Annotated in this window: 45 protein-coding genes (1 of these 45 cut by a window edge); 29 read left to right on the top strand and 16 right to left on the bottom strand. The window is 61.2% G+C overall.

The window, feature by feature from the left end; genetic code table 11:
- The 8 genes from BBJ66_RS08390 to BBJ66_RS08355 all read left to right on the top strand — a co-directional run.
- Nucleotides 1–1,179: ABC transporter substrate-binding protein (locus BBJ66_RS08390; protein WP_049734197.1), on the top strand; the 1,179-nt coding region annotated here is incomplete at its 5' end.
- Between the two features lie 103 nt (nucleotides 1,180–1,282).
- A complete protein-coding gene (locus tag BBJ66_RS08385; RefSeq protein ID WP_049734198.1) occupies nucleotides 1,283–2,236 on the top strand; it encodes a carbohydrate ABC transporter permease in 954 nt (317 codons plus the stop codon).
- A complete protein-coding gene (locus BBJ66_RS08380) occupies nucleotides 2,233–3,216 on the top strand; it encodes a carbohydrate ABC transporter permease (RefSeq protein WP_071086227.1) in 984 nt (327 codons plus the stop codon). Before BBJ66_RS08385 ends, BBJ66_RS08380 begins: the two co-directional genes overlap by 4 nt.
- Nucleotides 3,217–3,219: 3 nt before the next feature.
- Nucleotides 3,220–4,338: an ABC transporter ATP-binding protein gene (locus BBJ66_RS08375; protein ID WP_071086225.1), complete on the top strand. Its 1,119-nt coding sequence runs from the start codon at nucleotides 3,220–3,222 to the stop codon at nucleotides 4,336–4,338.
- A 15-nt stretch (nucleotides 4,339–4,353) separates the two neighbouring features.
- The gene (locus tag BBJ66_RS08370) at nucleotides 4,354–5,892 is read left to right on the top strand and encodes a GMC oxidoreductase (protein ID WP_071086223.1); all 1,539 of its coding nucleotides are present in this window, start codon (nucleotides 4,354–4,356) and stop codon (nucleotides 5,890–5,892) included.
- 9 nt (nucleotides 5,893–5,901) lie between these two features.
- Complete coding sequence (locus BBJ66_RS08365; protein WP_071086221.1) at nucleotides 5,902–7,557, top strand: GMC family oxidoreductase; 1,656 nt, start codon at nucleotides 5,902–5,904, stop codon at nucleotides 7,555–7,557.
- 11 nt (nucleotides 7,558–7,568) lie between these two features.
- Nucleotides 7,569–8,738 carry a Gfo/Idh/MocA family protein gene (locus tag BBJ66_RS08360; protein WP_071086219.1) on the top strand — a complete coding sequence of 390 codons (1,170 nt, stop codon included), beginning with the start codon at nucleotides 7,569–7,571 and terminating at the stop codon, nucleotides 8,736–8,738.
- Between the two features lie 6 nt (nucleotides 8,739–8,744).
- Nucleotides 8,745–10,829, top strand: a complete 2,085-nt coding sequence (locus BBJ66_RS08355) for an FAD-dependent oxidoreductase (protein ID WP_049733167.1) — start codon at nucleotides 8,745–8,747, stop codon at nucleotides 10,827–10,829.
- Nucleotides 10,830–10,841: 12 nt separating this feature from the next.
- Here BBJ66_RS08355 and xth read toward each other — a convergent pair whose 3' ends face one another.
- Together xth and BBJ66_RS08345 are read right to left on the bottom strand one after the other, a co-directional pair.
- Nucleotides 10,842–11,633, bottom strand: coding sequence for an exodeoxyribonuclease III (xth, locus tag BBJ66_RS08350; protein WP_071086217.1), 792 nt, complete (start codon nucleotides 11,631–11,633; stop codon nucleotides 10,842–10,844).
- 9 nt (nucleotides 11,634–11,642) lie between these two features.
- Complete coding sequence (locus BBJ66_RS08345) at nucleotides 11,643–12,140, bottom strand: hypothetical protein (RefSeq protein ID WP_071086215.1); 498 nt, start codon at nucleotides 12,138–12,140, stop codon at nucleotides 11,643–11,645.
- A 311-nt stretch (nucleotides 12,141–12,451) separates the two neighbouring features.
- On the opposite strand from BBJ66_RS08345, the gene BBJ66_RS08340 reads away from it, so the two are divergent.
- On the top strand, nucleotides 12,452–12,967 hold the full coding sequence (locus BBJ66_RS08340; protein WP_049733170.1) for a hypothetical protein: 516 nt from the start codon (nucleotides 12,452–12,454) through the stop codon (nucleotides 12,965–12,967).
- A gap of 14 nt (nucleotides 12,968–12,981) precedes the next feature.
- Here BBJ66_RS08340 and BBJ66_RS08335 read toward each other — a convergent pair whose 3' ends face one another.
- The 3 genes from BBJ66_RS08335 to BBJ66_RS34900 form a co-directional block, all read right to left on the bottom strand.
- Nucleotides 12,982–13,605 (bottom strand): response regulator, encoded by a 624-nt coding sequence (locus tag BBJ66_RS08335; protein ID WP_071086214.1) that lies wholly within the window; start codon nucleotides 13,603–13,605, stop codon nucleotides 12,982–12,984.
- A gap of 2 nt (nucleotides 13,606–13,607) precedes the next feature.
- A complete protein-coding gene (locus BBJ66_RS08330; protein ID WP_049733172.1) occupies nucleotides 13,608–14,996 on the bottom strand; it encodes a sensor histidine kinase in 1,389 nt (462 codons plus the stop codon).
- A gap of 62 nt (nucleotides 14,997–15,058) precedes the next feature.
- The gene (locus BBJ66_RS34900) at nucleotides 15,059–15,235 is read right to left on the bottom strand and encodes a hypothetical protein (RefSeq protein WP_167347773.1); all 177 of its coding nucleotides are present in this window, start codon (nucleotides 15,233–15,235) and stop codon (nucleotides 15,059–15,061) included.
- A gap of 164 nt (nucleotides 15,236–15,399) precedes the next feature.
- On the opposite strand from BBJ66_RS34900, the gene BBJ66_RS08325 reads away from it, so the two are divergent.
- From BBJ66_RS08325 to BBJ66_RS08315, 3 genes are all read left to right on the top strand, one after another.
- Nucleotides 15,400–16,251, top strand: a complete 852-nt coding sequence (locus BBJ66_RS08325; RefSeq protein ID WP_071086211.1) for a class I SAM-dependent methyltransferase — start codon at nucleotides 15,400–15,402, stop codon at nucleotides 16,249–16,251.
- 116 nt (nucleotides 16,252–16,367) lie between these two features.
- Complete coding sequence (locus tag BBJ66_RS08320; RefSeq protein ID WP_071086208.1) at nucleotides 16,368–17,321, top strand: FecR domain-containing protein; 954 nt, start codon at nucleotides 16,368–16,370, stop codon at nucleotides 17,319–17,321.
- On the top strand, nucleotides 17,318–20,083 hold the full coding sequence (locus BBJ66_RS08315) for an EAL domain-containing protein (RefSeq protein WP_071086205.1): 2,766 nt from the start codon (nucleotides 17,318–17,320) through the stop codon (nucleotides 20,081–20,083). Before BBJ66_RS08320 ends, BBJ66_RS08315 begins: the two co-directional genes overlap by 4 nt.
- Here BBJ66_RS08315 and BBJ66_RS08310 read toward each other — a convergent pair.
- Nucleotides 20,075–20,368: a hypothetical protein gene (locus BBJ66_RS08310; RefSeq protein WP_071086203.1), complete on the bottom strand. Its 294-nt coding sequence runs from the start codon at nucleotides 20,366–20,368 to the stop codon at nucleotides 20,075–20,077. The genes BBJ66_RS08315 and BBJ66_RS08310 overlap by 9 nt on opposite strands.
- A 200-nt stretch (nucleotides 20,369–20,568) precedes the next feature.
- Between BBJ66_RS08310 and BBJ66_RS08305 the strand changes: the two genes are divergently transcribed.
- From BBJ66_RS08305 to BBJ66_RS08280, 7 genes are all read left to right on the top strand, one after another.
- Entirely contained in the window at nucleotides 20,569–20,967 is a 399-nt protein-coding gene (locus BBJ66_RS08305; protein ID WP_071086201.1) for a DUF1236 domain-containing protein, read from the top strand.
- A gap of 110 nt (nucleotides 20,968–21,077) precedes the next feature.
- Nucleotides 21,078–21,902 carry a DUF1236 domain-containing protein gene (locus BBJ66_RS08300; protein ID WP_071086199.1) on the top strand — a complete coding sequence of 275 codons (825 nt, stop codon included), beginning with the start codon at nucleotides 21,078–21,080 and terminating at the stop codon, nucleotides 21,900–21,902.
- 46 nt (nucleotides 21,903–21,948) lie between these two features.
- Nucleotides 21,949–22,116, top strand: coding sequence for a hypothetical protein (locus tag BBJ66_RS34895; protein WP_167347774.1), 168 nt, complete (start codon nucleotides 21,949–21,951; stop codon nucleotides 22,114–22,116).
- Nucleotides 22,113–22,694 carry a BA14K family protein gene (locus BBJ66_RS08295; RefSeq protein WP_071086197.1) on the top strand — a complete coding sequence of 194 codons (582 nt, stop codon included), beginning with the start codon at nucleotides 22,113–22,115 and terminating at the stop codon, nucleotides 22,692–22,694. The genes BBJ66_RS34895 and BBJ66_RS08295 overlap by 4 nt, the downstream gene beginning before the upstream one ends.
- A 92-nt stretch (nucleotides 22,695–22,786) precedes the next feature.
- The gene (locus tag BBJ66_RS08290) at nucleotides 22,787–23,101 is read left to right on the top strand and encodes a hypothetical protein (RefSeq protein WP_071086195.1); all 315 of its coding nucleotides are present in this window, start codon (nucleotides 22,787–22,789) and stop codon (nucleotides 23,099–23,101) included.
- 97 nt (nucleotides 23,102–23,198) lie between these two features.
- On the top strand, nucleotides 23,199–24,083 hold the full coding sequence (locus BBJ66_RS08285) for a hypothetical protein (protein WP_071086193.1): 885 nt from the start codon (nucleotides 23,199–23,201) through the stop codon (nucleotides 24,081–24,083).
- Nucleotides 24,084–24,160: 77 nt separating this feature from the next.
- Entirely contained in the window at nucleotides 24,161–25,162 is a 1,002-nt protein-coding gene (locus BBJ66_RS08280) for a L,D-transpeptidase family protein (protein ID WP_083335535.1), read from the top strand.
- 45 nt (nucleotides 25,163–25,207) lie between these two features.
- Here the strand turns inward: BBJ66_RS08280 and BBJ66_RS08275 are convergent, their stop codons facing one another.
- On the bottom strand, nucleotides 25,208–25,999 hold the full coding sequence (locus BBJ66_RS08275) for a phenylalanine 4-monooxygenase (protein WP_049733183.1): 792 nt from the start codon (nucleotides 25,997–25,999) through the stop codon (nucleotides 25,208–25,210).
- 124 nt (nucleotides 26,000–26,123) lie between these two features.
- Between BBJ66_RS08275 and BBJ66_RS08270 the strand changes: the two genes are divergently transcribed.
- Nucleotides 26,124–26,585 carry an Lrp/AsnC family transcriptional regulator gene (locus tag BBJ66_RS08270; RefSeq protein WP_049733184.1) on the top strand — a complete coding sequence of 154 codons (462 nt, stop codon included), beginning with the start codon at nucleotides 26,124–26,126 and terminating at the stop codon, nucleotides 26,583–26,585.
- 42 nt (nucleotides 26,586–26,627) lie between these two features.
- Here BBJ66_RS08270 and BBJ66_RS08265 read toward each other — a convergent pair whose 3' ends face one another.
- Nucleotides 26,628–27,128: an Lrp/AsnC family transcriptional regulator gene (locus BBJ66_RS08265; protein ID WP_049733185.1), complete on the bottom strand. Its 501-nt coding sequence runs from the start codon at nucleotides 27,126–27,128 to the stop codon at nucleotides 26,628–26,630.
- Between the two features lie 129 nt (nucleotides 27,129–27,257).
- On the opposite strand from BBJ66_RS08265, the gene hppD reads away from it, so the two are divergent.
- The 4 genes from hppD to maiA are packed head-to-tail and all read left to right on the top strand — an operon-like array spanning nucleotide 27,258 to nucleotide 31,460.
- Nucleotides 27,258–28,367 (top strand): 4-hydroxyphenylpyruvate dioxygenase, encoded by a 1,110-nt coding sequence (gene hppD, locus BBJ66_RS08260; RefSeq protein WP_049733186.1) that lies wholly within the window; start codon nucleotides 27,258–27,260, stop codon nucleotides 28,365–28,367.
- A 58-nt stretch (nucleotides 28,368–28,425) separates the two neighbouring features.
- Nucleotides 28,426–29,787: a homogentisate 1,2-dioxygenase gene (hmgA, locus tag BBJ66_RS08255; protein WP_071086189.1), complete on the top strand. Its 1,362-nt coding sequence runs from the start codon at nucleotides 28,426–28,428 to the stop codon at nucleotides 29,785–29,787.
- A gap of 18 nt (nucleotides 29,788–29,805) precedes the next feature.
- The gene (locus BBJ66_RS08250; protein WP_071086187.1) at nucleotides 29,806–30,831 is read left to right on the top strand and encodes a fumarylacetoacetate hydrolase family protein; all 1,026 of its coding nucleotides are present in this window, start codon (nucleotides 29,806–29,808) and stop codon (nucleotides 30,829–30,831) included.
- Nucleotides 30,828–31,460: a maleylacetoacetate isomerase gene (gene maiA, locus BBJ66_RS08245; RefSeq protein WP_071086185.1), complete on the top strand. Its 633-nt coding sequence runs from the start codon at nucleotides 30,828–30,830 to the stop codon at nucleotides 31,458–31,460. The genes BBJ66_RS08250 and maiA overlap by 4 nt, the downstream gene beginning before the upstream one ends.
- Before the next feature lie 55 nt (nucleotides 31,461–31,515).
- Here maiA and BBJ66_RS08240 read toward each other — a convergent pair whose 3' ends face one another.
- Nucleotides 31,516–31,986, bottom strand: a complete 471-nt coding sequence (locus BBJ66_RS08240; protein WP_071086183.1) for an MEKHLA domain-containing protein — start codon at nucleotides 31,984–31,986, stop codon at nucleotides 31,516–31,518.
- Between the two features lie 135 nt (nucleotides 31,987–32,121).
- Entirely contained in the window at nucleotides 32,122–33,204 is a 1,083-nt protein-coding gene (locus BBJ66_RS08235) for a hypothetical protein (protein WP_244511628.1), read from the bottom strand.
- A gap of 35 nt (nucleotides 33,205–33,239) precedes the next feature.
- On the opposite strand from BBJ66_RS08235, the gene BBJ66_RS08230 reads away from it, so the two are divergent.
- Nucleotides 33,240–34,508, top strand: coding sequence for a patatin-like phospholipase family protein (locus BBJ66_RS08230; RefSeq protein WP_071086179.1), 1,269 nt, complete (start codon nucleotides 33,240–33,242; stop codon nucleotides 34,506–34,508).
- Nucleotides 34,509–35,609: 1,101 nt separating this feature from the next.
- On the opposite strand, the gene BBJ66_RS08225 is transcribed toward BBJ66_RS08230, so the two are convergent.
- Entirely contained in the window at nucleotides 35,610–35,996 is a 387-nt protein-coding gene (locus BBJ66_RS08225) for a hypothetical protein (RefSeq protein ID WP_071086177.1), read from the bottom strand.
- 47 nt (nucleotides 35,997–36,043) lie between these two features.
- Between BBJ66_RS08225 and BBJ66_RS35225 the strand changes: the two genes are divergently transcribed.
- The 3 genes from BBJ66_RS35225 (at nucleotide 36,044) to BBJ66_RS34560 (ending at nucleotide 37,660) form a co-directional block, all read left to right on the top strand.
- Complete coding sequence (locus BBJ66_RS35225) at nucleotides 36,044–36,244, top strand: LysR family transcriptional regulator (protein WP_244511627.1); 201 nt, start codon at nucleotides 36,044–36,046, stop codon at nucleotides 36,242–36,244.
- A 62-nt stretch (nucleotides 36,245–36,306) separates the two neighbouring features.
- Complete coding sequence (locus tag BBJ66_RS08220; RefSeq protein ID WP_244511626.1) at nucleotides 36,307–36,930, top strand: LysR substrate-binding domain-containing protein; 624 nt, start codon at nucleotides 36,307–36,309, stop codon at nucleotides 36,928–36,930.
- Nucleotides 36,931–37,141: 211 nt separating this feature from the next.
- Nucleotides 37,142–37,660, top strand: a complete 519-nt coding sequence (locus BBJ66_RS34560) for an ankyrin repeat domain-containing protein (protein WP_128146163.1) — start codon at nucleotides 37,142–37,144, stop codon at nucleotides 37,658–37,660.
- A 939-nt stretch (nucleotides 37,661–38,599) separates the two neighbouring features.
- Here the strand turns inward: BBJ66_RS34560 and BBJ66_RS08215 are convergent.
- The 5 genes from BBJ66_RS08215 to BBJ66_RS08195 form a co-directional block, all read right to left on the bottom strand.
- The gene (locus BBJ66_RS08215) at nucleotides 38,600–42,415 is read right to left on the bottom strand and encodes a vitamin B12-dependent ribonucleotide reductase (protein ID WP_071086174.1); all 3,816 of its coding nucleotides are present in this window, start codon (nucleotides 42,413–42,415) and stop codon (nucleotides 38,600–38,602) included.
- A gap of 591 nt (nucleotides 42,416–43,006) precedes the next feature.
- A complete protein-coding gene (locus tag BBJ66_RS08210; protein WP_071086172.1) occupies nucleotides 43,007–43,594 on the bottom strand; it encodes a hypothetical protein in 588 nt (195 codons plus the stop codon).
- 193 nt (nucleotides 43,595–43,787) lie between these two features.
- A complete protein-coding gene (gene gpt, locus BBJ66_RS08205; protein ID WP_049734206.1) occupies nucleotides 43,788–44,282 on the bottom strand; it encodes a xanthine phosphoribosyltransferase in 495 nt (164 codons plus the stop codon).
- 181 nt (nucleotides 44,283–44,463) lie between these two features.
- Complete coding sequence (locus BBJ66_RS08200; protein ID WP_049734207.1) at nucleotides 44,464–45,306, bottom strand: universal stress protein; 843 nt, start codon at nucleotides 45,304–45,306, stop codon at nucleotides 44,464–44,466.
- A gap of 108 nt (nucleotides 45,307–45,414) precedes the next feature.
- The gene (locus BBJ66_RS08195; RefSeq protein WP_049734208.1) at nucleotides 45,415–46,191 is read right to left on the bottom strand and encodes a competence/damage-inducible protein A; all 777 of its coding nucleotides are present in this window, start codon (nucleotides 46,189–46,191) and stop codon (nucleotides 45,415–45,417) included.
- Between the two features lie 850 nt (nucleotides 46,192–47,041).
- On the opposite strand from BBJ66_RS08195, the gene BBJ66_RS08190 reads away from it, so the two are divergent.
- Nucleotides 47,042–47,626, top strand: partial view of a hypothetical protein gene (locus BBJ66_RS08190; RefSeq protein ID WP_071086170.1) — the 5' portion only. The gene runs 1,347 nt beyond the window's last position; 585 of the gene's 1,932 nt are visible here — the first part of the coding sequence; the start codon lies at nucleotides 47,042–47,044; its stop codon lies off the right edge, out of view.

Raw genomic sequence — 47,626 nt, 5'->3', positions numbered from 1 at the left:
GAAGTGCAGATGCTGCACTGGTGGACGTCGGGCGGCGAGGCGGCGGCTTTGAACGTTCTGAAGCAGGATCTGTCGAAGGAAGGGTTTGCCTGGAAGGACGTGCCGGTGGCCGGCGGYGGCGGTGATGCGGCGATGACGGCGCTGAAGGCGATGGTGGCGGCCGGCACTTATCCSACSGCCTCGCAGATGCTGGGYTATACCGTGCTCGATTATGCCCARGCCGGYGTCATGGGCGATCTGACCGAGACGGCCAAGAAGGAAGGCTGGGACAAGTCGGTGCCGGCGGCGCTGCAGAAGTTCTCGGTCTATGACGGCAAGTGGGTCGCTGCCCCCGTCAACGTGCACTCGGTCAACTGGCTGTGGATCAACAAGGCGGTGATGGACAAGATCGGCGGCACCCAGCCGAAGAGCTTCGACGATCTGATCGCCCTGCTCGACAAGGCGAAGGCTGCAGGCGTCATCCCGTTGGCGCTCGGCGGCCAGAACTGGCAGGAAGCGACGATGTTCGATTCCATCGTGCTGTCGACCGGCGGCCCGGAATTCTACAAGAAGGCCTTCAACGACCTCGACGAGGAGTCGCTGAAGTCGGACACGATGAAGACGTCCTTCGAYAACCTGGCGAAGATCGTCAAATACGTCGATCCGAACTTCTCCGGCCGCGACTGGAACCTGGCGACCGCCATGGTCATCAAGGGTGATGCGCTGGTGCAGGTGATGGGTGACTGGGCCAAGGGCGAATTCGTCGCCGCCAAGAAGACCCCGGACACCGACTTCCTCTGCTACCGCTTCCCCGGCACCGACGGCAGCGTCATCTACAACTCCGACATGTTCGGCATGTTCAACGTTCCCGACGACCGCAAGGCCGCACAGGTGGCGCTGGCAACGGCGACGCTGTCGAAGAGCTTCCAGTCGGCCTTCAACGTCGTCAAGGGTTCGGTTCCCGCCCGTACCGATGTTCCCGACACCGACTTCGACGCCTGCGGCAAGAAGGGTATCGCCGATCTGAAGGCGGCCAATGAGGGCGGCACGCTGTTCGGTTCGCTCGCCCAGGGTTATGGCGCGCCTCCGGCGATCGCCAATGCCTATAAGGACGTCGTCTCGAAGTTCGTCCACGGCCAGATCAAGAGCTCCGACGAAGCCGTCAAGCAGCTCGTCCAGGCGATCGACGACGCCCGCTGAGATCGGTCGATACACATGGCTTCCCCGCGTGATCTCGCGGGGAAGCTTCAGGCTCCGCAGCGATCATTGCCGGGCCGATCCTGCGGGAAGGGAGATGATATCCATGAGCACCGTTGCGACCACCGATCCGGTTCTGACGCCCGGGCGATCGACACCGATCTCGCTGCGCGGCCGGCTGCAGGATGCGCTGCCGAAAATCGTGCTGGCGCCGAGCTTCGTCATCACCCTCATCTTCGTCTACGGCTTCATCGTCTGGACGGCCTATCTGTCGTTTACCAATTCCAAGACCTTTCCCTCTTATGCGCTGACCGGGGCGCGCGCCTATCAGCGGCTRTGGCGCTGGACCTTCGAGAGCGATCCGCCGTCYTCCTGGTATACCTCGATCACCAACATGGCGATCTTCGGCTTTCTCTATGTCGGCATCTGCCTGGCGCTTGGTCTCTTCCTCGCCATCCTGCTCGACCAGAAGATCCGCGGCGAGGGCATATTGCGGCCGATCTTCCTCTATCCGATGGCGCTSTCCTTCATCGTCACCGGGGTGGCCTGGAAATGGTTCCTCGATCCCGGCCTCGGGCTGGAGCAGACGCTGCAYCACTTCGGCTGGACGAGCTTCCACTTCGACTGGATCAAGAACAAGGACTTCGTCATCTAYACCGTCGTCATCGCCGGTGTCTGGCAGGCCTCCGGCTTCGTCATGGCGATGTTCCTGGCGGGCTTGCGCGGCATYGACGGCGAGATCATGAAGGCGGCGCAGATCGACGGCGCTTCCGCCTTCCAGCTCTATCGCCGCATCGTCATTCCGCTGTTGCGGCCGATCTTCCTGTCGGCCTTCATCGTGCTCGCCCACATGGCGATCAAATCCTACGACCTCGTCGTGGCGCTGACCTCGGGCGGGCCGGGCGGCTCGGCCTGGCTGCCGTCCAACTTCATGTATGAATACACCTTCAAGCGCAACGAGATGGCCGTCGGCTCGGCCAGCGCCATCATCATGCTGATGACGATCTCGGCGATCATCGTTCCCTATCTCTATTCCGAACTGAAGGAGAAGGCGCGATGAGCAGCGTCACCGCTTCGACCGCAATCTCGACTGCACCTGCACCTGCACCGCTCTCGCAGAGCGGCGACAGCCGGAACAACAACACCCGCTTGATCGGCCGCCTGGTCATCTACGGCCTGCTGGTCGTCTTCGCCATCCTCTACCTGATGCCGCTCTTCGTCATGCTKACCACCTCGTTCAAGACCATGGACGAGATCCAGAACGGCAACATGCTGGCGCTGCCTGAGGCGCCGACCTTCGATCCCTGGATCAAGGCCTGGGGCGAGACCTGCGTCGGGCTGACCTGCGCCGGCATCAAGGGCTACTTCTGGAACTCGATCAAGATGGTGGTGCCGGCCGTCGCTATCTCCACCATCATGGGGGCGCTGAACGGTTATATCCTGACCAAGTGGCGCTTCCCCGGCCATACGCTGGTGTTCGGGCTGATGCTGTTTGCCTGCTTCATCCCGTTCCAGTCGGTGCTTCTGCCGATGGCGACCATTCTCGGCTCGCTCGGCCGCTTCGGGGTGACGCTGCAGAACGCCACCGGCTGGAACTTCGGCTTCGGCAATCCGACGGTCAACCTGGTCTTCGTCCATGTCGTCTACGGCCTCGGCTTCACCACGCTGTTCTTCCGCAATTTCTACGAGGCCTTTCCGACCGAGCTGGTCCGGGCCGCCCAGGTCGATGGCGCCAGCTTCTTCCAGATCTTCCGCCGCATCATGCTGCCGAACTCGCTGCCGATCATCGTCGTCACCGTCATCTACCAGTTCACCAATATCTGGAACGACTTCCTGTTTGCCTCGGCCTATGCCGGCACCGGCGATTCCATGCCGATGACGGTGGCCTTGAACAATGTCGTCAACACCTCGACCGGTGTGGTCGAATACAATGTCAACATGGCTGCGGCGATGATCGCGGCCGTTCCGACGCTCATCGTCTATATCCTCGCCGGCCGCTACTTCGTGCGCGGTCTGATGGCGGGCGCAGTCAAAGGGTAAGCCATGGCCTTCCTGGAAATCTCCGGTCTCAGAAAACGCTTCGGCGCCGTCGACATTCTCAAGGGGATCGACCTCGAACTCGAAAAGGGCGGCTTCCTCGTGCTGGTCGGCCCGTCCGGCTGCGGCAAGTCGACCCTGCTCAACACCATTGCCGGGCTGGAGACGATCACCTCTGGCGATATCAGGATCGACGGGCGCGCCATCAACGGTCTGCATCCGTCCAAGCGCGACATCGCCATGGTGTTCCAATCCTATGCGCTCTATCCGAACATGACCGTTGCCGGGAATATCGCCTTCGGCATGGAGATCCGCGGCGTTCCCAAGGAGGAGCGGGCCAAGGCGATCAAGCAGGTCTCCGACATGCTGCAGATCGGCCATCTGCTCGACCGCAAACCGAGCCAGCTCTCCGGCGGCCAGCGCCAGCGCGTTGCCATGGGCCGGGCGCTGGTGCGCAATCCGCAGGTCTTCYTGTTCGACGAGCCGCTCTCCAATCTCGACGCCAAGCTGCGCGTCGACATGCGCACCGAGATCAAGCGGCTGCATCAGCGCATGGGCACCACCTTCGTCTATGTCACCCACGACCAGATCGAGGCGATGACGCTGGCGACCAAGATCGCCGTGCTSAAGGACGGGGTGCTGCAGCAGTTCGGCACGCCGGCCGAGATCTATAACAGCCCGGCCAATCTCTTCGTCGCCGACTTCATGGGATCGCCGGCGATGAACCTGCTGACCGCCACCGTCGAGGCCGGCACMAGTGGGCTGGCCGTCGCACTCGAACGGCCGAATGGCGCGCCGCTGAGGCTGCCGATCGTCTCGGGCGCCAACGGCGGACTCTCCTCCTACGCCGGCAAGCAGGTGATCTTCGGCATCCGCCCGGAGGCCCTGACCGATCCTGACGGCGCCGACCGCAAGGCGCGTTCGCTGACCGAGGACGATTGCCTGATCGAGGTGGTCGAACCGGCCGGCTCCGACACCTTCGCCGTCACCAAGCTCGGCGGCAAATCCGTCGTCGCCCGCCTGCGCGCCGATGCCGGCATCGCTCCAGGCCAGACCACACGCCTCGCCTTCAATCTCGACAAGGCTGTGTTCTTCGATCCGCAGAGTGAGGCTCGGATCGTGTGATGGCCAGGGGCTAAGATGAGCAGTTCACCAGACATCGTCATCATTGGTTCAGGCGTCGGCGGCGCGACGGTCGCCGCCGGTCTGGCCGCGACCGGCGCGGAGATATTGATCCTTGAAGCCGGCGATCACATTGCCGATCTTCCCGTCAACCGCGACCAGCGCGCCATCTTCCAGCGGGGGCATTTCCGGCCGAAGGAAACCTGGTACGAGGCCAACGGAAAGGGCTTCAATCCCGGCAATTACTACAATGTCGGCGGTAATTCGAAATTCTACGGCGCCGTCTTATCGCGCTATCGCAAAGAGGATTTCGGCGTGATCGAGCATCGGGAAGGCGTGTCGCCGGCCTGGCCCTTTCCCTATGAGGAACTGGAGCCTTGGTACTCGAAGGCCGAACTGATGTATCAGGTTCGCGGCAACCTCGGCGAAGACCCCACCGAACCGCACCACTCGGCAGCCTATGCCTATCCGCCCGTTCCCGACGAGGCGCCGATCGCCGACATCAGGGTCCGCCTCAAGCAGAAAGGTCTGCATCCCTTTTCCCTGCCGCTCGGCATGGATCTCGACGCTTGGCTCTCCAAGGCATGGACGCCATGGGATGCGCATCCGAACGCACGCGACGGCAAGATGGATGCCGAGACGGCAGCACTTGCGGTAGCCCTGAAGCATCAGAATGTGCGGCTCGAAACCAATGCGCGCGTGACGAGGCTCGACATGGGGGCAGGGAGCCGGATCGACCGGGTCACCTATGTCAGGAACGGCGAGGCGCTGACGGTTTCGCCTGAGATGGTGATCCTTTCGGCCGGCGCGGTCCAGTCGTCGGTGCTTCTGTTGCGCTCGAAAAACGACCGCTTCCCAAGAGGCCTGGCGAACTCCTCCGACCAGGTCGGCCGCAACTTCATGAACCACAATGCCTCCGCCGTCATCGGCGTCTCGCCGCGGTTCTGCAATACTTCCGTCTACCAGAAGACCTTTGCCTTCAACGACTTCTATCTCTCCGACGGGAAAGGAGGACCGCCGCTCGGCAACGTGCAGCTCCTCGGCCGCATCTCCGAAAAGGTTCTGAAGGGCTCTCTGCCGCAGGCGCCGGAATGGCTGCTGCGCTTCATCACAAGCCATGCCATCGATTTCTATGCGATGAGCGAGGACGTTCCCAATCCCGAAAGCCGGGTCACGGTCGATGGAGATCGGATCATTCTGCAATGGCAGCGAACCAATTGGGATGCGCATCTGGCGCTTGTCGAAAGGCTGAAGGCGATCCTGAAGTCGATCGGGTTTCCGCTCGTGCTGTCGCGGCCCTTCGACAAGCGCACGCCCTCCCATCAGTGCGGAACGGTCCGCATCGGCAACGACCCTGCGACGGCGCCGCTGGACCCCTATTGCCGGTCATACGATCACGAGAACCTCTTCGTCGTCGACGCCGGTTTCCTGCCGACATCGGCCGCGGTCAATCCCGCGCTCACTGTCGCCAGCCAGGCGCTCAGAGTTGCAGATCACATCGCCTCGAAGGACCTACAGGTATCAGCAGATCCATTGGCGCGTGCCGGCCTCAGATAGGACAGTAAAATGGGATTCGATTACATCATCACCGGTGCCGGTCCTGCAGGCTGCGTCTTGGCAAACCGGCTCAGCGAAGATCCGGATGTCAGGGTGCTGCTTCTCGAAGCGGGCGGAGGCGACTGGAATCCGCTTTTTCACATGCCGGCGGGCTTTGCCAAGATGACCAAGGGCGTGGCCAGCTGGGGATGGCAGACCGTTCCCCAGAAGCACATGAAGGGTAGGGTGCTTCGTTATACCCAGGCGAAGGTCATCGGTGGCGGTTCGTCGATCAATGCGCAGCTCTACACGCGCGGAAACGCGGCCGATTATGACCTCTGGGCTCGTGAGGACGGCTGTGAGGGCTGGGACTATCGCTCGATCCTTCCCTATTTCAAACGTGCCGAGGACAATCAGCGCTTCGCCGACGACTACCACGCCTATGGTGGCCCGCTGGGTGTCTCGATGCCGGCCGCTCCCCTGCCGATCTGCGATGCCTATATCCGCGCAGGGCAGGAGCTTGGCATTCCCTATAATCACGACTTCAACGGCCACCAGCAGGCGGGCGTTGGATTTTACCAGCTGACGCAGCGCAATCGCCGCCGGTCCTCGGCATCGCTCGCCTATCTCTCGCCGATCAGGGACCGGAAGAACCTGACGGTCAGGACAGGCGCGCGCGTTACGCGGATCATCGTCGAAGGAGGCCGTGCGACAGGCGTCGAGATCGCCACTGCGGGCGGCCTGGAGATCGTCCGCGCCGAACGCGAGGTCCTGGTGTCGTCAGGTGCGATCGGATCGCCGAAGCTTCTTCTGCAGTCGGGAATCGGGCCGGCCGATCATCTCAACGCGGTGGGTGTCAAGGTGCATCATGATCTGCCGGGTGTCGGCGGCAATCTTCAGGATCACCTCGATCTTTTTGTCATCGCCGAATGCACCGGCGATCATACCTATGACGGCGTCGCAAAACTTCACCGCACGCTTTGGGCTGGCATTCAATATGTGCTGTTCCGCACCGGCCCTGTGGCGTCGTCGCTCTTCGAGACCGGCGGCTTTTGGTATGCCGATCCAGAGGCACGCTCTCCCGATATTCAGTTTCACCTCGGCCTGGGATCCGGCATCGAAGCCGGCGTCGAACGGCTGAAAAATGCGGGCGTGACGCTCAATTCCGCCTATCTGCATCCGCGCTCGCGGGGGACGGTGCGGCTGTCGTCGTCCGATCCGGCTGCTGCTCCCCTGATCGACCCCAACTACTGGTCCGATCCGCACGACAGGAAGATGTCGCTGGAAGGGCTCAAGCTCGCGCGCGAAATCATGCAGCAGGCGGCGCTGAAGCCCTATGTCATGGCCGAAAGGCTTCCCGGCCCGAAGGTCATGACCGACGAGCAGCTGTTCGATTATGGCTGCGCCAACGCCAAGACCGATCATCACCCTGTCGGCACCTGCAGGATGGGAACGGGACCGGACGCGGTTGTCGGGCTGGATCTCAAGGTCCGCGGCCTCGAAGGCCTCCGGGTCTGCGATTCCTCCGTCATGCCGCGCGTGCCGTCCTGTAATACCAACGCGCCGACGATCATGGTCGGCGAAAAGGGGGCGGACCTCATTCGTGGGCTGCCTGCGCTGCCGTCGGTGATCTTCACCTATGAGCGCAACGATACCCGGCCGCGAGCCCGCGCAGAAATCCGCTAAGGAGAACGACGATGTCTGAAGTGAGAGTTGCAGTGCTTGGCGCCTCGGGCTGGATGGGCAAGGTCCACACGATGGCCTACCAGACCTTTCCGCATTTCTTCGGCGTGTCGGATGGGACGGCGCGGATCGTGGCGCTGGTCGACAGCAACCCAGACGTTGCGCAGGATATCGGCAACAGGGCGCCGGGCGCCAGGATCTATCAGGATTGGAAGCTGGCGGTCGCCGATTCCGAGGTTGATCTCATTGATATCTGCTTGCCCGACCATCTTCACTATTCGGTCGCCAAGGCGGCGCTGCTGGCGGGCAAGCATGTCTACTGCGAGAAGCCACTGGCAAACACCGCCAATGAAGCGCGGGAACTGGCCGAGATCGCCAGAGAAAAAGGCGTGATCACCCGTGTTGGACACGCCTTTCCGCGAAACCCCGTCCATGACCTGGCAAAAGACATCATCGATTCAGGTGAAATTGGCGAGATCAAGCTGTTCCGCGGCTGCCAGCACGTCGACATGTACGGCGATCCGACAGCGCCCTTCATGTGGCGCGCCGATGGCAAGCTGGCGCCGACCGGGATCGTCGGCGATACCGGTTCGCACATCTTCAGCTTCATGGATTTCCTGGTCGGCCGCGTCAGTTCCCTGATTGCCGACAATCTCATCGTCACACCGCGCCGGCCGGTCGTCGAGGGCCTTGCCTATGGCGAAGAGGTGAAACTGACGGGCAACGAATCCTGGGCTGATATCACCAACCCCGACGCCACGAACCTCTTATGCAGGTTCGAGAATGGTGCCGGAGGGATCGTCGATTTCAGCCGTGTCGCGACCGGCCGCAAGTTCATGCAGACCTACGAAGTCTATGGAACCAAAGGCAGCATCGCCTATACCTATGACGAGATAAACCGGCTGCGCTTCTACTCCAACGATGACCGCACGGGGCGGCGCGGCTTCCGGGAGATCGACGTGGGGCCAGAAAATCCCACCTTCCGGGCGTTCCTTCCCCTGCCGAATTTCGGCATAGGCTACAACGAAAGCAAGATCATCGAGGCGGCCGAGGTGATCCGCTCGATCGTTGCAAATAGGCCGATGTGGCCGACATTCGATACGGGCCATCACATCTGCCAGATCGTCGACGCATGCATGGAGTCCTCCCGGCTGAAGCGCTGGGTCGACATCCCGCTGGGCTGAACGTCGATGACCACAGCTGTTCCCCAGGAAATTCTTGACGCACTGACCGATGTCGACATGCCCAAGCTTCCGCCCGAAGCTGGCCCTTCGGAAGCGGTGCGGCTTGCCGGCGTCGAGGTGCCGGTCTATCGCGCCGGTTGCGTCGTCGTCGGATCGGGCGCCGCGGGTCTGCGTGCGGCGGTGGAAATGAAGCGGCGCGGCGACGACATCGTCATCATCAGCCAAAGCGCCTGGGGCGGAACCTCGGCCTGCTCGGGATCGGATAAGCAGACCCTGCACACCGCCAACACCGCCGATCAGGGCGACAATTACAAGGCGATGGCCCGCGCCATCCGCAGCGGCGGCGCGATGGATGAGGACACCGCCTATGTCGAAGCGGTCGGCTCGTCCCGGATGATGGCGTCGCTGCAGTTCCTGGGCCTGCCGCTGCCGCAGGATCCGCTCGGGGGGACGCTCAGATATCAGACCGACCATGACGAGGTCGGCCGCGCCACCAGCTGCGGCCCGCGCACCTCGCGCCTGATGGTCAAGGTGCTGGCCGAGGAGGCGATCCGGCTGGCCGTGCCCTTCTACAACCAGACCACTGCGGTCAAAATCCTGACCGAGGGCGAGGGGGCGGGACGCCGTGTCGCCGGGATGCTCGCCATGCGCGCCGGCGACCGCACGGAGGCGAACCCGCTGGGCATCGCCATCTTCGTCAGCGATGTGATCGTGCTGGCAGCCGGTGGGCCGGGGGAACTCTACCGCGACAGCGTCTATCCCAACGGTTGCTTCGGCTCGCTCGGGCTGGCGCTGGAGGCAGGCGTCGAACTCGTCAACCTGACCGAAAGCCAGTTCGGCATCGGAACGCGCCGGGAAGGCTTCCCGTGGAATTTGTCGGGCACTTACGTCCAGGCAATCCCGCATATCTACTCGGTCGATGCCGACGGCGTCGAACATCACTTCCTGGCGCAATATTACCGCACGACGCAGGAATTGGCATCGAACGTCTTCCGCAAGGGCTATCAATGGCCGTTTCATGCGACGCGCATGCTCGATTTCGGCTCGAGCCTGGTGGACCTCGCCATATCATGCGAAACCGCCGCCGGGCGGCGTGTCTTCATGGATTTCAATCGCAATCCGCTGCCGGTGCCGGGCGACCAGCCGTTCAGCTTGGAGAGACTTGACGAAGACGTTCGCCTCTATCTCGGCAAGGCCGGCGCCGGTCAGGAGATGCCGATCGACCGGTTGAAACACATGAACCCCCTCGCGATCGAGCTCTACCGCCGCTACAAGATCGACATCGCCGCCGACCCGCTGGAATTTGCCGTCAACAATCAGCACATGAATGGCGGCATCATGGTCGATACCTGGGGCCGCAGCAATCTCGCCGGCTGTTACGCCGTCGGCGAAGCGGCAGGCACGCATGGTGTGACGAGGCCGGGTGGCGCAGCGCTCAATGCCGGGCAGGTCTTCGGCACCCGGGCGGCCGAGCATATCAGTGCAAGCGGCAGGGCGAAGCGGGCGCCCACGGGCGATATGTCAGCTATCGCAGAGGCGGGCATCACCGAGCTCCTGGCCGTTCTCCGCAGTGAGAGCCCGCTCACCGTCAAATCGATCCGCTCGGACGTGCAGGCGCGCATGAGCGAGAAGGCCGGCATCATCTGCGATCGGGAGAGCGTCGCCCAGGCCTTGATCGAGGCGCGGAGGCTGAATGCCGACATTCGCGCTGGCGGCGTCGCCTACGGCCGCGTCGCCGAGGCGGTCCGAGGCGTGCAATGGCGGCACATGGCGCTTGCCTCGGAAGCGGTGCTCAGCGCGCTCGATTTCTTCATCCGCAATGGCGGCGGCAGCCGCGGAGCGCGGGCGATATGCGATCCGCAAGGCGAGTCCCTTCCGCATGCGCGTACGGGCCCGCTGGAGCACTATCGCTTCCGAACGGAACGCGAAGAGGATCGGAGCGAGCAGATCGTCGTTCGGCTCGAGGGCGATGAGATCAGGCTTTCCAAACGCACAAACCGCGCTTTCGACGAAACCGCCAGGTCTTTCTTCGAGCGAGACTGGCCGGCCTGGCTGACGGGTCGCATCTACGATGTTGAAACGGACGAATAAGACCTCCTTGGCTCACCCGTCTTCCGCTCCGGGAGCGTCGAGTTCGATCATGACGGGGGCGTGGTCGCTCGTATGCTCCCAGCCTCGCGGTTTTCTCCGGACCATCGCCGATCGAAGACATGGCGCGACGGCTGGGCTGAGCAGGAGGTGGTCGATCCGCAGCCCGGCGTCGCGCTCGAAGCTGTTGCGCCAGTATTTCCAGAAGGTGTAGATGCGCTCTTGCGGATGCAGATGCCTGACGGCGTCGGTCCAGCCCTGCGCGACGAGATGGGCATAGGCCTTGCGCACTTCCGGCCTGAAAAGCGCGTCGTCGCGCCAGCGTTCCGGCTTGTAGACGTCGATCTCCGTCGGCATGACGTTGAAGTCGCCGGCGAGGATCGTAGGCACGTCGAGTTCCAGGAGTTCGGCGGCGTAGTCGTGCAGGCGACGGAACCAGCGGAGCTTATACTCGAACTTGACGCTCGGGAACGGATTGCCGTTCGGCAGATAGAGGCATCCGATCACGATGCCGTCGATAACGGCTTCGATATAGCGGCTGTGGCTGTCATCGGGATCGCCGGGGAGACCGCGCCGAGTCAGGATCGGTGTCTTGCCCTTCGCCAATATGGCGACCCCGTTCCAGGATCTCTGCCCGTGCCAGACGGCGACGTAGCCGGATCGTTCGATCTCTTTTCGCGGAAACCCGGCGTCGTCTGTCTTCAGTTCCTGGAGGCAGACCACATCAGGGGCATCCTCCTTGAGCCAGCGCAACAGGATGGCCAGACGTCCATTGATCCCGTTGACGTTATAGGTTGCGATTTTCACGCTGATCGCTCAACGCGTCGCTCCGAAGACGAAGGCAATGCCGGCGACGATCGCGACCGCCGTCAACGGCTGTTGGCGTATCCGGTCTTCGACATCCTGGACAAAGCTTCGCGCTTCCGCCTTTGCCAGGCGGGCCGTCCCCGAAGCCAGCTCCGAAGCGGTTTCCGCCACGCGGCCGGCTTCTCTCTGAAGCGTGCGCCTTTCGCCGCGATCGAAATCGGAGCCTTCGGAGGAGCCGCCGGTTTCGCCGGTCGAGCGCAGGGCTTGGTCGACGAGTGGATAGGCCTCATCGAGCCTGGTGGGATCGGGCTCCCGCTTCACCCGCTCGGCCGCCTCGATATCGCTGCGGCCGGCAGGGATCGAGGTATGGGTGGCCGACACTGGGTCGGAGGCCGGGAAGGTGCCCTCGATACCTCTGTCGAGTTCACCCCTTCGGGCCTTCCTTTGCTGCTCCGCCTGCTCTTTTCGGAGGGACTGGACTGCTGGGGATTCATTCGGGTTTGCCATCACGGTATCCTCTCTTACTCTTCGACAATCAAAATCGGCGACACGGAAAGAAGTTCCCGAAAAATGCATCCTGCTTACGCGGCCGGCTATTGACGCGGGGGGGGGGAACATCGCGAATGGCTCGCTGCGCAATTCAGCGCTGGCGATAATTGGTCGAACTCTTCTTCTTCAAGACCCGGCAATCCGGCGGGCGGGACCAAAGTCCTGCCTGATCTAGTACCTAGGTCCGGTTGCTTTTGGCCGCCGGAACAGCGAAAATTGTCACGCGTCTATATTGCGTAGAGACGGCGAAGAACGGACGAGGCTAGGGCATGATACTCTCGAAACGCGATTTTCTGAGATTGGGCGGCAGCGCGGCCATCGCCCTCGTCGCTGCCTCATCGCCGGCCACATTCAATCTCGACGGCTCCCTCCCTGTTCTGACGGTAGAAAGCGCTGAGGCCAAGGACGGCAATAACGGCAACGGCGGCGGTAACGGCAATGGAGGAGGAAACGGCAACGGCGGCGGTAGCGGCAACGGGGGAGGGAGCGGCAACGGCAATAGTGGCGGCAACGGCAATAGTGGCGGCAACGGCAATAGCGGCGGCGGTAGTTCTGGCAATAGTGCCGGATCCTCTTCCTCTTCTTCCGCGACTGGGGCCTCACAAGGATCGGCGGCAAGAGCGACCGAAGCCTCCGATGGCTCGATCGACGTCCGTCATGCGAACGGCATTACAGAGAGCCTGCGGCGTGGCCGCTACGTGATGAAGGACGGAAAAGGCAGGACGATCATCAGCCGGCAAGCGACTTCAGACGATGCCCGCCGCCTAGGCCGCTACCTTCGCTAACGCGCGACTAGATGTTAGCGCTGTTCGCGCCATTGGAGAGCCGCTTCCGTCCTGTTCGAGACGCCGAGCTTGCTCAGAATCTGTGTCATATGATGCTTCACCGTCTTTTCCTGAAGGTTGAGACGCAAGCCGATATGTTTGTTTGACAAGCCTTGAGCGACCAGATCCATCACCTCGCGCTCCCGTGGCGTCAGACCGTTTTTGTCAGGCGCGCTGCCATTCAGCGAATTCTCCATGACCTTTGTCGACATCGTCGGCGAGATATATCGTGATCCGCTCAGCACCGTCTGGATGGCTTCGGCGAGACCACGCGAGCCGACCCCTTTCAGAACATAGCCCATTGCGCCCCGTTGCAGGGCTATCAGCAGCGTGTCCACCTCCTCGGATACCGTCAACATCAGCACTTTCGTTGTCGGGCTGCGCGTCAGCACGTCGCTGATCGCAGACAGTCCGCCGCCGGGCATGGAGACATCGAGGAGCATGATATCGGGTCGGGCGTTCGCGGCGATCATCGCTGCGTCGTCGCTGCTGGCGCCTTCGCCAACGACGGAAAAATCGCTGATCTCCGACAGGCTGCGCGTTACGCCCTCGCGAAAAAGCGGATGGTCGTCTACGACGCCGATAGTGATTGATGTCATTTCTAGTCTCCCACTTCCATGGGCTCGAAGGTCATGGTCACCGTCGTCCCTCCTTCGCCCGTCTCGATCTCGAAGGATCCCCCCAGGCTGTCGATACGTTCGCGAAGCCCCACCAGGCCGAGGCTCGTCGGCCGCACCTCGGTCGGGTCGAAGCCATCGCCGCGGTCGCTGACCTCGACATGAACATGGCCATTGTGCGAGACCGCTCTTACGGCCTGCTGAATACCGCCGCCGTGGCGATAGGCGTTGTTCAAGGCTTCCTGCACGAAGCGATAGATGCAGATCTTTACAGCAGGAGCGAGTTCGGGGCCATCATCGTCGATGATTGTTTCGACGCGGGTTTCGGTCTTGTGCTGATGCGCTTCGACCACCCGGGTTACAATCTCGCTGATCGAGGACTTCTCGATCTGCGGCAGCACCAGTCCGCTGCAGATATTGCGGATCTCGGTCATCGCCTCGGCAAGGCTCGAGCGTATCCACCCGAGTTCCTTTTCCCGCGCTTCGGGCAAGGTCGACGCATTGATCAACATATCGCTGTCCAGCCGCAGTGAGGCGTAGGCAATGTGCTGGGCCGGGCCATCGTGCAGGTCGGCGCCGATGCTGCGCAGGTAGGATTCGTTCAGCGCCGCCACGCGCTGGGAAGCGCGCTGCAGCCGCCGCTGCAGCCCGCGGTTTTCCGCCAGCAGCGCTGACAGATCGCTGACCCGTTCTTTGAGATCCTTGCGCTGAGCCTCTATCGTCCGGCTGACCCGAAAAACCAGGACCGCGAGAACAAGGAAAAAGATTGCCGTCAAAGCGGCGACTGCGGCCCAGCTCCGCAGCCTGGCATGGGCCAGACTGTCGGCTAATCCTTCCGCCGTTTCGTAGAATTCGATGACGGCGACCGCCTGTCCGGACCATGGCTGGAGCACGGGGTTGTAAATTTCCATGAGTGGCTTGCCGAGTGCACGCTCCTTGTCGCTTTCCGGATCGTCGGCGATTTCGTAGCGCGCGACGAGAGAGCCCGCGAAGGCTTTCCGGAGCTTGTCGCTGACCGCAAACCTTCTGCCCACCATCTCCTTCTCGTTCGAATAGAGAATGGTGCCGTCGCTTCGCCAGAGCTTGAACGAAACGAGACGCCTGCCAAGCGCCCCCTGACCGAGCGTCTCGTCCAGAGCCTGAGCGCTGCCTTCGTCCAGGAATGATGCCGTTTGCATGTCGGGAAGCAGCGGGGCGACAACGCTGTCGACATAGAGCGCCGTCGCAGCACCGGAATTGTGAATGACCGCCTCCTCGATGAGGTGGGTGACGAGAATGCCCACCAGGAACATGGCGGCAATCGAGATCAACCCACCCGCGATGAAGAACTGGGAGGCGAGTGAGCGGGCATTCCAGCGGCGAAGCCAATTCATTGTGATACCGGTAAGAGACTGCCGACTAACCTATCGCTTCCTCAGAATTTTTCCAGACAGCGTCAAGGCACATCCCTGGTATCGAAGATTTCGGCCCCTCTTATGCTTTTGGTCAACTGCAGCGTATCGCCTGACATGGCTGCGCCGAAGACGTAGAGAAGACCAGCGAGAACGACGACAAGGGCGATGACGCACACGTTGCAGACGTCATTGACGTGGGATCTGTTATTCCAGGCCATATCAGGATCTCCTTCGGTATCGTTCGAAACGGAGCCGGTTCGGTGCACGTTCCACGCCGGGGACTTCGGTCGGGGAGGGTAGGGACCAAGGTCTTATTCCCGTGGACATTGGCGGAATCCGTCATATTTCAGGCCTCAGGGATTGAAGGGGTGGAGGTTTGTGAGTGACAATTTCTGCCGATCTCGAAAGCGGCGACCACGCCGCATTTGCCACTTCTCCCGCGCCATTCGATCAAGGCGTCGCCGAGCTTTACCAGGCCCTTCTGGTGCCGATCCTCTTCGAGCCCTATGCGGCGGAGATGGCCATCGTCGCCGACCGGTCGAAACCGGGCAGCGTTCTCGAACTCGCCGCAGGGACGGGTGCTTTGACACGCGCCCTGCGCGCGACGCTCGATCCGCCGACGAAGATCGTTGCCACCGACCTCAGCCAGGCGATGATCGACATCGGCGCACCCTCGGTGACGATGTCGCGGACGCACTGGATGCACGCCGATGCGCAAAATCTTCCCTTCGCCCCCGAAATGTTCGATCTGGTCATCTGCCAGTTCGGCGCCATGTTCTTTCCCGACAAGGTGAAGGCTTATGGCGAGGCTCAAAGAGTGTTACGCGGCAAAGGCCGTTTTCTGTTCTCGACATGGGATTCACTTGCGGCCAACGACTTCGCAAGCTGCGTGGATGAATGTCTGGCAGAGCTCTTCCCATCTGATCCGCCGGATTTTCTCAGGCGCTTGCCATACTCTTACTTCGACCCCGGCCCGATCAAGGCGCAGATGTCGTCGGCGGGTTTTGAGTCCGTTACCTGCGACCGGCTCCAATTGACCGCCGTCGCGGCCACCGCGCACGACGTTGCGGCGGCCTTCTGCCAGGGCACGCCGCTGCGGGGGGAGATCGAATGGCGGGCGCCGGAGCGCATGTCCGAGATCGTCGAGGAGGTGGCCGGGCGAATGGAAGCGCGGCACGGAGCTTGTCCCAGCGGCGGCATGAGCGCCTTGGTCGTCACCGGCCGCGTTTCGTAGTCCCTTGGCCGAGCGCCCGCGTATTAATCATACAATTCCTACAATCGTCATGCGGTTTTATAATCATTCTTAATTGGAACATGCTTCACTCGTCTCAAGGCCGAGGGATAGCATTGATGTTGATAATATTTCGAATTCTGATCGCAGCATTGATCGTGCTGCCGACAGCCGTCTTTGCTGCTGCCGATGACTGGCGGGTCGTCAAGGCGACAGATCAAGTAAAATTTACGGTCGACAGGACGAACTGGCAGGACCTGCGCGCCGGCGAGGTGGTTCCCAACCGGGCATGGGTTTCCACCGGCCCGCGAGGGCGCGTTCAGCTTAGCCGGGGTGTGGAGAGCATCACCTTTCAGCCAAACACGCTCGCCGCCATCTCCAACAACGAATCCGCTGCCATGAAAACGCAGATCTTCCAGCAGGTGGGTTCGCTGGACCTTGAAATCGAGAAGCGAAGCCAACCGCATACGACGGTACAGACGCCCTACCTCGCCGCCGTGGTGAAAGGGACGATCTTTCATGTGACGGTCAATCGAGCGAAAGCATCGGTCGCCGTGGATCGCGGACTGGTCCAGGTCACCTCCTTCGCCAGCGGCCAGCGGTCGAACGTGGCGCCGGGGCAGAGTGCGACCGTCGACAAAAAGGCCGGTATGACGGTGGCGGGCCGGCTATCCAAGCCCGAGATCACCTCGGTTGCAGCCTCGGTCGCCCAGATTCCGGCCGTGGGTACCACGAAACTCGCCGGTGCCACCGCAGAGACCAAGAGCAGTTCTTCGGCGACGAACAAGAACACCAGTTCCAGCGCGAGCGAGGATGACAGCGCTAGCAACGGCAAGAGCAACGGCAATTCCAGCCGCAGCGGTAACGGCAACAGCGGCAATTCCGGTGGCAACGGAAACGGCAACAGCAATTCCGGAGCAAACGGCAACAACGGCAATGGCAACGGCCATTCCGATGACAGCGGTAACAATGGGAATGGTAACGGCCACGGCAACGGCAACAGCGGCAAGGGTGACAACAACAGCGGCGGCAACGGTAACGGCAATTCCGGCGGAAAAGGCAAGGACAAGTGAGGGGTAGGGCCAAGGCGGCTGGGGATTATCTCTCCAACGGCATCAGCACGATCGCGGTTCGGCTGGTGCTGATCGCCGTCATGCTGGTGCTGCCCGCGGCCAGCCTCGGCTTCGTGCAGGGGATCGACAACAATCTTTTCGCCAAGCGCTTCGAATGGGCGCCTCGCACCGCCACCGGCAACATTGTCTTCGTTGCGATCGACAAGCATTCCCTCGACGCTGTCGGGACATGGCCCTGGCCACGGAGCATCTACGCGACACTGCTCGACAAGCTGATTGCCTCAGGCGTCAAGGATATCTTTCTCGACGTCGATTTCAGCACAATCTCCAGCACTGAAGAGGACGAGCTTCTCACAGCAGCGCTCGCGAGATCCGGAGGAGGGGTTCTTCTGCCGGTGTTCCGGCAGCAGGAGACGGCGTCATCGTCTGAAACGGCGGTGACGAGGCCGATCCCGCAGTTCCTTGAGAATGCCTGGCCCGCATTCGCCAATGTCGCGTTGGATGCGGACGGGATCGTCCGCCGTTTCGATCTGGGAAGCCAGCTCGACGGGAACCCCACCCAATCGGCAGCAGCAGCCCTGGGCAGGGTCGACGGCAGTTCCGGTTCCCTGGCTGTGGACTATTCGATCAGGCCCGACACCATCCCGACATTCTCGTTGTCCGACGTGCTGAACGGGACCGTGCCGGCCGAGGCGATCAAGAACCGCTCGGTCGTGGTGGGAGCATCCGCAGCCGAGCTGAAAGACATTTTCGCCGTTCCCGTCTACGGCGCGATTGCCGGCCCGCTCATTCACGTGCTCGCCGCGGAAACGCTGCTTCAGAAGCGCTTCCTCCGGCTGTTCGATCAGGCTCCGCTGGAGCTCTTGTTTGCAGCCTTGCTGATCGTCGGCGTCATCCGCAGCCGTTCAACCGGGATTGTCAAGATGATGGCAATCGGACTGACCATCGTCGTCATCGGCGAGATCGGCGCATTCCTGCTGCAGTGGCGCTACGGGATGCTTGTCGGAACGGCGGTGCCGTGGCTGATGCTGCTGCTCGCATGGATGCTCGCTCTGAACGAACGTGTCGACCTCGGTCGAATGCTGGTCGCCATCGCCAATACCGAGGCTCGCAACGCCAGGCGCCTGATGAGACGGATCATCGCCGACAGTTCGGACGGTGTCGTTGCATTCGATAGCGATCTGAGGATCGTCGAAGCGAGCGCATCCGCAAAGGCGGTGCTGCGAGCCGAGATCGGCGCCTCCCTTCTCACCAGCACCGACGCCGCCATCGTCGATGTCGTGCGCGGGCTGGTTGCAAAGCACGATGGCGAACCGGGCAACGTGCACACGGCCCTTGTCGACTTCTCCGACAAAGGCTCGCAGGGCACGCATTACGAGGCATCCGTCACGATTTCGCCGATCGAACAGCCGCATTCGCATCCGGCCTCGGCGCGGTCGCGGTTTGCCGGTTGCCTGATCATACGGGACATCACCGCGCGGTATGATTATGAAGAGCGGTTGAAGGCGCTGTCAGAGCTGGACGACCTGACCGGGCTGCTCAATCGCCGGGAATTCGCCTCCCGTCTGGCAACCCTTGAGGGCGGGACCCTCGTCTCGGTGCTGGATATCGAACGATTCTCCTCGCTTTGCGCCACGCTTGGGCGCGACGTCGGCGACGAACTCCTGAAGGCCGTGGCGGTGAGACTCGGCAACACATTCGTCGGCAATTTGCTTGCAAGACTGGACCGCGACCATTTCGGCATCGCCACCCCGGCGGTCGATGCACAGGCGGTCGAGGATTTTGCAGAGGGTCTGTTGGACCTGTTCGAGGAGCCTCTGCAGCTCCGCGGTTCGGCTGTGCCGATCTCGGTCCACGTCGGAATAGCCGGCTCGGAAGATGCCGCCGCCGGCGCGCTCCTGAACGCCGCCGAATCCGCGCTCGATGCTGCAAAGACCATGGCAGGCCGGCGATGGTCTTCTTTCGATCCTTCCACAGCCGTTCGCCAGGCCCGGTCGCGCCGGCTGGAGCGGGACATGCGCGATGCTCTCCGGGACCGGCAGTTCTTTCTGCTGTTCCAGCCGCAGATCGAATTTGCAAGCGGGCGCCTGTTGGGCGCGGAAGCCCTGATCCGCTGGAACCATCCCGAGTTCGGTCTGATATCTCCGGCCGAATTCATCCCGATCGCGGAATCCTCCGGCTTGATCTGCGAGATCGGCCGCTGGACGCTCTTCGAAGCTTGCACCGAAGCGGCCACCTGGCCCGGGGAACTCGGCGTCGCCGTCAACGTCTCGGCTCTTCAGTTCGAGCAGTCCGACATCGAGGCCGATGTGAGGGAGGCCTTGTCAAACAGCGGGCTTCCGTCTTCCCGCCTCTGCCTCGAGCTGACGGAGTCGGCCTTCCTCGGCCAAGGCGGAGCCGTGATCGCAAAGATGCGCGCGCTTCGCGAAACAGGGATCGTCATCGCCTTGGACGACTTCGGCACCGGCTACTCCTCGATGAGCTACCTTGCCGATCTTCCTCTCGACAAGCTCAAGATCGACCAGTCCTTCGTCCGGCGAATGAGGGGAAATCCGACCATGCTGGAGATCGTGCGGGCGATTATTTCGCTGGCGCATGGTTTGAAACTGCAGGTCGTCGCCGAAGGCGTCGAAACCGAAACGGAGGCCGAAGCGCTGCAACGGCTCGGATGCGAGACGGGGCAGGGCTATCTCTTCGGGAGGCCGGACGAGGCTCGTCGCATGCTTTCCAAATGGAATGTCTGGAAGCGTCTATCAGCCTGACGGCTCGCCGGGTTTGCGCTGGAGGGCCGCGGGTCCGTCGGAAGGTTCGTGGATCGCCCGGATGACGTGCTTTTCGATCTCGAAACAGGTCTCGTCATATTCTTGCACCCGTTTCGGATCGAAGTGCCGCTTGCGAACGGCATCGCGCGCTTCGACAGCCATCTGGTAGGCTTCGAACAGCTGGAGTTGCCACGGGTCGCGCGCTTCCATGATCAGCTTCCGCATCTCAGGCAGACGCATCGCCAGGCGCCTGCGCCCCGCCTCCCTGCGGTTGGATCGTGCCATCTCCTTCAGTCTCCTGCCGATACCGGGTACGACCGGTTCCTTTCGATCCGAAAGTAGCGCCGGCAACCGACATTGACATGGATCTCGGACCAAAGACCGGGATCGATCGGACTGAGGTCCGAGGCGTGGAACGACCCCGTCTCCAACTGGTTGGTCTGGCAGCGGTCACCAAGGCCGCTTCAAAACAGAAGGAGGAAAATATGCTCTCCAAGCTTATCGTCTCTGCGGCAACTGCTGCGACCCTCACGTCCGGCGTCGCATTCGCCCAGTCATCGACCGTCAATGGCGCGGCCGGCGGCGCAGTCACCGGGGCGATCGTCGGCGGTCCCGTCGGCGCTGCTGTCGGCGGTGTTGCCGGCGCTGTCGTCGGCACCGCGATCGATCCGCCGCCGCAAAAGGTGGTCACCTATGTCCGCGAGGCTCCGGCACCTTCGGCGCGCGTGGTCGTAAAGGAGAAGGTTGTCGTCGGGCAGCCGCTGCCGGAAACGGTCGTGGTAACGCCTATTCCGGATGATCCGACCTATGCCTACGCGGTGGTCAACGATGAACGTGTCATCGTCGAGCCGTCGTCCCGCAAGGTAATCCAGGTCATCAAGTGACCTGATGCCCAACGCGGCCCACCGCCGCGTCTTACTTCACAAATCGTCATTTACATCAGCCGCACGACGGACGGCAGCGTCGTCGTGCGGCCAAAATCAGTGAGATTGTTATGAAGAGCAAGACACTCGCCGTTCTGATGACGGCACTCTCGATCGGCGTTTCTCCGGTCGGCATGATGTCTGCCTCGGCGCAGGATGCGCCCATCCTTCCCAAGAAGGGGACCGCGCAGAGCGGCCAGCCCAGCGACGGTGCGGCACAGCAGCCGGACGCGGGCGGTGCTGCTTCGGGCGGCGCAGGCGCATCGACCGGCCAGGGCACGCAGCAGCCTTCGGGCTCCGATGGAAGCTCGTCGGGTGCATCCTCGGGAACCACTGAGCCTGGCGCCAAGACACAGTCCGGCGCTAAGACGCAGTCCGGAAGCTCGGACAGTTCGACGACGCAGAAGTCGGGGCAGTCCGCGACGGAAGGCCAGAAGCCTGCCGGCAGCCAGGAGGGGACCTCGACCGGCACCTCGAACAGTTCTGGCGAAACACAAAAATCCGGCGATGCCGCGACGTCCTCCGGCGGCTCGACCGAAACTCAGTCGAACAGCAAGACGAACGTCGAGAACAACAATACCTCGGTCGACGCCAACACCAAAAACACCACCAAGACCGAGACGAACAACACGACCAACGTCAACATCTCTGTGGAGCAACAGACGGAAATCCGGACTGTCGTAAAGGAGGTTCATGTCGAGCCGGTGCGGGACGTGGACTTCACGGTCTCGGTTGGCACCACCATTCCGAAGAAGATCAGGTTGGAGCCGCTGCCGCCGCGGATCGTGGAGATCGTTCCGCAATACAAGGCCTATCGTTTCTTCATCCTCGCCGACGGCCGGATCGTCATCGTCGATCCTTCGGCGTTCACGATCGTCTACATCATCACGGCATAGCAGCCGGCGCCCGGCGGCCTTGCGCCGCCGGGACGAGGAGAGGAACATGATCTATTCCGAACAGAAATCCCCTGGTCTGGCCCTGCCGCTCGTCGCCATTCTGCTGGCGATCGCCGGTATCCTCGCCGTGCTTGTCGCCACCGGCGGCCGGCACGGCGGCACGGCCGGCCGCGTCTGGGTTCCACAGGCGCAACAGCAGGGGGCGGGGCAATGAACGGCCTCGCCTCCGTCGCCTTCGGCATCGTCAGCTCGGTGGGTGCCTGCATAGCTGCCGCATCTGTTACTTCGCACGTCGTGGCGGATACCGAAGCCCATGCCTTGCAAGTCCTTGCGGAGCCGGATCTCTGGACGACGGGGCCGATGAAAATCGACCCTCGGCAGCAGCGTTATGAACGGATTGCGCCTGTCTATTCCAGTTATGTCACCGAGGCGCCGGCCGTCATGACGGTAAGGGCGAAACCGGAACCCGCTGGCCCGTCGACCGAACGCCTGGGGCCGCAACCAAAATTTCCGGCCGAACACCTTGCCTGGTGCGCTGAGCGTTACCGCTCCTTCGATCCTGCGACCAACAGCTATCGATCCTATAGCGGGGAGATCCGCGCCTGCTCTTCGCCGCACCAGCCTGATGCCGCCGACGCCGATGACGGCGCGAGCACGAAAGTGAATGCACAGGCGGCGGCCTGGTGTGCCGCTCGCTACAGGTCGTATCGGCCTGAGGATAATACATATCAGCCGTGGGACGGCCCGCGGCGCGGCTGCGACGCGCCGGTGATCGTGGCGACGAGCAATTGATCGTCGCCGGGGCGAACCGATGTCGGACCTAAGTCCGTGTTGCAAACGCTACGGTTGTGATATCGGTTGTATTGAGGGCGGAGATCAGGGGAATGGCGACGACGCTGGTAACGGAAATCCAGAGGGCGCAGGCAAGGCTCCGGTCGCTGAGCAGGGCGGACCGGAGCGCCCTTATCGTCCGCATTCTGCGCGAGCTGCAAACACATCGGCATGAGGTTCTCGGCCATGTGCCGGCCGACCGCTGCGTCTGGATCGACAGGCTCATTGCCTCGGTTTCCTCGACGATAGCTGAGATCACCGGCATGCCCGACGCCGAATTCAATCGTGTCTTGAACGAATTCGAAAAGCTTATGGCGACGCTGCATAATATTTCGCATGCGGAGCAGCAATTGAAGACAATTCACTGACGGGGAATTGCCCGCGGTTTATCGTGCCCGCGTGCAAATTGAGCGCTTCGGCCCGACCCACTGGAAACCGATCCCTTCGCGCAAGCGTTCTCCTTCCATGAGCGAAACGAAATCCCCGACCGATCGTGACGAGGTGTTGTCCGGCGATGACGACCCCAAGCCGGGCGCCGACGTTTCCTTTCCTTACGACAGGATGACCATCGAGCAGTTCCGAAAGCGTTTCCCTCGTGCCCGCTGGAGCGACGCCCGCAAGGCCTGGTTCGTTCCCGGACGCGCGGCGCCCCGCCGCATCGGGAGATGGCTTGCCGAGCTGGAGGCCGAAGCCGACGCCCATGCGGATGCCAAGGGACGCGACGCCTTCGCCTTCGATCCGATCGACAGTCCATATCTTCAACTCGGCAAGGCAGGCTTTCAGATCGGCACGCCATACTCGAAAACCGTCGTCGACGAACTGCGCGAAGTACCGTTTTCCCGGTGGGACGGCGATCTCAGGCTGTGGCACGTTCCCTTCCGATCCTATGAGGACCTCAGACACAGATGGCCTGCGATCGAAGCGGCCGCGCGCCGAAACGAGCCGGAGGAGAGACGGCGCCGCGCCGAGGAGCGCAAGGGGACCGAGCAGGAGATGCGCGGCAAGCTGCGCTCGGCGGAACGAAAGCGCCATCGCTACCCGCTGCCCGCCGACGACCTGCCGCCGATCGGCAGACCGGTCGCCGTCTCCTATGGCATTGTCGTCTTTACTGAGATCACCGGCGAACTGGCCGACCCGGATATCGTGGCGGACTTCTATCCCGGCGTGACCGAAGATCACGTCTGGGGATATTGGCGGGCGCCGACACTCGAAGAACTCGTCCGCACATGGCCCGCGAAAACGCCTCCGGTTGAGGATGCCAGGTGGTGGCTGCCGACCATCGAGGAACTGAGGCCGGCGCGCCGCGCGGCAAGATCGCGCGAAGCCAGGAGGCGCGCGAAGGCGCTGTGATCTGGAGAGGGGCTGAAGCGACTAAGTCTAAAGTCCGAGTATCGTTGCGCAATGGAACAAGTTTCGGCAATGGCCATTTGTCGTCTATGAAAACAGCCCTGCCGATGTCGCTTCTCGCTCTGATCATCTCCGTTGGCGATGCCGCCGCGGCAGAACTCAAAGCCGATGCAATCAACGCCGCTTCGATTGCTTCAATCAAGACAGAAAAGCGCTCGTCCGAAGATCCGGACCCGGCAATCGTCCGCCTTCAGGTCCTGCTCGACCGTGCCGGCGCCTCTCCTGGCGTCATCGACGGGCTCGCCGGCGAGAACGTCAGCAAGGCGGTCGCCGGTTTCGAGGCGATGAACGGGCTTCCCGTCGATGGCAGGCCGGATGCGGAGGTCGTTTCCCGTTTGGAAGGCGATGCGCCGATCGTCGAGAGCTATGTGGTTTCGGCGGACGATGCCAAGGGCCTCGTCGACAAGATACCCGAGGATTATGGCGAGAAGGCCAAGATGCAGAGCTTGGGCTATACCAGCGTTGCCGAAAAGCTCTCCGAGCGTTTTCACATGGGCATCGATCTCGTCAACGCGCTCAACCCGGCTTCGCCGTTTGCTCCAGGCGATACGGTGTGGGTGGTGAACCCCGGTCCCCCAAGGGAAGGCAAGGTCAAGAAGATCGAGGCCGACGGGAAGACGGGGCAGGTTCTGGCCTATGCCGAGGACGGAGCGCTGCTGGCCGTCTATCCCGCGACGATCGGCAGTAAAGACAATCCGTCGCCCTCGGGAAAACACAAGGTCAAGGGCGTCGCCAGGATGCCGGTCTACCGCTATGACCCGAAGCTGAACTTCAAGCAGGGAAAGAACGACAAGGTCCTGACCATCCCGAAAGGCCCGAATGGCCCGGTCGGCACCGTCTGGATCGACCTGACGGAGCCGACCTATGGCATCCACGGCACGCCGGAGCCGAAGCTCATCGACAAGGTCGGCTCGCATGGCTGCGTGCGGCTGACGAACTGGGACGCCGAAGAGCTTGCCGGCATGGTGAAGCCGGGTGTCCTCGTTGATTTCGTCGATCGCAGTCCCGCCGCTCCGAAGTGAGGCGCGGCATCTCGCAATTCCACGCGTCCCCCGTCAAATCAGCGGCTACGAGGCCTTGGCTTCGAAAGCGGGGGCGAAATCACCCAGCGATTTCGCCTTGAGGATCATGCCGCCGATATCTTGCTCCACGATCGCTTCCAGATCGGCAAAGCTGTCGATGACGTAATAGATCGGCTGGAGGATATCGATGCGGTAGGGGGTCCTGAGAACGCTCATGAGATCGAAGGGCCGGAATTCGCAGGCCGTGCCTTCCGTTGCCGCCTTGGCTTCGCTCGGCGACGAGACGATGCCGGCGCCGAAGCAGCGGCGGCCTTGCGGCGTGTTGATCAGGCCGAATTCGACGGTGAACCAGAAGATCCGGAACAGATGCCAGGAATAGCCTTTGCCGAGGCGGACGGCGGCTTCGCCGAAATGCCTGACGAAATTGGCATAGCTCTGGTTGGTCAGCAGCGGGCAATGGCCGAAGACCTCGTGGAACAGGTCCGGTTCCTCGATATAGTCGATATGCTCGCGGCGGCGCAGGAAGGTTGCCAGCGGGAATTTGCCCTGCGACAGAAGCTCGTAAAAGCGCGAGGGCGGGATCAGCGCCGGCACGCCTTCGACGCCGAAGCCGGTGGTTTCGTGCAGGCGTCTGTCCACGTCGAGAAGCTGAGGCACTTTCTCCGGCTTGAGCCCCAGCAAATCGACGCCATCCAGATATTCCTGGCAGGCCGTGCCGGCCAATATCTTCATCTGACGCCGGTAGAGCTCGCCCCAGATCGCATCTTCCTCTGGGCCGTAGTCATAGAGGCCGTCCGGGCCGGGCAGTTTCGCGGTGTAGCTGCTTTCCTTGGTCATAGGCTGATCCTCCCTGAGCGTGACGATATTGCCGCCATTATCCTCCAGCTATGGCGGATTTTCTTTTCTTTCCTCTTGGATTTCGCCATAATACTGGCAGATTTTCTCTAGGAATGGGCAGAAAATGAAAGAAACTGGGAATTTTCGCCGCACCCTTCTGCAGCTCATCCAGGCCGACGGCAGCCTGTCGCTGGCGGATCTGGCCGAGAAGGCCGGCATGTCGCAGAGTTCGGCCTGGCGGAAGATCCAGGAACTGGAAGCTGACGGCGTGATCCGCAAGCGCGTGACGCTACTCGACCCCGGCAAACTCGATCTCAAACTCTGCGTGATCGCCCATGTCACGCTGGAGGATCACCACGAAGAGGCGGTCGCCTCCTTCGCGTCGGTGGTGCTGGAGCGGCCGGAGATCATGGAGTGCTACGCCTTGTCAGGCGCTTTCGATTATATGTTGAAGATCCGGGCGAAGGACGTGGAAAGCTACGAAGCCTTCATGACCCGCTACCTCATGCGCAACCCGCATGTGCGCACGGTGGTCTCGAGCTTCGTGCTGCGCGAGCTGAAATTCTCGACCGAACTGCCGCTCTGACGCCTGTCGCCAAGTAAATCGCCAATCGGTGACAGCGGGAGGTCATCGCGCGCTGTCGCCGTGCCAGCTGCCCGGCATGCGCACCGGAAAGCCCTCGAAGGTTTTCAGTGTGTCGAGCACGATCGAGGTCTTCACGTGCTGCACAGACTCGTGCGGCAAAAGAACGTCGTTGACGAACTTCGAGAGGTCGGCGAGCCCGCGGGTCGCCACCTTCAGATGGTAGTCCATTTCACCGGTCAGCGCATAGGCTTCGAGAACCTCCGGCAGTCCGTTGATCAGTTGGGAGAAACGCTGGGCATTGTCTCTGTTGTGGGTCGCAAGCGTCACGGAAATGACCACCAGCATATCCAGGCCCAGCTTTTCCCGGTCGAGATAGGCCCGGTAGCTGCGGATATAGCCTTCCGCCTCCAGCCGCGTGCGCCGGCGCGAGCATTGCGAGGGTGAAAGTGCGATCCGATCGCCCAGTTCGTTATTCGTCAGCCTGCCGTCCTTTTGCAGTTCCTGCAGCAGCCGCAAATCCAATTTGTCGATCTGTTCATCCATTGCGTAGAATCTCCAAAACACTCACGAAGCGTGCATAATTTGTTCTAAATGCATGAAGAATGCAAGGATTTTGCACGCGTTTTGGGCCACACTTTGCGCAGTTAAACTCCATCTCGTCAGGAGGATAAAATGGGTCCTTTCCCACATGATGCGCCGCCATCCGAAATCACCGCCGACAACCCGGCCGGCACCGATGGCTTTGAGTTCGTCGAGTTCGCGCATCCCGAACCCGAAAAGCTCAGCGAACTCTTCACCCGTATGGGCTATGTTGCGGTTGCCAGGCACAAGACCAAAGACATCACCGTCTGGCGCCAGGGCGACATCAACTATGTCGTGAATGCCGAGCCCGGCAGCCATGCCGCCCGCTTTGTCGAGCAACATGGTCCCTGCGCCGCGTCGATGGCTTGGCGTGTCGTCGACGCCAGGCATGCTTTCGACCACGCGGTGTCGAAAGGCGCCACTCCCTATGAGGGCGATGACAAGATGCTCGACGTCCCGGCCATTGTCGGCATCGGCGGCTCGCTGCTCTATTTTGTCGAGACCTACGGCGCCAAGGGATCGGCCTACGATGCCGAGTTCGATTGGCTTGGCGAGCACAATCCGCGTCCTGAGGGGATCGGCTTCTATTATCTCGACCATCTCACCCACAACGTCTTCCGCGGCAATATGGACAAGTGGTGGGATTTCTACCGCGAGCTGTTCAACTTCAAGCAGATCCACTTCTTCGACATTGACGGCCGCATCACCGGTCTGGTGAGCCGCGCCATCACCTCGCCCTGCGGCAAGATCCGCATTCCGCTGAATGAATCGAAGGACGACACCAGCCAGATCGAGGAATATCTGAAGAAGTACCGGGGCGAGGGCATCCAGCACATCGCCGTCGGCACCGAGGATATTTATGGCGCCACCGACCGGCTTGCCGACAACGGCCTGCGCTTCATGCCGGGTCCGCCGGAAACCTATTACGACATGTCCTATGAACGGGTGAACGGCCACAGTGAACCGATCGAGCGCATGAAGAAGCACGGCATCCTCATCGACGGCGAAGGCGTGGTGAATGGCGGCATGACGAAAATCCTGCTGCAGATCTTCTCCAAAACCGTGATCGGCCCGATCTTCTTCGAATTCATCCAGCGCAAGGGCGACGAAGGTTTCGGCGAAGGCAACTTCCGGGCGCTGTTCGAGTCGATCGAGGCCGATCAGATCAAGCGTGGTGTCATCGGGACGGCGGCGGAGTAAACTCTCTCGCGCGTCTGAAAAGACGCGCAGCGCCGGAGAGTGATGGGAGGAGTTGAGCATGGACCAGACATCGATCCAGACGGTCGACGGCGAAGCCGCGGCCGCAGACAGACTGAAATACATGCCGGGCTTCGGCAACGACTTCGAAACCGAGTCGCTTCCCGGCGCCTTGCCACAGGGCCAAAACAGCCCGCAGAAATGCAATTACGGCCTCTATGCCGAGCAGCTTTCCGGCTCGCCGTTCACCGCGCCGCGCGGGACGAACGAAAGATCCTGGCTTTATCGCATTCGCCCGAGCGTGCGCCACACCCGCCGCTTTTCCAACGCTTCCTATCCGCTCTGGAAGACCGCGCCGTGCCTCGACGAACACTCGCTGCCGCTCGGCCAGCTTCGCTGGGATCCGATCCCTGCGCCCAAGGAGAGACTGAATTTTCTGGAAGGGGTGCGGACGATCACGACGGCGGGCGATGCCGTGACCCAGGTCGGCATGTCGGCGCATGCCTATGTCTTCAATGAGGACATGGTCGACGATTACTTCTTCAATGCCGATGGCGAACTGCTGATCGTGCCGCAGCTCGGCGCCCTCAGAGTGTTCACCGAAATGGGCATCATGGATGTCGAGCCCCTGGAAATATGCCTCATCCCCCGCGGCATGATGTTCAAGATCCTCGGGATCGGCGAGCAGCCGGTCTGGCGTGGTTATATATGCGAAAACTACGGCGCCAAATTCACGCTGCCGGACCGCGGCCCGATCGGCGCCAATTGCCTGGCGAACCCGCGCGATTTCAAGACGCCGGTCGCCGCCTACGAGGACAAGGAAACACCGTGTCGTGTCCACGTGAAGTGGTGCGGAAAATTCTATGTCACCGAGATCGGCCACTCGCCGCTGGATGTCGTGGCCTGGCACGGCAACTACGCTCCGTTCAAATATGACCTCAGGACGTTCTCTCCGGTCGGCGCCATCCGCTTCGATCATCCCGATCCGTCGATCTTCTCGGTGCTGACGGCGCCGACCGAAGATGCCGGCACCGCCAATGTCGATTTCGTGATCTTTCCGCCGCGCTGGCTGGTGGCCGAGCATTCATTCCGTCCGCCTTGGTATCACCGCAACATCATGAGCGAGTTCATGGGCCTGATCCACGGCCAGTATGACGCCAAGGAAGAGGGCTTCGTGCCGGGCGGCATGAGCCTGCACAACATGATGCTGCCGCACGGACCGGACGCGCTCGCCTTCGAAAAGGCGGCCAATGCCGAGCTCAAACCGGCGAAGCTCGATCACACCATGGCCTTCATGTTCGAGACCCGATACCCGCAGCAACTGACGAAATACGCCGCCGAGCTGGAAACGCTGCAGGAGGATTACCTCGAGTGCTGGGACGGGCTGGAACGCAAGTTCGACGGAACCCCCGGTATCAAGTGACAGCATCGGAATTGGAACATGAAACTTGCGACCTTGAAGGACTCCACCAGGGACGGCCGCCTTGTCGTCGTCTCCCGCGACCTGACCCGCTGCTCCGAAGTCGGCCATATCGCCCGCACGCTGCAGGCAGCGCTCGACGACTGGGAGCATGTGGCGCCGAGACTTGCGCTGATTGCCGAAGGCATCGAGACCGGAGCCCAGCCGACGCTGCGCTTTCACGAGCATGACGCTACGTCACCTCTACCGCGAGCCTATCAATGGGCCGACGGTTCCGCTTACGTCAACCATGTCGAACTGGTGCGCAAGGCCCGCGGTGCCGAAATGCCGGCAAGCTTCTGGACCGACCCGCTGATGTATCAAGGCGGTTCGGATACTTTCCTCGCCCCGCGCGAGCCGATCCTGGCGACCGACGAGGCCTATGGGATCGATATGGAGGGCGAGGTCGCCGTCATTACCGGCGACGTCGCCATGGGAGCGGACCCGGAGGCCGCCCGCGGCGCCATCCGTCTGGTGATGCTCGTCAACGACGTGTCGCTGCGCGGCCTGATCCCCGACGAGCTGGCCAAGGGGTTCGGTTTCTTCCAGTCCAAACCGGCCTCGGCATTTTCGCCTGTGGCGGTGACGCCGGACGAGCTGGGAGAGGCGTGGGATGGCGGCAAGCTGCGTCTGCCGCTGCTCGTCAGCCTGAACGGCAAGTCCTTCGGCAAGGCCAATGCCGGCATCGACATGACCTTCGATTTCGGCCAACTGATCGCCCATGCCGCCAAAACCCGCAGTCTTACGGCCGGAACGATCATCGGCTCGGGAACGGTTTCCAACAAGCGGGACGGCGGCCCGGGCCGCCCGGTCGAAGACGGCGGCGACGGCTATTCCTGCATCGCCGAGATCCGGATGATCGAGACGATCGAAACCGGCGCGCCGAAGACCCCCTTCATGCGCTTCGGCGACCAGGTCCGCATCGAGATGAAGGACCGTGCCGGCCATTCGATCTTCGGCGCGATCGAGCAGACCGTCGAACGCTATGGAGGAGCGGGGGCGCAATGAGCGAGGTCGTTCTTTACGACTACTGGCGATCGTCGGCGAGCTATCGCGTCCGCATCGCGCTCAACCTGCTTGATATCGACTACAGGACGGTGCCGGTCAATCTGCTGGAGGGAGTTCACAGGACGCCGGACTATCTCACGCTCAACCCGCAGGGGCTGGTGCCGACCCTGGTGATCGACGGAAAAGCTCTCACCCAGTCGCTGGCCATCATCGAATATCTGGCCGAGTTGCGGCCGGAAGGTGGATTGCTGCCGGGAGACAGCGCCGGCCGCCAGCATATCCGCGCGCTGGCCTATGCGGTCGCCATGGACATCCATCCTATCTGCAATATGCATGTCGTGACGCATCTCATGACCATGACCGACAAGGCCGACGCCCGCGAGGCGTGGATGCAGCATTTCATCGCCGACGGACTTGGCAAACTGGAGGCGATGATCGATGGCGCCGGCGGAGCCTTCAGCTTCGGCGATGCGCCGACGATGGCGGACCTCTGCCTTGTCCCGCAGGTTTACAACGCCCGCCGCTGGGGCGTTGATATCACGCATCTCAAGCGCATCGTCGAAATCGACGCCAGATGCGCCGAACTGCCGGCCTTCCAGGCGGCGCATCCCGACCGCGTAAAGCTGTGACGTCACCGCCTGGGTACAATGCATCAGGCTGAGGCCCGGCGATTGGACGGAGAGACTACGCGTCCCGCCACGAAGCGAACGTGGCCGCCTGGCCCAGCCGCTTGCCCGTTTCATCGATAAGCTGCCAGACTGTCACGTTCTCGATCCAGAAACGGCGCCCGGATTTTGCGATCCTGACGCCGCGACCATTCTCGACAAAACCATCGCGGGTCACGCTATCCAGCAGCCGCTGACGCTCGGCGCGATCCGGCTGCTCGGCCGAAAGCCGCGACGGCAAGGAAGTGAATTCGTCCCAGCCATATTCGAAGCAGTTCTGCGCCGTACGGTTCGCGTAGATGAAGCGCGGATCTGGCAAGGTATTGTGCGCGAGGACCACAAAAGGCGCGTGGTGGTAAAGCCAGCCCGGCCCCTGTCCGTCCTCGGCAAGACGACGGCCGACGATGCGCTCGTAGCTTCCGGTCAGCAGGGAAAAGAAATCGGGATCGCGCGTCAGGTCGAGAGCGTGATTGTCATAGATAGAAGTCACGAACTGCCTCGCTGGTCAAATGCTTCGGTGCAGGCGGCATAGCTGAGCGCACAAATCCGGAGACGAGCAACTGCGGGGCCAGCTTGCCTGAAGCAGATGCGGTCAGCTGCGGTGACTGTGGCAGGGCGAAGACGTTCAGCAGCCGTCCAGCGCCGTGATTTTCGAAAGCAACGTCTTGCCGAATGCGTAGGTGGTCTGGACATCGGCGCGCCCCTGGCAGCGGCGGCCGTCGTTGGTGACATATTCGTAGGAAACCCGGACGTTATCATTGCCGCGCAGCGCCGTTCCGGTGAGTTTGAGCGGCTGCGACATCGCGCCGAAGAAGGCATGGATCGACGCTTCGTTGAAGGGGCCTTTGCCGCGCTTTTCCGGAATGACCAGAGCCGAGGCGGTTTCACCATCGGCGACCGCGAGTGCGGAGTAGAACGCCGTCACCGTGCCCATCGGATCATACGGCAACGTCTTACCCTCCTCGGACGTCGCATTCGCCGCGTCCAGTTGAACCGTCTCGTAGGCAATGCCCACGCCCTGCGCCTTGTCAGGGGTTAGCCATTCGATGCCTTCAGGCGGCGCCGATGTTACGAAAGCGACGGCGGTGTCGGACAATCCGAGCTGGTTGAGGTAGGCTCCGACAAGCGCGTTGGCGACGCCGCTCTCGCTGGCCTTGCCGTCAATCACGCGATAGGCGGCATGGAAGCCGAGATTGGATGTGGCCTCAAGCATGCGCGGCGTACCGGCAAGCCAGGTGAGGGCGCAAGCTGAAGCGCACAAGGTCCCCGGCGGGACCGCGGTGGCAAAGTTTCGAAGGCGGATGGCGCGCCCGATCTCAATGCCGGCTTTGAGATCCCCGCCCTCGCTGTTTAGAAAAACCAGCGCCTTATTGGGGGCCGCGGCGACGTTTCTGAAGAGGATTTCGTCACCTTCGTTCAGGACGCCGGTGACGGAGATCAGGTCGGTGTCACCCTCCAACGGCTCGCGCGTGATCTCCGCTGCAGACAGAGGAAACGCGCATAGAAACAGCAAGCCAGCAACAGTGTACCGCATCGATTCCCCCGCCTTTGCGAGGGTTATTGAACATTGCGAGGAATGTTTTGCAAGACTGATCGTGCAGTCCTCCAGAGAGGTTCGGCCGGCGGATCGAAGTGAAAGATGAGACCGGACGCCAATCTCTGGCAATCCGCTATGACATTCCTTCGCGCCGGTCTCGATCTGATACAAATGTCATCATCCTTCTTAACGTGATAGGACAGAGCATGTCAGAAGGGGAGCATCCCGAGGAAAACAGCGTCTTGTCTGGATCCGACGAACCCGAGAAGCCGGCCGAGCGCTACCGGCTCGGCCTTTGCCTTTCGGGCGGCGGCTATCGGGCGATGCTCTTCCATGCGGGATCGCTGGCGAGGCTGAACGAGGCCGGCCTTCTGGCGAAGCTCGACATGATCTCGTCGGTCTCGGGTGGATCGATCGCCTCCGGCCTGCTCGCCTATGTATGGCCGCGGCTGGTCTTTGAGAACGATGTCGCCGTCAATTTCAGGGCCGAGTATTTGGATCGCATTCTGGCCTTCAGCCAGGTCTTTGCGGATGGGCCGAGTTTCCTGAAGGGCGTGTTCAATCCCTTATCGAGTGCGGCGGAGGAAGCCGCCAAACTCTACGAGCGACATCTCTTCGATGGAAAATCGCCAAGCCTGAAAGACCTGCCTGAAACGCCCTGGTTCGTCTTCTGCGCCAGCAATCTCAGCACCGGTTCGCTCTTCCGCATGTCCAACCGCTATATCGCCGATTACCGGATCGGCGTGTCATTTCATCCGGCACTTCCGCTCGCGACCGCGGTTGCCGCGTCGGCGGCATTCCCGCCCGTGCTGTCCCCGCTGCGATTGGATCTGTCGCAGTTTTCCTGGAAGAGGGAAAAACTCGACGACACCGTCGGCGAACCCGTTGCGCCCGGCAGGGCAATCCTCAGCGATGGCGGCGTTTACGACAATCACGGCATCGAGCCGGCGCTGAAACGCTGCGACTGCCTGCTCGTCAGCGATGCCGGCGCGCCCTGGCGTTCATCCACCCGCGGATACTGGAACTATCTCAGCCAGCTGAAGCGCGTTCTCGATACCGCCGACAATCAGGTGAGGTCGTTGCGGCGGCGAGACCTGATCGCTGGCTTCAAGGCGGCAAAACAGGCCGATACGCTCGGCCTCGACGCTCCCTCGAAATCGGCTCTGCGCGCGAGAACGCAGGGCGTCTACTGGTCGATCGACAGCAAGGGCGCCGAACTCGCGCCCTATGCCTCTTACACGCTGCCGCCATCGTCGGTCATTCCCGCCGATATCGGCACCTATCTTCATTTCCTCGGCGCAAGGGAAACGGAGGTTCTGACGAATTGGGGTCATTATGTCTGCGACGCGATGCTCAATCGCTTCTATCCATCGCCGCTGACGCCATCGCCCGGCCCGCCATTGGCGGCGGGGACGGTGAAGCCCTCCTGGGCGGCGAGCGCCAGCAAACGCCTGTTCGGCTTCCTGCCGTTCTAAACCGCCATCTGCGCTGCAGACCCACGCATTGAGCGCATCGACGACGTAGCTCGCCATCATCAGATCGGGATGCGCGCCGCGTGGGACAGGTTGCCCCATCCACTAAGCGACAGGCGGCATGAAAGCCGATATTGAACTCGGGCTGAAGAAACCTAGCCGAGCCGGTAAGCCATGTGGGGGCGCGAGCTGACGCGTATCAAGTCCCCCCGGTGGGGTCGCCGTTGGCAGAGCCGCGAAGGCGAATAACGCGTCCCATCTCAATCCTTGCTTTGAGATCCCGCCCTCGCTGTGAGGGAATGCGCATAGAAATGGCTCCTGCGGCTCAATGCCTCACGCGATTGACCCGTTTAGGCGCCCTCGGTACTCATGCTCATAAGCAACAGGAGACCGATGATGCGAACTTTGGCTGCGGCATTTTCCGCTCTGGTAATTCCGACACTGGCGGGTTGTACGACGACTTCGGGTGGCATTACCACGGAGAACAGGAGCCTTACTGCGGTTAGCGCTGAGCGGACGCGACTGGGGCAGACTTGGCACCTCAAAGCCGATTGCTCACAATCGACCCGTCCGAACGTTCGAACACTCTCTCCGCCAGCTCATGGTAAGCTCGAAATCGTTCCGGAAGAGATAGTTGCGAATTCGAAAAAGTTTCCCAAATGCGCTGGTGTGAAAGCCCCAGGCATGATTGTTTACTACACTTCTGCAGCCGGATACATCGGCCCTGACAAGGCAACTTACAGGGAGTCTTATGGAGACGGTGTTGTTCGCGACGTGATTTTCGGCCTCAACGTAGTCAAGTAGACGGCGTGGCATTTCATCAGCTCTCGTTGCGGCGCCGTGTTGAACCGCAGCACCCGCTCAAAGATCATGCTGTTCGAACGCCCACTGAGGACCGGAAGCGGGCATCGGTGGCATAGGCTACATAATCGCGCATTTCCGTCAGATCTTTTCTACATCCATTCGGCCAACGCACCTAATAGAGCCCGGCGATCATCCGAGTTGACCTATTGCACCTCGCCGACTGTCCGCCAGCTCTGCATGATCGAGCGCTGGCGCCTGTTCAGCTTCCTGCCTGTTTAAACCGCCATCTGCGCTGCAGACCTACGCATTGACCGCACCGACGACGTAGCTCGCCATCATCAGATCGAGATGCGCCGCCGCCGTTCTTGAAGACGGTGATCTGATCGTTGGACTGGCGGCTTGTCGTGCCCGCTGCCACGGACGGCGCGACCAGATCGAGATGCGCTCGATATCAGGAAAGGCGGCGTCATAGGCCCGCGCCAGAGTGCCAGCGACGGCGCCGGCCCCCAGGACGACCAGATGGCGGCTGCCGGCGCGCGCCAGGCATTGCGCGCCGAGAAGGGAATCGGCCGCCGTCTTGTAATGCGTGACCAGCCGGCTATCGATGACGGCCCGCACAGTCCCGCAATCGCCATCGAACAGCAGAACCGCCCCCTGAACCGAGGGCAGTCCTTTTACTTGCGACAAACCAGTTTTCGGCGATAGAAAGGTCAGAAAATCTAGGCCTCAACCCCATGTCCATTTCGCCGCCATTCGACAGATTGCCCTCGCTGAACGCGCTGCGCGCCTTCGAGGCTGCCGCCTGGCTCGGCAGTTTTCGCCGTGCTGCCGATGAGCTGATGGTGACTCCAGGGGCGGTGGCGGCGCAGATCAAAGCGCTGGAGGCCGAATTCGGCGCCGAGCTGTTTCACCGCCAGGCGAGGGTGTCAGCCTGACTGCCCTGGGGGAGCGCGTCGCGCCCCGCTTCAGCGCCGCCTTCGATGCGCTTGGAGGAGCGGTGCGCGAATTGCGGCGTCATGCAGCCCCGCGCAAAGTCCATATCGTCACTTCCCCGGCGCTCGCCCAACTGTGGCTGGCGCCGCGCCTGCTGCCTCTGCGCGCCGCGCTGCGCGACGTGGACATCTCGGTGACCGCGCTCGAAGAACCGCCTGATCTCAAGCGCACGCCTTTCGATCTGTGCCTGTTCTATGCCGAGCCCGGCCCGGACAAGATCACCTTGTGGGATGAGCAGCTGCTGCCGGTCTGCATCCCTGGATTGGCCGAAACACTTGCCGATCCCGCCGATCTTGCGGCGGCCAACTGCATCTCGGATGTAGTCTGGCAGGACTGGCGGATCTGGGCCGCTTCCGCCATGCCCGACAGCCCGGTGATCCCGACCGGCCCCGGCTTCTCGCTCTATGCGGTTGCCGTGCAGGAAGCTTTATCCGGCGCAGGCGTTTTGATGGGGCGGCAATCGCTGATCCAGCCTCACCTGAACAGCGGCGCCCTCGTCGCACCCTTCGGCCGCCTCGTGCCGCTCGGCCTTTCGATCACGGCCCGGATGCTGCCGGAAAGCCGCAACGACAGAGCCGTCATCGCCGTCGCCAACGGACTGCGCCAGATCGCCGGCGGCGTGGCGTGATGCCTTCGGATGCCGGCTCCGCCCTTGCAAGTTGAATCCCTAAAATGTGGAGAACGGAGTTCTAGGATCGCATTCTTGTTTCATGCGACCTTCTGAGTAGTCACTCTTCGATTTATCGTCTCCCCGGAATATTACCCGTGCTAAGTGGTCTTTTTCTGCCCAGTTGCTATTCCTAGGAGTTGTAATCGAGAGACAAGGGTAGGGGACGTAATTGTTTAAAATATTCGCGGGAGTAGAGCTTTTTCGAGGCCTGCAGGATCAGAAATTGCGGAAAATATTGATTTATTTATGTTTGGTATTTGCAGCAATTATATGGCTCACTAGGCCTTGTCAAAGATATGAAAGTATTGACGAAGCTGTTTGCGCCGGTAATGTTTTCTGGTCTTTGGAGAATCTATTTGATATAGATAATATAAACCGTATTCACTTCGATGGAGTCAGAAGCACGACTCCATTGCTTTCAGCAGTGGATGCCGTAGATTGCCCAAAGCTGCTTCAAAGTTTGTGGGTTAAGGCAATTGTATACATGGGAGCTGATGTAAACGTCGGAAACTCATATGGATACACTCCATTGATGATGGCCACGGGCGTTGGAGACTACGATAGCGTAGAGTTTTTAATCGAAAGAGGAGCTAGGGTGCATGACGTGGACAGCAGCAATTCTTCCGCGGTTGATATAGCTCGAAAAATAAACGACCCGAAGATGTTAGACATATTTAAGGGGAAATAGCGCAAAGCGGCAAGTGTTGACCTCCGTTCGAGCTAGGTTGCCTATCGCACCGCTCGCTAGCAGACCGGATTTGCAGGCGGCCATTAAGCTATCGGTTGCGGCACCTCTGAACCAATTGCCGGCAGACCAAGTTCAGTCCGTGCCAACTCGCACTGTGTGTCCAGCATTGTGAGCAGATTTTCGCCAAGAAGGGCATACTCCTTCGTCGCGTTCGACCAGCGATAAAACCTCCCGTCTTGCAAAGATAGTACGGCGAAGTCATCCGGCCGATTTTGAGGTGGAAACCGACTCGCCACGGCCCACAATACCGCTAGTACAAGATTACCGCTCAGCTTCTGCTGAGTATTCCAAACATGAATAGCGGTTCGCCGCCCGTCGAGTTCCAACAGGAAGTCGGGTTGAAAGGTTACTTTGAAAAAGCCTCTGGGACTCAAAAAGGTGAGAGCAGGACATGTCGCCAGCGCGCCAGGATTGTCCTCTCACCATTTGAAAAATCTTTCGAGCCCTCGTTTGGCCGAAGCTCGCTCTGGGGCTTTTGTTATCTGATCCGTTGACGCTAAAACCTGTGCATCAGACAGTCCCTCGAAGGTGATCTGTTGAATTCGCAGTCGGAGGCTTCGGTGGTAATCGAACCCGCTTTTGCTAGGTTTGTGTCGTTCGCGGACTGCCCGTTTCTGCGGTTTGGGACTAAGGCAAACCAACCTGAGCAAAAAAGAGAAGCCAAATGTCTTTACAGATGCCATCGCCAATCCCTTCGAGAACGGAGGACGCTCAAGGTGTGCTGAGCGCCATTTGCATGCTGATTTTTGGCAAGCCTCTTTGTTGTCTGTTTGTTCCTATATAAATTCCGGACGCCGAAGCGCCCGGAAAATCCTGATTAAGTAGGTTGGCTAACACCACGCGGTTTTAGCTGTCAGCTCCCCGAAACAATAAGCCCAATCAGCTGCACCCGCTCGTCGCCCCACACGTGTCGCACTTCTCGCAGGTGCCATTCCGCACCATCGTGAAGTTCTGGCATTCCGAGCACATGTTGCCGGTATAGCCCTGCATGATCGAGCGCTGGCGGCGTTCGGCTTCCACCTTCTTGGCTTCGGTCTTCGCCGTTGCCGCATCGGCTGCCGCCTTGTCGGAGAAGAGGGCGGTGGCGTCGCTGGTGATTTCCTCGGTTACCTCTTCGGCGATCTCTTCCGCCAATTCCTTGGCGCGCTCCTCGTAATCGCGCTTGAAGGCAACGATTTCGGAGGTGGAGATGGCGACGGTCGGCTCCAGCTTGCGGGCCGCACTGCCGGCAAAGGCGGTGACGGTGCCGGTGGAAGCGGCGCGGGCAGGGGCTGCGGTGGCGGCACCCTTGGGTTCGCCCGCTTGGCGTTCGCCGCCGGTGCCTGAAACCAGCGTCGGCTTGTAGCCGCGGGTCCAGCCGGTCGACAGCAGGTTGGTCTTGCCTTCCTGGATGCCCTTGCCGAGTGCGGTGTTGGAGAAATCCGACGTATCGACATGCGCAAGGTCATGACGGCCGAGATAGGAGACGGCAAGCTCGCGGAAGACATAGTCGAGGATCGAGGTGGCGTTCTTGATCGCGTCGTTGCCGATGACCATGCCGGCCGGCTCGAACTTCGTGAAGGTGAAGGCCTCGACATATTCCTCGAGCGGCACGCCATATTGCAGGCCGAGCGAGATGGCGATGGCGAAATTGTTCATCATCGCACGGAAGGCGGCCCCTTCCTTGTGCATGTCGATGAAGATCTCGCCGAGGCGGCCGTCGCCGAATTCGCCGGTTCTGAGATAGACCTTGTGTCCGCCAACGGCGGCCTTCTGGGTATAGCCCTGGCGGCGGTTCGGCAGCTTCTCGCGTTCGCGCGAAACCCGTTCGATCACCCGCTCGATGATCTTCTCGGTGATGGTGACGGCCTGGGCGGCGACCGGCGCCTGCAGCAGTTCCTCCAGCGCTTCCTCGTCGTTCTCATCCTCGATCAGCGAGGCGTTGAGCGGCTGCGACAGCTTGGAGCCGTCGCGATAGAGCGCGTTGGCCTTGAGGCCAAGCTTCCAGGAGAGCAGGTAGGCGTTCTTGCAATCCTCGACGGTCGCCTCGTTCGGCATGTTGATCGTCTTGGAAATCGCGCCGGAGATGAAGGGCTGGGCAGCCGCCATCATGCGGATATGGCTTTCCACCGAGAGATAGCGCTTGCCGATCTTGCCGCAGGGATTGGCGCAATCGAAGACCGGCAGGTGCTCGGCCTTGAGGAAGGGCGCGCCTTCCAGCGTCATCGCACCGCAGACATGGATGTTGGCGGCTTCGATGTCCTTCTTCGAGAAACCCATATGGTCGAGCAGGCTGAAGCTCATGTCGGAGAGCTGTTCGTCGGAAACCTTCAGCGTCTCCTTCAGGAAGTCGGCGCCGAGCGTCCACTGGTTGAAGACGAACTTGATGTCGAAGGCGCTCTTCAGCGCGGCGTTGACGGCTTCCACCTTCTCGTCGGTCAGGCCCTTGGCCTTCAGCGTCGACGGATTGATCGCCGGCGCCTGGTTCAGGTTGCCGTGGCCGACGGCATAGGCCTCGATTTCGGCAATCTGGCTCTCGGAATAGCCGAGCGTGCGCAGCGCGTCGGGCACGGCGCGGTTGATGATCTTGAAGTAGCCGCCGCCGGCGAGCTTCTTGAACTTGACGAGCGCGAAGTCGGGCTCGATGCCTGTCGTGTCGCAATCCATGACGAGACCGATCGTGCCTGTGGGCGCGATGACCGAGACCTGGGCATTGCGGTAGCCGTGCTGTTCGCCAAGCGCGAGCGCCTTGTCCCAGGCCGATTTGGCGTGGGCGACGAGATCCTGGTCCGGGTTTTCCGAATGGATCAGCGCGACCGGGTCGATCGACAGCGCCTCATAGCCGGAGGTTTCGCCGTGAGCGGCGCGGCGATGGTTGCGAATGACCCTGAGCATGCTCTCGCGGTTCGGCGCGAAGTTCGGGAAGGGGCCGAGCTCGGCAGCCATTTCGGCCGAGGTCGCATAGCAGATGCCGGTCATGATCGCGGTCAGCGAACCGGCAATGGCGCGGGCCTCGGTGGAGTCATAGGGAATGCCCGACGACATCAGCAGGCCGCCGATATTGGCGTAGCCGAGGCCGAGCGTGCGGTATTCGTAGGAGAGTTCGGCAATGCGCTTCGACGGGAACTGCGCCATCATCACCGAGACTTCGAGCACGACGGTCCACAGGCGAACGGCGTGTTCGTAATCGGCGATATTGATGCGCTTGGTGGCCTTGTCCTTGAACTGCAGCAGGTTCAGCGAGGCGAGGTTGCAGGCCGTGTCGTCGAGGAACATATATTCCGAGCACGGGTTCGAGCCGCGGATCGGGCCGCCGGCCGGCGAGGTGTGCCAGTCGTTCATCGTCGTGTTGAAGTGGATGCCCGGATCGGCAGACGCCCAGGCGGCGTAGGAAATCGTTTCCCAGAGATCGCGCGCCTTCAGCGTCTTCATCACCCGGCCGTCCTTGCGGGCGGTCAGCTTCCACTCGCCGTCATTTTCGACGGCGCGCAGGAAGTCATCCTTGATCGAGACGGAGTTGTTGGAGTTCTGGCCGGAGACCGTGAGATAGGCTTCCGAATCCCAATCCGTATCGTAGGTCTTGAATTCGAGATCCTTGTAGCCCTGGCGGGCGAACTGGATGACGCGCTGGACGTAATTCTCCGGAACCTGATCCTTCTTGGCGGCGCGGATTTCGCGCTTCAGGGCAGGGTTCTTGGCCGGATCGAAGCAATCGCCATTGTCGCCGCCTTCGCAGTTGAAGCAGGCCTTCATGATTGTCTTCAGGTGCCGGGCGACGATCTTCGAGCCGGTGACGAGGGCAGCAACCTTCTGCTCTTCCTTGACCTTCCAGTTGATATATTCCTCGATATCGGGATGGTCGATATCGACGACCACCATCTTGGCGGCGCGGCGCGTCGTGCCGCCGGATTTGATGGCGCCGGCGGCGCGGTCGCCGATCTTCAGGAAGCTCATCAGGCCGGAGGAGCGGCCGCCGCCGGAAAGCTTTTCGCCTTCGCCGCGCAGCATCGAGAAGTTGGAGCCGGTGCCGGAGCCGTATTTGAACAGGCGCGCTTCACGCACCCAGAGGTCCATGATGCCGCCTTCGTTGACGAGGTCGTCCTCGACCGACTGGATGAAGCAGGCATGCGGCTGCGGATGTTCGTAGGCGGACTTGGACTTGGTCAGCTTGCCGGTGAAGGGGTCGACATAGAAATGGCCCTGGCCGGGACCGTCGATGCCGTAGGCCCAGTGCAGGCCGGTGTTGAACCATTGCGGCGAGTTCGGCGCGACGCGCTGGGTGGCGAGCATATAGGCAAGCTCGTCCTTGAAGGCGGCAGCATCTTCCTCGGAGGAGAAATAGCCGCCCTTCCAGCCCCAATAGGTCCAGGTGCCGGCGAGGCGGTCGAAGACCTGGCGCGCATCGATTTCGGAGCCGGTCTGTTCGTCCTTCGGCAGGGTCTTCAGCGCCGCATCGTCGGGAACGGAGCGCCACAGGAAGGAGGGAACGTCGTTTTCCTCGACCTTCTTCAGCCGGGTGGGGACGCCGGCCTTGCGGAAATACTTCTGTGCCAGAACGTCGGTCGCGACCTGGGAGAACTGCGCGGGAACGTCGATATTCTCGAGGCGGAACACGATCGAACCGTCGGGGTTCTTGATCTCGCTCGTCGCCTTGCGGAATTCGATATCCGCATAGGCGCCTTGTCCGGCCTTCGTGAAACGACGTTCGATGCGCATGGTCTTGACCTCGTGTTGGCGCCCGGTCCCCGCGACCGGGGCGCAAAATTCCTATCCGGCGGCACATTTGTCGTCGTGCAGCCAGTCTCGTTTCCGTATTGTCACAGGGGTGTCATCCGGAGATGTCCTTCCTGTATCTTGTGGTGATGGTGGCTGCAAACGCTAAATATAGTATTAACAGCTTATTATCGCCAGTCCCGACGTCACTTTTTTTGGAGGCTGAAAATCGCGCAGAGATCCTGTCAGGCCTGACACCGTTCCCGGCACATTGCCTTGATTCCGCGTCCTAATTTTCAATAGGGAACCGGGCTCGTTACCTCCGGTCCTGTCGCCGCCGCAACATCAGGGACAGTAAGTTTGAAACGGGTGATTCCGTCAAGGGCTGGCCGTTAATTGATTGCTAACCACAACATCTTGTGGATGCGCCTGTGAAGATTGGGGAAAGCCGGGGAGCCCTGAAATTACAATGGCTTGCAGGCGCTGTCGGCTAAGGAAAAGGCTGAAACGGCAAAAAAGCGCCCGGCGGCAAATCTTGTGATGGCATTTCCGGTGCAAATCGGCATGCCGATTCGGCGCGGAAATCAGCCCTCCTCAGAGCGCATCGATGGCGATGGTGACGGTGGCGACGCCGATCGGCTTGTCCTCTTCATCGATAACGACGAAGCTCGCCTGCGTTTCCAGCATCTGGGTGGATTGGTTGCGTTCCGCCCGGTCGATGAAGATCTCTCGGGAGCCGTCGGCGAAGGTTCTGAGGTATTTCTCCTCGTCGCCCTGCCAGTAGTCGGCGGTGATGGTGCTTTGCCCGACGTTCAGCCCATGACTGTCGGTGACGAAAAATTCGACGATCGCCCCCTGCGAGGCGTCCTGCCTGGCTTTCAGGTAATTCGACACGGATTTGTCGAGCAGCAGCTGGACCATCTGCAGGTGGTGCCGATCGACCTCCGACCGGTAGGTCTCGTCAAGCACCCGCAGGTCGATTTCGCTGACATCGGTGAATTTGGCATTCTGTTCGGCGATGGCTTTCAGCACTAGCGGCGTTTCCACCATCGGCCGGATCCGCGTCTCGACATAGTCGCGCACCAGCGGAATATAGGCAGGCTCGGCGCGGGTAGGCGCGAGCGGAGGCAGACATGCCGCCAGCCCGACGGCAACCACCGCAACATATCCCCACCGCGCCATCGTCGTTTCCTTCTACCGCATCGTTTACTGCACGCTTTAAGCGCAGTTTGATGCGATTCGCAGCTGCCGAGTTTATGCGAATAAGTTAAAATAGATGTGCAGATCCCGATAGCGGATTCAGCAAACCCGGCCGACAAAAACTGGAACAATTTCAAGTGGTAAATACGATTGGTGCGCGCTGCGATCTGTGCGCTCAGCGCGGACCCTTGGCAATCGGCTCCTGGTAGGTGAAGCCCATGTCCCAGGGGAAGTAGATCCAGGTATCCTGGCTCACCTCGGTGATGAAGGTATCGACTGTTGGAACACCCTTCGGCTTGGCATAGACGCAGGCGAAATGGGCCCGCGGCAGCATGGTGCGCACCTGAACGGCGGTCTTGCCGGTATCCGTCAGATCGTCGACGACGAGCACGCCTTCACCGCCGTTTTCGGCAAGCTCGGGCGCTATTCCCTTGAGCAGCGTCATGTCGCCCTGGTTGACATAGTCATGATAGGAGGCGACGCAGACGGTCTCAATCAGCCGGATATTCAGTTCGCGCGAGATGATCGCGGCCGGAACGAGGCCGCCGCGGGTGATGCAGACGATCGCCTTGAACGTCTGGTCAAGGCCGGCAAGCCGCCAGGCAAGGGCGCGTGCATCGCGGTGGAACTGATCCCAGGAGACGGGAAAGGCTTTATCGGGAAGGGACATCGGGCTGCTCCGCGGCATGAAGAAAGGACACGCCGTTTGTCGGCGACCGGACGAGCTTGAGGCGGCGATCGGCAAAACAAGAAACGCGCGAGCTGCATTGCGCTAGTTATGGCCGAGGCTCGAAGCCCTCATCGGTCGCCGCAATTAACGGAATTTGCCGTCAAAAGGCAAGAGCAGCCGATCAACGCGACAAAAGCGTCAGCGCCGTCATCGATTGCAGCAAGGTCCTCGTCGTGCCGCCGAAAATCATCTGCCAGAGCCAGGAATGCGTATAGGCGCCCATGACAAGAAGATCGATGCTGTCGTCCGACAGCCGGTTTTCGATGACATGCGAAGTGTTCTTATCCACGCTTCGGGCCGTCGCCAGCGTCGTTTTCACGCCGTGGCGGGCAAGGGTGGCGGCGATCTCGGCGCCTGCGGTCAGCGGCGATTGCAGCGCCGTGTCGGCCGGATCGACCGAAAAGATCTCGACCTCTTCGGCGGCTTTGAGGATCGGCAGCGCGTCGAAGGTCGCGCGTGCCGCCTCCTTCGAGCCGTTCCAGGCGATCAGCACGCGCTTGATCGGCTTCGGCTGGCGGATGATGTAGGGGATGATCAGCACCGGCCGGCCGGTTTCGAATAGGAAGCTGTCGACGTCGACATGGCTGTCTGAGGCTTTGGCCGGGTCGGCCTGCGAGGCGATCAGCAGATCGGCGCTGCGCGCGCTTTCGATGAGCGGCGCGGAGCCGTAGCCGATGGAGGTCGCAAAGCTGCGCCACTCGGAGGAGCCGCCTGAGGCTTCCGCCTTGGCGCGAAAAATCCGCTCCACCGCGAGGGTTTCGCTATGCGCCATGTCCTGCAGCGCCTGCACGGCGACCGGATCGGGGATTTCCATCGGCGCCACCAGCGGCACGGCGGAGATGTTTTCGGCATGCAGGCCGATCACATGCGCGCCGCTTTCGGCGGCAATGGCAAAGGCGAAATCGGCAACGGCGCTGCTATTGTCTGCTGTATCGAGAATGGCGAGAATGGTTTTGTAAGACATATCAATTCTCCTTGCGCTGAAATGGCGTGCGCGAGGGAAGGAATGCACCGGACCGTTCTTCCGTTCCTTGACGGGGATCAAGCCTGGTCCCCGGTTCCGGCATTGTCCTCAAGCCTCGGCGGAATGGTTTTCGGCGATGTCTTTCCTCTGGCGGATGGCGTCGATCATGGCTTGCACCTCGGCGCCGGCCGCATCGATGGCCGCCTGCGCGCGGCCGCGCACGACGATCTCGGTCGAGAATTTCTGGCCGATATAGCGGGGATAGGAGCCGATGCTGGTGTCCGGATGGGCTTTCTGGATCGCCGTCAGCGGCGTGCCGATCTCGCCTTCGCCGTAAGGGCAGGCGATGGCGAGCGACAGCACCGGCGTGCCGGTTCGAAGCGTCGGCAGCACATTGTCGACCATCGCCTGGAAAACCTGCGGCACGCCGGCCATGACATGGACATTGCCGATGATGAAACCGGGCGCCGTCGACACCGGATTGGCGATATGAACGGATCCGCGCGGCATGCGCGCCATGCGCTGGCGCGCCTCGGTGAATTCCATCTCGCGGCGTCGGTACATATCGGCCAGCAGCCTCATCGCCTCTTCGTCATAGTCGCAGGGCACCCCGAACGCCTTGGAAATGGCATCGGCGGTGATGTCGTCATGCGTCGGCCCGATGCCGCCTGACGTGAAGACGTAATCATATTTGCCGCGAAGCGCGTTCAGCGCCTCGACGATCGCCTCCTCGTCGTCGGCGACGATGCGCACCTCCTTGAGGTCGATGCCGGAAAGGGTGAGCAGGTCGGCCAGGTGGCCGATATTCTTGTCCTTGGTGCGGCCGGAAAGAAGTTCGTCGCCGATGGCGAGCATGGCGGCGGTGACGACGGTGGCGTGGCTCATGGGATGTTCCGTGATGTGAGGCTGGTCAATAGGTAGCGCCCTTCGGCCGCTTTGCAAACAGCCGAGCATGATGGTGAGACGTCAAAGCGGTTTAGGCCGGCGGTGCCGCATGCCTGCTCGTCGGTGCCCGGATCTGTAACGGCATATGGTGCGGACGGCGGGGGTCGAACCCGCATAGCCTAGGCCGAGGGATTTTCTTACCGCTACGGCTTTCGCCGCCGCCTTCCGGCGTTTGTGGTCTGGACTATACCTTCACCCTAGCGTCTGCCTTAGGTGCTGCCCGTCTAGTCTCTACACCTTCCCCTTGCAGGGCTTGGCTCGGGATTGCCATCTGACAGGTTTCCCCGACTTTGAGCAGTTCTACATCAGGCGTTTCCGCCAGTGCACTCAATTTTGTTTTAAGTCCCTTGTGTCTACCGATTCCACCACGTCCGCGTGGTTCTCCCTGCTAACAAAGAGAGGCGGCATTCTCAACCGATATTCAGTGGCGAGGTGCGATTCCGTTTCAAAGTCTGGACGCCTGCCATCACCTGGTCGTTTGGAATGTTCAGCTGAATCTCGGAGTAACGCGGCGATCCGGGCGCTGATCAAAGCTTCGGCAAGCAACTGCGCGTCACGAAGTTTCAGATTGTCGTTGTGCCCATGCAAGGGCGTGACAGTCGATTGCGGAATTTCATGCCAGCCGGCGAAAAAAACTCAGCACAACCCTTGCGACACAAGCTTGTTGAATTTCGCCGGACATTGGGACAAAGTACTGGCAGGGGTAGCGTTTGCGATTTTTACTGTTGCAATACGTGCATTGCACTTTTTCATCATGAATGTTGGGACATGTGGTGACTTATAGGGCGAAATGGCTTTTGTTCTGAAGACCTTCGGGAGGCTGCAGCTCGTTGACGGGGAGGGGAATGCTGTCGCGTTTCCTGAGAAAGGCCTGCTGCTTCTCGCCTATTTGTTCACAACCGAGCAAGCTTCGGCGGATCGAACGACGCTGGCCCGCTTCCTATGGGGCGAAGGTGACAGGGATGTTGCACTTTCGACTTTGCGGAAGGTGATTTCGAGAATTAAGGCTCGTCAAAACGATCTCGGGGTAAACATCCTTTCGTCTCAAGGCAACTTGCTCACCCTCGACAAAGGGGCTCTGTCTTCCGACATGCTGCTCGACGGCGAGGAGGAAGAGGTTGAGCCGTTCTCCCGGCTGAGACAGCTGGTGACGCTGATGAACCAGCCTTTTCTGGAGCCGGTTCACAACCATAGCCGTCAGTTTCAGCGCTGGCTCGCCGAGCGTGAAGATTTCCATAACGAGCTTCTCGCCAATACTTTGAGAACGGCGTCCCAACTGGCCCCGTCGCAAAAGGAATCCGAGCTCCTGAGGAAGGCCGCGGTTATCCTGTTTCGGACCGAGCCGAAGGATCCGGAAACACTGCAACTGCTCATA

The organism is Rhizobium sp. RSm-3, assembly GCF_001854685.1.
GTDB classification, from domain to species: domain Bacteria; phylum Pseudomonadota; class Alphaproteobacteria; order Rhizobiales; family Rhizobiaceae; genus Rhizobium; species Rhizobium ecuadorense.
Note: the sequence above shows the minus strand (reverse complement) of the source record. Positions and strands in the feature narration are given on the sequence as shown.

Bases quoted from the DNA above. Each gene is read 5' to 3' on its own strand.
- BBJ66_RS08370 (WP_071086223.1), top strand. From the start codon at position 4,354: ATGAGCAGTTCACCAGACATCGTCATCATTGGTTCAGGCGTCGGCGGC.
- BBJ66_RS08365 (WP_071086221.1), top strand. From the start codon at position 5,902: ATGGGATTCGATTACATCATCACCGGTGCCGGTCCTGCAGGCTGCGTC.
- BBJ66_RS08360 (WP_071086219.1), top strand. From the start codon at position 7,569: ATGTCTGAAGTGAGAGTTGCAGTGCTTGGCGCCTCGGGCTGGATGGGC.
- BBJ66_RS08355 (WP_049733167.1), top strand. From the start codon at position 8,745: ATGACCACAGCTGTTCCCCAGGAAATTCTTGACGCACTGACCGATGTC.
- BBJ66_RS08345 (WP_071086215.1), bottom strand. From the start codon at position 12,140: ATGGCAAACCCGAATGAATCCCCAGCAGTCCAGTCCCTCCGAAAAGAG.
- BBJ66_RS08340 (WP_049733170.1), top strand. From the start codon at position 12,452: ATGATACTCTCGAAACGCGATTTTCTGAGATTGGGCGGCAGCGCGGCC.
- BBJ66_RS08335 (WP_071086214.1), bottom strand. From the start codon at position 13,605: ATGACATCAATCACTATCGGCGTCGTAGACGACCATCCGCTTTTTCGC.
- BBJ66_RS08330 (WP_049733172.1), bottom strand. From the start codon at position 14,996: ATGAATTGGCTTCGCCGCTGGAATGCCCGCTCACTCGCCTCCCAGTTC.
- BBJ66_RS34900 (WP_167347773.1), bottom strand. From the start codon at position 15,235: ATGGCCTGGAATAACAGATCCCACGTCAATGACGTCTGCAACGTGTGC.
- BBJ66_RS08320 (WP_071086208.1), top strand. From the start codon at position 16,368: ATGTTGATAATATTTCGAATTCTGATCGCAGCATTGATCGTGCTGCCG.
- BBJ66_RS08310 (WP_071086203.1), bottom strand. From the start codon at position 20,368: ATGGCACGATCCAACCGCAGGGAGGCGGGGCGCAGGCGCCTGGCGATG.
- BBJ66_RS08305 (WP_071086201.1), top strand. From the start codon at position 20,569: ATGCTCTCCAAGCTTATCGTCTCTGCGGCAACTGCTGCGACCCTCACG.
- BBJ66_RS08300 (WP_071086199.1), top strand. From the start codon at position 21,078: ATGAAGAGCAAGACACTCGCCGTTCTGATGACGGCACTCTCGATCGGC.
- BBJ66_RS34895 (WP_167347774.1), top strand. From the start codon at position 21,949: ATGATCTATTCCGAACAGAAATCCCCTGGTCTGGCCCTGCCGCTCGTC.
- BBJ66_RS08295 (WP_071086197.1), top strand. From the start codon at position 22,113: ATGAACGGCCTCGCCTCCGTCGCCTTCGGCATCGTCAGCTCGGTGGGT.
- BBJ66_RS08290 (WP_071086195.1), top strand. From the start codon at position 22,787: ATGGCGACGACGCTGGTAACGGAAATCCAGAGGGCGCAGGCAAGGCTC.
- BBJ66_RS08285 (WP_071086193.1), top strand. From the start codon at position 23,199: ATGAGCGAAACGAAATCCCCGACCGATCGTGACGAGGTGTTGTCCGGC.
- BBJ66_RS08275 (WP_049733183.1), bottom strand. From the start codon at position 25,999: ATGACCAAGGAAAGCAGCTACACCGCGAAACTGCCCGGCCCGGACGGC.
- BBJ66_RS08270 (WP_049733184.1), top strand. From the start codon at position 26,124: ATGAAAGAAACTGGGAATTTTCGCCGCACCCTTCTGCAGCTCATCCAG.
- BBJ66_RS08265 (WP_049733185.1), bottom strand. From the start codon at position 27,128: ATGGATGAACAGATCGACAAATTGGATTTGCGGCTGCTGCAGGAACTG.
- hppD (WP_049733186.1), top strand. From the start codon at position 27,258: ATGGGTCCTTTCCCACATGATGCGCCGCCATCCGAAATCACCGCCGAC.
- hmgA (WP_071086189.1), top strand. From the start codon at position 28,426: ATGGACCAGACATCGATCCAGACGGTCGACGGCGAAGCCGCGGCCGCA.
- BBJ66_RS08250 (WP_071086187.1), top strand. From the start codon at position 29,806: ATGAAACTTGCGACCTTGAAGGACTCCACCAGGGACGGCCGCCTTGTC.
- maiA (WP_071086185.1), top strand. From the start codon at position 30,828: ATGAGCGAGGTCGTTCTTTACGACTACTGGCGATCGTCGGCGAGCTAT.
- BBJ66_RS08230 (WP_071086179.1), top strand. From the start codon at position 33,240: ATGTCAGAAGGGGAGCATCCCGAGGAAAACAGCGTCTTGTCTGGATCC.
- BBJ66_RS35225 (WP_244511627.1), top strand. From the start codon at position 36,044: ATGTCCATTTCGCCGCCATTCGACAGATTGCCCTCGCTGAACGCGCTG.
- BBJ66_RS08215 (WP_071086174.1), bottom strand. From the start codon at position 42,415: ATGCGCATCGAACGTCGTTTCACGAAGGCCGGACAAGGCGCCTATGCG.
- BBJ66_RS08210 (WP_071086172.1), bottom strand. From the start codon at position 43,594: ATGGCGCGGTGGGGATATGTTGCGGTGGTTGCCGTCGGGCTGGCGGCA.
- gpt (WP_049734206.1), bottom strand. From the start codon at position 44,282: ATGTCCCTTCCCGATAAAGCCTTTCCCGTCTCCTGGGATCAGTTCCAC.
- BBJ66_RS08200 (WP_049734207.1), bottom strand. From the start codon at position 45,306: ATGTCTTACAAAACCATTCTCGCCATTCTCGATACAGCAGACAATAGC.
- BBJ66_RS08195 (WP_049734208.1), bottom strand. From the start codon at position 46,191: ATGAGCCACGCCACCGTCGTCACCGCCGCCATGCTCGCCATCGGCGAC.